This window comes from Streptococcus suis (genome assembly GCF_002964575.1).
GTDB lineage: Bacteria > Bacillota > Bacilli > Lactobacillales > Streptococcaceae > Streptococcus > Streptococcus suis_R.
The window spans coordinates 1-57,671 of record NZ_POQQ01000040.1; the positions used below are offsets into that span (position 1 = coordinate 1).

Sequence of the window (57,671 nt, forward strand, 5' to 3'; positions counted from 1 at the left end):
TAATCAGACGAGCCTCGTGAGTAGCAGGTAAATCCCAAGCAAGATTTAATTCCAAACTTAACTGATTTGTGTTATACTGTTTATACATTTTCATGCCTTTCTAGTTGTTTTGTCGTTATTATAATTATAAAGCATGAAATGGAAAACGAGCAACTCCTAATTGGAATTGCTCGTTTTTTTATATGCGAGAAGCTAGTTTTTGCCCAGCCTCCTCTTTTTTTATAAAATCATTTCATCGTCAGTCAGCTTTTCACCGCTGTTTTTGTAGAAAAGGTCCATTAGATTTTGAACGGTTAGGTTCTTCTTCTCTTCTCCTTCTACATCGACAACAATCTGACCACGGTGCAACATGACCAAACGATTTCCGTATTCGATAGCATTTTCCATGTTGTGCGTAATCATAAGGGCAGTTAATTGGTGGCCTTCAACGATTTTCTTGGTGAGCTCCATGACCATGTCACTGGTTTTTGGATCAAGGGCTGCAGTGTGTTCATCCAAGAGCAGAACTTTTGGTTTCACCAGCGAAGCCATCATCAAGGTCAAAGCCTGACGCTGACCGCCTGAAAGAAACTGTGTATCTACTTTCATACGATTTTCCAAGCCCAAACCGAGTTCTTTCAAGGCTTCCTTGAAAATCGCGCGTTCACTGTCTTTCACACCCCAGCCAAGACCACGTGACAAGCCACGACGATAGGCGATAGCCATGTTTTCTTCAATGGTCAAGCGAGAAGCCGTTCCCATCTTAGGATCTTGGAAAACACGGCTGATGTCCTTAGAACGTTTTGCGGCTGGCACATGCTTGATGGATTTACCTTCCAGCAAAATATCGCCCGAATCAACTGTCAAGGCACCCGCAAGTGAGTTCATGAACGTTGATTTACCCGCACCATTACCACCGATAATGGAAATGAAATCACCTTCTTTTACATCTAGGTTCAAGCCACGAAGGACATGGTTCTCATTGACCGTTCCAGCTTCGAAGGTTTTATGAATATTTTGGATTGATAAAATAGTTTTCATGACTTCCTCCTAAGCATTTCCATTCAATTTTGGTCGACGAATGTTGAGTTTCTTCTGCAATTCTGGCACATAGAGAACCGTTGCCAAGAGGATTGCTGAGAAGAGTTTCACTAGGTCTGCATCCATACCTGGAATTTCCAAAATTGCAAGGATAATCAAACGGTAAACAACGGCACCCAGTACAACAGACAGTAATCTCCAGCCCAAACGCAAGTTACGCAAGATAACTTCTGCAATAATAACAGATGCCAAACCAATAACAATGGTACCTGTACCAGAGTTGAGATCCGCATAGCCATTGTTTTGTGTCAACAAGGCTCCACAGAGAGCGATCAAGCCATTTGACATCATATAGCCATAGATTTTCATATTGTCTACATTGATACCGTTGGCTTCACTCATCGGAATATTATCCCCTGTTGAACGAATAGCCAGACCAATTTGTGTGTTGAACAAGAGCGTCAACAAGCCCACAACAGCTAATACAAAGACCAGACCAATGACCAAAACGGCGTTGGTTTTGGTTAAACCCAAATCCTGTAATTGCGTTACCAAGGTTTCTTGTTTAAGCAGGGCTACGTTGGCCTTACCCAAAATTTTCAAGTTAATCGAATAAAGACCAGTCAAGGTCACAATACCCGTCAAGAGGGCTGGAATTTTTAATTTAGTATGAAGCAAGCCAGAAACCAGACCTGCCACCATACCCGCTAGCACTGCCATGAAGGTTGCCATCAGAGGATTCACTCCATTGACAATCCCTGTCGCACAGACAGCAGCACCGAGGGGATAAGAACCCTCCGCTGTCATATCTGCAATATCTAAAATACGAAATGTCAAGTAAACACCTATCGCCATGACCGACCAAAGCAAGCCCTGCGAAATACTTGATAAAATAATATCCACGTTTTTCTCCTTATCTAGCACCTAGCAATTCCCAAGTGCCATACCATCCTTCTTATTCTGATACAGTTAGTTTGGCTGTATCGATACCTAGTTTTTTAGCCATTTCTTCATTAACATGAAGGCTAACTGTTTCTGGATATTCTACAGCTGTTTCAGATACCTTGGCACCCTCGATAATCTTAATGGCCATTTTAGCTGTTTGACGACCAAGTGCTTCGTAGTTGGTACCGTAGGTCAAGAGCCCGCCTTCATCCACCATGTCTGTTGAACCACCGATGACAGGAACCTTATGCTCCACAGACAATTCACCAATCATGGTCATAGTTGAAGCGACTGTATTATCAGTTGGAACAAAGACTGCATCTACATCTTGCATCAAGCTGGTTGTCGCATCTTGCACTTCATTGGTTGAAGTAATACCTTTGACAACCACCTTGTAACCAGCTTTTTCAAGCAATTCCTTGGCTTGTTCAACCTGAACTTCTGAATTGCGTTCGCTGGTTGTGTATAAAATACCTACAGTCTTGGCATCTGGAACGGCTTGCCCCAGCAATTCAACTTGTTTATCGATTGGAGCCTGGTCAGATGTACCGGTCAAGAGACCTCCTGGTTTTTCAATCGATTCAACCAAGTCAGCAGAAAGTGGGTCTGTAACGGCAGTGAAGAGAACTGGTGTTTCCGTTGACACCGTCGCCAAACTTTGAGCTGATGGTGTTGCGATGGCTAGGACAAGGTCATTTCCATCGATGAGTTGCTCGGAAATAGTTTGAAGGTTGGCCTGGTCACCTTGGGCATTTTGATAGTCCAATACCAATTTATCTCCCTCTTTGTAGCCGTTTGCTTCCAATTCTGCCACAAAACCTTCGCGCGCTGCTGTCAATGACTCATGCTCCATATACTGAAGTACACCGACTTTTACCGCCTCAGATGAGGCTTGGTCAGATGATGAGGAACAAGCAGCCAGCGTCAAGGCAGTAACACTTGCCAATGAAATAGTAGCCAATTTTTTTACAAGCTTATGATACATAACATCCAATCTCCCAAATCTTTATTCTTCGAGTGCTTTAATCGTTGCTGGGTCAATTCCCACTGCTTTTGCCATTTCTTCGTTGACAGCAATAGCTGCTGTATTTGGTTTTTCTACAGCCAAGTCTGCTGGCTTTTCACCTTCCAAAATCTTGACTGCTAATTCACCTGCCTGAACACCGATAGCATGGTAGTCAACACCGTAAGTGAACAAAGCTGCATCAATTACCGCTGCATCCGAACCCATAGCCGGCACTTTTGCTTCTTTCAAAATATCGCCAATAGTTGAAGCAGTTGAGGCTACTGTATTATCAGTTGGAAGGTAGATGGCATCCACTTTGCCAGCCAGTGAGGTGATGGCTTGCTGAACATCGTTAGTAGATGTCACTGTAGCCACTTCTACCTTAATGCCTTTAGCTTCAAGGGCTTTCTTTGCCTGATTAGCTTGAACTTCCGAGTTTACCTCGCTTGAATTGTAGAAAATACCGACTGTTTTCGCAGTTGGAACAACCTTGAGCAACATCTCAATTTGATCTGTCACATCTGTCGCATCGATTGAGCCTGTCATGGTTCCACCAGGTACTTCCAAAGACTCCACCAAACCTGCTTCAACAGGATCCGTTACAGCCGTAAAGACACTTGGTGTTTCAGCATCTGCGTTTAACATGGCTTGGGCAGCTGGTGTTGCAATTGCAAAGTTAATATCATTGTTGCCCGCTAACTTTTGAACCATGGTTTGCAGGTTGGCTTGGTCACCTTGTGAGTTTTGCAAATCGATAGTCAGGTTTTCACCTTCATTATAACCAGCTTCTGCCAAGGCCTCAACAAAACCTTCACGCGCTGCCGTCAAGGCTTCATGCTCGGCATATTGAATAATACCAATATTGACTGAGTCTGAATCGGATGAATTTGAGCTACATGCAGCCAGTGTAACTGCAGACAAAAGAACAACTGAACTAAGAATAACTTTTTTAAATCCCATGATTTATCTCCTTTATTTAATAAAAAATGAATACGAAAGGACCGCTTAGACTACACTCTAAACGGTCCCATATTTCAACTGTATGTGAAAACAGAATGAAGTACTGTGCCATTTAGATGTATCATCTATGAGGCACACGTCAAAACAGCTACAGCCACATAGATACAAACTTTACGTTCCCGTGTTTGCATCCATGTTTACCATGTCTACAAACACTATCTAAAATAGCCGTAGAAATAAGTATGATTAGCTGAATGGTTTTGACACATTTGTAACATCTCTGTTTTCCTTTCTATTGATTTTTAATTCCTACTTATCTTAATTCATTTTCAAGCATTTGTCAACAAAAATTGCTTAAATTTTCAGATTTTTTAACTTTTTAACTATTTTTACGGAAAAAAACAGGAATTGGATAGTGCCAATCCCTGCATTTTTTTATTTAACTTCCACTTTTTCTGTCCAAGGACGGGCAGTTGTTGCCAGAACCTCGTTGAGTTCTTCTACGTTGCGACGACCTTGGTCTGCCAACCAAGCTTTAGCTGCTTCTTCCCCTTCACTTGCAAAGATAGCTACTGCATCCTTCCAAGTCGCGCGTCCACAAAGAACACCGTTAAAGCTTGAACCGGCTTCTTTAGCAAAGACAAGGGTTTCTTGGAAGAGTTTAGCAGATACACCCGCACTCAAATAGATGAATGGCAAGTGGGTACTGTCTGTTTGCTCCTTGAAGAAGGCCTTGGCTTCCTCAACTGTATAGACTGGCTCTTCATCTGTGTAGCCTTCTACAAAGTTCATGTTAACTGGTACTTCTACCTTAAGCACATCTGCATTGTAGCGTGGCTTGCTAAATTCACGCATGGCACCATTGACCTTGTGTGGTTTGAGGGCTGCGTATTCACGAGAAGTCACATCCATGTCGCTGGCATCGTAAGTCAAGATTTCCACGAAGTAAGGAATATCTTCTGCGATACACTCGCTACCAATACGTTCTACCCAGGCATGCTTGATGTCATTGATTTCTGGCTTGTCATCTACATCATAGTAAAGCAAGATTTTTACGGCATCTGCACCCAATTCTTTGATGCGTTTTGCTGACCAGTTTGGCAAAAGGTCTGGCAAACGACCTGGTGTGGAAGCATCGTAACCTGTTTTTTCATAAGCTGCAATGAAACCGCAATCTGCATGGCGCAATTCTGAAGCTGGAACACCATACTCAGCATCCAAAAGAATGGAACTTGCATAAGGTGTCAAGTCACTTGAGATAACTTTTTTGAAATCAATCAAAATATCATCTCCAAATTCGCCACCACCTGCTGCCGCAGCCAAAAGGCGTTTCAAAGCACCACGTTGGTCAATCGCCAAGGCCGCAATCACCTGATCGCTGTTTGACAAGCGGGTCATGTGGTCAAATTTAGCCTGAGAAAGTTGTAATTTTGTCATTAGATTCCTCCTAAGGATTTTATTAACCGAATCGTTTCACTCCATCGAGGTAGGTAGCTTTCAAACGTCCCGCATCATCTACAACGATAAAGTCTGCTGCCCGTCCTTCTGCAATCTGACCACAAACATGGTCAATGTTGACAGAACGAGCTGGTGCCAGAGAAGCCATACGAAGGGCATCAGGCAAGGACACCAAGCCCCATTCAACCACATGCTGAACAGCTTGGATTAACTCCAGAATGGAGCCTGCCAGGCTACCGCTATCTTTCAGACGGGCTGTGCCGTCCTTTACAATAACTTCAAATTCACCCAGTCGAGAATTTCCTTCACCCATTCCTCCAGCTCGCATACAGTCTGTAATCAATACTGTTTCTTCTGCGCCACGCGCTTTAATGACAACTTCTGCTGCCGCTGGATGAACATGGTGACCATCACAAATCATTTCTGCATAAACATTTTTTAAGTTCAGGGCTGCGCCAACCATTCCTGGCTCACGATGATGTAGCCCACTCATACCATTGTAGACATGGACGAAGATATTGGCTCCTGCATTTACAGCCGCTTCTGCTTGCGCATAGGTCGCATCACTATGAGCGAGAGCTGTATGAATGGCCTTGCCGTTGGCAAATTCGATAAATTCTGTCACACCTTCTCTTTCTGGCGCAATGGCAATTTTATTAACCAGGCCCTTGGAGAGCTGGTGCCATTTGTCCAATTTCTCAATGGATGGATCGCTCATATACTTGGGATTTTGGGCTCCCTTGTATTTTTCTGTAAAGAAGGGACCTTCTAAGAAAATTCCCTGAATCTTGGCACCTCTTTCCTGACCTGCATAGGTTCCGATGGTTTCACAGACTGCATCCAAATTTTCTGTGGAATCTGTCAGGGTTGTAGGAAGCCAAGAGGTAACCCCACAAGACAAGAGGCCTTCTGAAATCACCTTGATCCCTTCGAAATCATTGTCCATGACATCGTGAGATGCATAGCCATGAATGTGGGTGTCCACCAAACCTGCTGCCAGATGATAGTCGGAATAATCAATAATCTCACCTTCTGGCTTCTCCGTCAGAATCTGACCAAAAGTACCTGCGTCAGTTAATTCAAGATAGGCATTCTCTACCTCAGTATCCTTTAAAATAATAGACTTAGCATATACATATTTAGACATAGCCTATCTCCTTAAATCAATATACATTTTATGTACACTGGTTATAACCATATACTAATTGTAGTATATACCAATGAAGAAGGATTGTCAAGTAATCTCCAATTTTTCGAACAAAAATACAGCCTTTCGGCTGTACTCTATAGCAATTCATTCAAAGGTTTGAAAATAATACGCTCCAAATCAGCTACATAAGCTGCTAACTGCTGCTGTTTTGTGAAATATTCGACCAAAATTGGATTGGCTTGAACCTTCTTATTGAAATCCAACATGGTTTTTTGATCTTCTTCTGTAGGAATATCACCCGCTTGCAATTTTTCCTGAATACCGCGTTGGAAGCTAATATAGCCCTCCAAAATTTCATTTGCTTCAGGATTGCCTTCAACGGAAACTTTAACCGCTTCTACTGCCTTGTACTCAGGCAGGTTACGGATAGCACGTTCCAATTCATTTGCAATATCATAGATATTTGTTGACATAAGCTTTCTCCTTTAATCGTGGTGTAGTTGGTAAGTCGTTTGCTCCCTCAAACGGTGAGCAGCTTCTTCCAAGTGCACCTTATTTTTAAACGTAATTTGTAATATACCGTGTATATCTTCACGGTTTTCTTCGTTAATACGAATATTGACAATGGAAATGCCACGCAGGACTTCCAAGACCTTCAAAATCGTATCTTCCTCATCGGGAACGCTAAGGAATAAATCATAGAAGGAATCCACACCGGCTCTCTTATGAATTTCCATAGCCTTGCGGGTCTGACGACCTGTTTCAAAAAATTCCCAAATAGCCTCTCTATCTCCAGATTTCAGGATGGTTGAAACTTGGTTCAGTCGGTCTTGAAATTCCGCGATCCTATCCAAAATCGCTTCTGGATTGGTCATGAGAATGCTGGTCCACATACCTGGTTCACTTTCGGCAATCCGGGTCATATCCCGAAAACCACCTGCCGCAAAATTATTGGTAAAGGGATGATTTTGGGCGTAATCTCCAGCCTGATTCATCAAACTAGAAGCCAAGACATGTGGAAAATGGGAAATCTGACTGGTGACCCTATCATGCTCTGCTGCATCAAGCTGGACAAAGCGGGCACCTGTCCCAGACAGTAAATCAGTCAATCGAGGAACTGCATCTGCCTTGGTAGCCTGACAAGGCGTCATTATATAGTAGGCATTTTCAAATAAGTGGATATCTGCCGCTACCGCACCAGACTTATGACTACCAGCCATCGGATGCCCACCGATAAAGTTGATGTTCTTAGGTAAAAGAAACTTATCAGCTGCAGTCACAATAGCTGACTTGGTTGAACCCGCATCTGTAATCAGAACGCCTTCTTTCAGGTTCATGTGACTTAACTCTTCTATCAATTCAAGCGACACTTGGATAGGCACGCTCAGAAGAATCACATCAGCTTGTCCAGCCAATTCTACCAAATCATCTAATAGGTAGTCCACCATTTTTTGCTCAAGCGCAACCTGTGCAGAAGCTGGATTGGGTTCAAAACCTAGAATATGATAATCTGGATGCTGTTTACGGATACAAAGGGCGAGTGAACTTCCAATCAGGCCCAGACCGACAATCAAAATCGTTTTTTTCATTGCTGACCTAGAAATTTCTAACGTAATCACGGTGACTAGCTACTGCAGCCTTTAATTCTTCCATATTGTCTGAAGAGAATTTTTCCAGGATTTCTGTCGCAATAGTCGTAGCTACGACGGATTCCATGACCACACCAGCTGCTGGAAGAGCCGTTGGGTCAGAACGTTCCACAGTTGCCTTATAGGGCTCATGCGTATCAATATCGACAGACATCAGAGGCTTGTAAAGGGTTGGAATGGGCTTCATCACACCACGGATAACCAGTGGTTGTCCATTTGTCATACCACCTTCAAAACCACCAAGATTGTTGGTTCTGCGGGTGTAGCCATCTTGCTCAGACCAAAGAATTTCATCCATGACCTGACTGCCTTTTAAGTAACCAGCTTGGAAACCGACACCAAATTCTGCACCTTTAAAGGCATTGATCGATACAACTGCCTGAGCCAGTTTGGCATCCAATTTCTTATCCCATTGAACATAAGAACCCAGACCAACTGGAACACCACCAACGATGGTTTCTACAACACCACCAATGGTATCCCCGTCACGCTTGATTTGGTCGATATAGGCTTTGATTTCTTCCTCACGCTCTTTGTTGACAATAGAAACTTCTGACTGGGCTGCACGTTCTCTGATTTCTGCAACGGTTAAACCATCTGGAACATCGATTTCTTTACCACCAAACACAACTACGTGGTTGGCAATTTCAATATCTAACTCAGCTAAAATTCGTTTGGCAACGGCACCAACTGCCACTCGCATGGTTGTTTCACGCGCACTCGAACGCTCCAAGGAATTCCGCAAATCATCAAAACGGTACTTCATACCACCGACCAAATCAGCATGACCTGGACGTGGATGTCGAATCCGACGCTTGCTTTTAAGCTTATCTTCAATATCCTCAACAGCCATAATATCCAACCACTTTTGGTGGTCTTTGTTGGTTACATTAAGGGTAATTGGTGCACCAGTTGTCTTGCCATGACGGACGCCGGCTGTAATCTCAACACGGTCTGTTTCTATCTGCATCCGACTGCCACGACCATAACCACCTTGACGACGTTTCAAATCTGCATTGATATCCTCTGCTGTCAAAGGAAGACCAGCTGGAACTCCCTCAATAATGGCTGTCAAACGTGGTCCATGGGACTCACCAGCTGTTAAATAACGCATACTTAATTCTCCAAAATTTCCAAAAACTTACGTGTATTAGCCAAGGACATCTGTCCAGGAGCCGATACTTCATCCAAACTTGCAAAGGTCCAACAAGAACCAGTAATCACACCGGCAATCCGAGTGATCTTACCTAGTTCCCCCATAGCAATCGTCGCAAAAGTCTGTTCAGCATTCAAGGTCTTAAAGCCGCGAGTATAGTTCATGACATCTAAGACATCCTGCTCACTATTGGCCAAGACTGCCATTTTAACTACTGCTGGCGAAAGACTGGTTAATTCAGACATGATTTCCAGATAATTAGCAGGTGTCTCTTCAAAATTATGATAACTTAAGACAAGATTTGGAAACTCCAACATCTGCTCAAAAACGGACTGGTAGGAATAATATTCAAAATCAATATAGTCTGGCTGATAAAGGGCTGCCACTTCCTTAATTAAATCAACATACTCTTGGTCTGCCAAGTCCAAATAACCACCTTCTCGTGTTGTTCGGACGGTAAAAATTACTTCCTTACCATTGCATTTCTCAAAGATGGCAGGAGCTACTCTTAAAATATCCTCTTTTGGAAGATAATCTGCTCTCCACTCAATGAGGTCGGCTTCCGCCAAACGTCCTACATCAATAGCCTCTACTTCTTCCAAATTTCTAGGCATAATAGGAACTACTATTTTCATTTTTCTACCCTTATCGTAAAGACCTTGAGGTAATTACTACTTTCATCATTTTTATTGATTGTAAAATCAGCTGGTAAGCGATAGGTCGTAGTATAGCGATGCTTTTGCGAACCAAAACCTTTCTCAATCTGTTGACGGAATTTCTCAACCGACACATTGGCCGCATTGGTTGAGGCAAGGATTATTCCGTTTGGATTTAGGATTTCTAGTGACTGGGAAATCAATTTATGATAGTCCTTGGCTACCGAAAATGTCTGTTTTTTATTTCGGGCAAAGCTTGGTGGATCCAGGACAATGACATCATAGCTTAATCCCTTGCGCTTGGCATATTTGAAATATTCAAAGACGTCCATGACTACAAAGTGATGATTGTCTAATTCTACACCATTAACCTTAAAATGAGCTGTAGAAAGTTCACGCGACCGTTTCGCTAAATCAACAGAAGTGGTTTCTATTGCTCCTCCCATAGCTGCAGCAATGGAGAAGGCGGCTGTATAAGAAAACATATTGAGCAGGGTCTTACCTGTCGCCAGACCATCCACCAGTGAACCGCGGACTTCATGTTGATCGAGGAAAATACCTGTCATCAAGCCGTCATTCATGAAAACTTGATAAGCAACACCATTCTCTAAGACAGTGAAATTTTCTGGCGCCTCTTGTCCGTAAAGAAAGGCGGACTCAAAGTCCAAACCCTTAAATCGAATTTTTTCATAAGCACCCTTTACTTCTGGAAAGACCATCTGAAAGGCAGAAACGATCTTTTCCTTGATAGAATAAACAAAGGTATTATACCAAGAAAAAACTGCATATTCATCATATAAATCAATCGTCATCCCACCGAAATCATCCCCATCTTGATTGAATAAGCGAAAGGCATTGGTCAAGTCTGACTGATAAAAATGATGTCGCTTTTGCCGTGCTTTATTAAACAGGTTCACAAAGTAGCTTTCTGTCAATTCTTCTTTAGAGTAACTATATAGCCAGCCAATCCCCTTGTTCTGCGGAGAAAGATAAGCCTTCCCTAAATGTTTGCCTGTTTCAGAAACTAGGTCAACAAGCTTATCTTCTGTCACAGAAAATCCTGAAAAATCAGCACTATCTAGGAGTTGAATGCCCTTGTTGATCTTCTGCTCTGCAATTCGATTTACCCTTATTTTCATAAATTTATTATAACACGATTCTGCATATATGCCAAAAAAACTCCAAACTTTGAGGCTTATTTTAAAATTATGGTATAATGAACTGAGATTTAAAACCTGTATTCACAAGTGAAGTGATTATATAGAAGAGATCATTTTTCGCTAATCAAGGCTGTTTTTTGAAAGAATACTGACTGTATGTTGACTGACTGAAAAACTAGCTTAGATGGAAGTGCTGAACTATGAATACAGGTTCTTAGAAAGGAACTTGAGGTTTATTTGTGAAAAAAATAATTGACCATGTCAAAGAGTATTCCAAAACTCGTTTTGGCTTCGTCCTCATCCTTCTAGTGATGTATTGGCTCAAAACTCTCTGGGCCTACTATGTTGATTTTAGCTTAGATTTACAAGGGATATTCCAGCATGTCATTGCCATTATCAACCCCTTGCCAATCGGCTTACTCTTAATAGGGCTAGCTCTCTATGCCAAACAGACAAAGCTGTTTTATGGACTAGCCAGTGGAATGTATTTCCTTCTCTTTGCCTGGCTATTTTCAAACGCTGTTTACTACCGAGAATTTTCAGACTATATTTCCATCTCAACCATGATGGCAACTTCTAGTGTTTCTGCTGGTCTTGGTGAAGCAGCAATCAAGCTATTTCGGCCCTGGGATCTAGTCTATTTTCTAGACTTTATCGCTTTTGGTGTCCTCCTCTATCGAAAAAATGTCAATTGGGATAAACAGCCTTTCTATCCAAAGGCTAGCTTTGCTATTACAGCATTCTCAACCCTGCTCTTCTCCATCAATCTATTTTTGGCTGAAGTTGATCGACCTGAATTATTGACACGAGGTTTTTCAAATACCTATATCGTCAGAGCCTTGGGTTTGCCAGCCTTTTTAGGTTATAATGCTCATCAGACCTATACAGCCCATAAGGATCGCTCAGGAGCCAATCCAAGTGACCTTGAACCCATTAAACAGTATGTTGAGGAACACTATGCCCAGCCCAATGATAACTATTTCGGCATCGCCAAGGGACGCAACGTCATCTATCTCCATCTTGAAAGCCTGCAACAATTTGTCATTGATTACAAGCTAAAGGTTAATGGAGCAGAATACGAGGTAACTCCCTTTCTCAATTCTCTCTATCATTCCAACTCTACTCTAGCTTTCTCCAATTTCTTCAATCAAGTCAAGGCGGGTAAAACCTCCGATGCTGAAACCATGATTGAAACCTCCTTATTTGGATTAAACCAAGGCTCATTCATGGTTCAGTATGGGGGAAGCAATACCCAGCAAGCAGCACCTTATATCCTATCTCAGAACGGTAGCTACACATCTGCTGTCTTCCACGGTAATTCGGCTAGTTTTTGGAATAGGAATAACACCTACAAACAATGGGGATACAACTATTTCTTTGACCAATCCTATTTTTCTGAAGCGACAGAAGAAAACTCTTTCCAGTATGGTTTAAATGATAAAATCATGTTTGCAGATTCCATCAAATATTTGGAACGGATGCAACAACCATTTTATGCCAAGTTCATCACCGTATCCAACCACTATCCTTATACCACTAGCTTGATTGGCGATGAGAAAGGATTTCCACTGGCCAATACAGATGATGAAACCATCAACGGCTATTTTGCTACTGCCAATTATTTGGATACATCCATCAAGTCCTTCTTCAACTATTTGAAGGCGACTGGTCTATATGAAAATTCAGTTATCGTCCTCTACGGCGACCATTATGGAATATCTAATTCACGCAATCCAGACTTAGCCCCCCTTTTAAATAAGGACCCTCAAACCTGGACAGAATTTGACAATGCCATGTTGCAACGCGTCCCTTATATGATTGTGGTGCCAGGTATGACCACGGGAGGCATTTTCAATACCTTTGGCGGAGAAATTGATACCCTCCCAACACTCGAACACCTGCTAGGCATAAAAGCAAATAATTTCTTACAGGTCGGACAGGATTTACTGTCACCTCAGAACAAGCAAATCGTGGCTCTCCGAACAGAAGGAAGTTTTATCACACCAAAATACACCAGTTATGCAGGTAAGATTTACTATACCGAAACAGGGATTGAGATTACCAATCCTGACGAAACCACCCAAAAAGAAATTGATGTGATTAAGGAAGCCGCAACTGCCCAATTAGCAGCGAGTGATGCCATTCAAACAGGCGACCTCATCCGCTTCTTTGACAATGGTCTGCCAGCCCTAGATGCTAGCAAATACAACTACATTGATTCCTTGGCCGCTGAGATTGCACTAGAAAATGAGCTAGGGGCTAAATCAACCAGCCTCTACAGCCAGAATGGAAACCAATCCACTGTTGACCTCTTCAAAGCACCAAGCTACCTAGAATTAAACGGCAGTTCCACAAGCAGTACAGCCAGTTCGAGTACAGAAAGTAGTACGTCAACCAGTACTTCTTCCCAATAATCAAAAATATGCTGGACGAGATATCCTTGATGGAGGTCTCGTCCAGCATATTTTTCTATAGCAATCCTTCCAAGAGCCCACGCATGAACTCTTCAGACTTGAATTCTCCGATGTCATCGATTTTTTCACCGAAACCTATCAGTTTAACAGGAATATCCAACTCCTGACGGATGGCAAGAACGACACCGCCTTTTGCAGTACCGTCTAGCTTGGTCAAAACAAGACCTGTCAATGGAGTAATTTTGGCAAATTCCTTGGCTTGACTGAGGGCGTTTTGTCCTGTGGAAGCATCCAATGCTAAGAGGGTTTCATGCGGTGCATCAGGAAGTGTTCGTTTAATGATACGGCCGATTTTTTCCAGCTCTGCCATAAGGTTATCTTTATTCTGCAAACGACCTGCTGTGTCAATCATGAGAATATCCACGCCTTCTGCCACGGCACGTTTTACCCCATCAAAAACCACACTAGCTGGGTCTGACTTTTCAGGTCCTGTGACCACTGGCACATCGACACGGCGACCCCACTCGACCAGCTGGGCTACCGCACCCGCACGGAAAGTATCCGCCGCAACCAGCATAACCTTCTTGCCAGCCTGCTTGTACTTGTAGGCCAACTTACCGATAGACGTCGTCTTCCCAACACCATTGACACCGACAAAGAGCATGACCGTTAGGTCGTCTTGGAAGTTGATCTGCTCGCTAAATTGACCGTCTTTTTCATAAATATCCACCAATTTTTCGATAATCACACGGCGGAGTTCATCTGTCTTTTTAGCCTTCTGTAGTTTGGCTTCATAGCGGAGCTCCTCTGTCAGAGTAGAAGCAACTTGCACACCCACGTCTGACAAAATCAGCATTTCTTCCAACTCTTCGAAAAATTCTTCATCAACCGAACGGAAATTAGCAAAGAATTCGTTAAGTCTTGCTCCAAAGCCTGTGCGCGTCTTTTTCAAGGTCCGCTGGTACTTGTCCTGCTCACTTTCCTCCTCGACTTTAGCAACTTCCTCAACAGGCTCTTCCTTGACTTTGGTTTGAATGGCAGGATCAAAGCCTTGTTCCTGCGCTTCCTTCACTCGAGCCGCAGCAGCTTCCTTGGCTGCATAATACTGGGCCATCATGTCTAAGGTCCGTTGTTTCTGAGCTTCTTGCTCGGCATTCAAGTCAGTTGGTCCTGAACTGTCCTGTTCAGGAATAGTTGACTCCGTTTCAGATACTTCAGTGTCCTTTTCAGAAACCAACTGCTCTACTTCAAGCTCTTCAACAACTTCTTCTCTAGGCTCTTCTTGAGCCTTTTGTCCAAATAATCGATCGAATAATCCCATACTAGTCCTCGTTCAATACATAGTGTTCAACAGCCCAGGCAATGCCGTCTTCATCATTGGTCTTAGGCAAGACTACCTTGGCGGCAGCTTTTATCTCATCTGTGGCATTAGCCATAGCAACACCCATACCAGCCCATTCAATCATAGAAAGGTCATTGCCTTCATCGCCACAAGCCATGACTTCTGACTGGTCAATTCCAAGATGACCAATCAACTTAGCCAAACCATTTGCCTTGTGGACACCTTTAGGGCTCCACTCAAGCAAAATATCACGCGATTTAAAAATCTCAAAACGTTCGTGCAATTCCGCAGGAATTTTCGGAATTTGTGCATCCAAGAAATCTGCATCTACTGCCGACACAGCCTTATTGTAAACGAAGTCCTCTGGCAATTCGTCATCAGTCACCTTGATTTTATTCAAAAGGGGGTTAGCAGTCAAATAGAGAGATTCGTGGGCAGCTGGTAGAGAGTATACATCCCCACCATAGACTGCATCAAGGGGTAAATCTAGTTCATTGGTCACCTGACGAATGGCACGGACTTCCTCAATGGTAAAGCCCACCTTATCCAAAACCCGACCTGTATTTTCTTGAACCAGACCACCATTAAAGGTAATGGAATACTGCCCCTCACCCAGCAAATCCAAGTCTTCCAAAAAAGCGCCAATGGCTTGCAAGGGGCGTCCTGTAGTCAAAACCACATAGACCCCCTGATCACGTGCAGCTTGTAGAGCTTTTTTATTTGCCTCTGAAATCCGTTTATCAGATGTCAGAAGCGTTCCATCTAAATCTAATGCAATCAACTTAATTGCCATTTACTAATTCCTCCATGTAGGCCATCACGGCTTCTTCATTACAATGCCCAATAACCAAGTCTGCTTGTGTCTTGACTTCATCAACTGCATTTGCGGTCGCAACAGAAAAAGCTGCCAGCTTCATCATTTCTAGGTCATTTTGGTTATCTCCGAAGGCAATCAAATCCTTTCCAGATAAGCCAAAGTACTTGCATAGATGCGATAAACCAATTCCCTTATGAACACCTGACAAGATAATGTCGATTGAGGTAAAGCCCGTCGTGACAGCAGTCAATTGTTGAAAATGATTATTGATCCAGTCTTGCGCTTCTGTACGTATATCCTCATCAATATAGAGATTTAATTTAATAATATCCTCAGAAACATCCTCAAAACGTGGAAGCAAAACAATATCTTGATAATAGTCTGATAGGACCTGATATAGATCATCTTCAACCGTATCCAACATATAAGAAGCCTTCAGACCAGATAGGGTGATATGCTGAGTTTTAACATATCCGCTCTTAATCAGTTCATCTACCAAGGATAGATAGGTTGCTGGTTTAATAGGCTCATCTATGTAAATCGTCTGATTACCATACAGAACTACTGCTCCATTTTCTGCAACCAGGGCAATATCATCTAAGAAATCCTCGAATAAGAGCTTTAAACCTGGAAGAGAGCGACCACTTGCCGCTACAAACAGATAGCCTCGTGTTTTAAAGTTATCAAGAAGAACACGAAAACGCTCCTTATCAAAGCTATGGTCCCCTCTCAAAAAGGTTCCATCCATATCAGTTGCAATTATTTTATTATATATCATACCACTTCCCCTTATCTCATCCATTATACCATAGTTCCATCGAATTTCGAATCTTGTCTTACAATCTCGCATATGAAAATATTTCTTTGTTCAAGTTAAAAACCAGCAGTTCCCTACTGGTGTAATGTTAGACCATGACTAAATCTCTTATTCAGAAATCCGGCTCTATAATTTCTGTAGTGGGTAAAACCACCATGGAGATTATGGAGCCTTTTGGAGTGTAGAAAAAAAGTCCCATATGACCTATAATGAAAAGCGACTAAACAACTCATTAGAAAGGGTTCATATGGAACAACTAAATCTTATCACAAATTTTCTCAGAATTAAAGACAAAAATATTACTATCTCTAATGAATATGACCTGGGAACTCACTTAGAACTCCACGGTCACTTGGATTACACAGCCCCTAAATGCCCAAAATGCAAGGGACAAATGGCAAAATACGACTTCCAGAAGGCCTCCAAAATTCCCTACCTAGAAACTGCTGGCTATCCCTTACTTATCCGCCTTAGAAAGCGTCGTTTCAAGTGCAAGGAATGTGGGAAAATAGCGGTCGCTGAAACTCCTCTTGTCAAGAAGAACCACCAAATCGCTGTCGCAGTTAACCAGAAGATCGCTCAATTACTCATCGAAAATCAAGCAATGACACATATCGCACACAGGCTATCCATCTCAACATCATCAGTTATTCGAAAACTAAATGAGTTCAAGTTTGAAACGGATTGGAACAAGCTTCCAGAAGTCATGTCCTGGGACGAGTATGCCTTCAAGAAGGGGAAGATGAGCTTTATCGCACAAGATTTCAACTCCCTGAATGTCATAACCATTCTGGACGGAAGAACTCAAGCAACCATTCGAAACCACTTTCTGCGCTATCCTAGAAAGGTTAGAAATCGGGTCAAAGTCATTACCATGGATATGTTTAGTCCCTACTACAAATTGGCTAGACAACTATTTCCAAACGCCAAGATTGTACTCGACCGCTTTCATATCGTGCAACACCTTAGTCGTGCTATGAACCGTGTCCGTATTCAAATTATGAACCAACTTGATAGAAAATCGCAGGAATACCGAGCCTTGAAACGCTACTGGAAATTGATACAACAGGATAGTCGTAAACTCAGCGATAAACGATTTTATCGCCCTATGTTTCGGATGCATTTAACCAACAAGGAAATTCTAGAAAAACTCCTATCCTACTCAGATGAGCTCCGACAGCACTATGAACTCTATCAATTTCTCTTGTTCCATTTCCAAGAGAAAAATTCAGATCATTTCTTCAGTCTCATCGAACAGGAAATAGCCTCTGTTAATCCTATTTTCCAGACGGTATTTAAGACATTTCTAAAGGATAAAGACAAGGTTTTAAACGCCATGGAATTGCCTTATTCCAATGCCAAACTGGAAGCTACCAACAATCTCATCAAAGTCATTAAGAGAAATGCCTTTGGTTTTAGGAACTTTGAAAACTTTAGAAAACGCATTTTGATTGCTTTGAACATAAAGAAAGAGAGAACGAATTTCGTCCTCTCTAGGTGTTAGCTTTTCATCTACCCACTACAGTTGACAAAGAGCCAGAAATCCTTGACCTACAGAGTTATTGTTCGAAACGACTCAGCAAGTAAAAATAATACTTTGTCCGTACCTAATTTTGTGCACCGATTCGATGCTTTTTTCTTCATTCCATGTTAAACTTATAAGTGAGATTTAAGAACCTGTATTCGCAGTCCTGCACTTCCATCTAAGACTAATTTTTCAGCTACTCAGCCTTAGTTTTTTGCAAAATACAGTCAGTATTCTCTCAAAAAACTGCCACGATTAGTGACAAACGATTTCTTATATAAAAGCACTTTACTTGTTCTAGTTAGAAAGCACATTATTATGATTACCAAAGAATTCGACACTATTACTGCTATTTCCACCCCTCTCGGTGAGGGAGCTATTGGGATTGTCCGCCTATCTGGGACGGACGCTTTTGCCATTGCCAGCAAGGTTTTCAAGGGCAAGGACCTAGCAACTGTACCCAGTCACAGCCTCAACTACGGTCATATCATTGATCCTGCGACGGGTCAAGTGCTGGACGAGGTTATGATTGGAGCCATGCGTTCTCCAAAGACCTTCACACGCGAAGATGTCATCGAGATTAACACCCACGGAGGCATCGCCGTTACCAACGAAATCCTCCAACTCCTGATTCGTCAAGGGGCTCGAATGGCTGAGCCGGGCGAATTTACCAAGCGCGCCTTTCTCAACGGTCGTGTAGATTTGACCCAGGCCGAGGCTGTCATGGATGTTATCCGTGCCAAGACTGATAAAGCCATGCATAATGCCGTCCGCCAGCTTGACGGCTCCCTCTCCCAGCTCATCAACGACACGCGCCAGGAAATTCTCAACACGCTGGCTCAGGTCGAGGTCAACATCGACTACCCTGAGTACGACGACGTTGAGGAGGCGACGACAGAGCTGGTCCGCGAGAAAACCCTACAGTTCCAAGCGCTTTTGGAAAATCTCCTCCGCACTGCCCGCCGTGGAAAAATCCTGCGTGAAGGCATCGCAACCGCTATTATCGGTCGTCCCAATGTCGGAAAATCCAGCCTGCTCAATAACCTCCTCCGCGAGGAAAAAGCCATCGTTACAGACATCGCAGGAACAACCCGTGACGTTATCGAAGAATACGTCAACATCAAAGGCGTCCCTCTCAAGCTGATTGATACAGCAGGTATCCGCGAAACAGACGACATCGTTGAAAAAATTGGTGTGGAACGGTCTAAAAAAGCCCTTGAGGAGGCCGACCTGATCCTGCTGGTCCTCAACGCATCTGAGCCCCTGACCGAGCAAGACCGCAATCTCCTAGCCATTTCTGACATGGCAAACCGCATTGTCCTGCTCAACAAGACCGACCTAGAAGAGAAGATTGAAGCAGACCAGCTGCCTGAGGAGGTCATCCGCATTTCCGTCTTGAAAAACCAAAACATTGACCAAATTGAAGAAAAAATCAACCAACTCTTCTTTGAAAATGCTGGTCTGGTAGAGCAAGATGCCACCTACCTCTCCAACTCCCGCCACATTTCCCTCATTGAACAGGCTGTCCAAAGCTTGCAAGCTGTTAATGACGGACTGGAAATGGGCATGCCTGTTGACTTGTTACAGGTTGACCTGACCCGCTGTTGGCAGATTTTGGGAGAAATCACAGGTGATGCTGCTCCAGACGAACTCATCACCCAACTCTTTAGCCAATTCTGCCTTGGAAAATAAGAACAAGGAGGATGGGCAAAAACTAGCCAGTAAATAAAAACACAGATAGATTCGAGCTGATTTTGATAAAATCCAGCCGAACTATCTGTGTTTTTATTTTTGTTTCTACTATCTTGGACTAATTTCTTAGCCAATTTCGTTAGATTCCTGCTCATTAGGAGAATGCCTATCTCTGTTGGATTCGTTTGCTCTTCGCATTAGTTGCTCAACTATAAATAAATCTAATTCAGTATCAACGTCATATCTAGACCATTCAGGTGACAGATATCCAAATGTAGTAGAAGTGTAAAATGATTGGTTCTTCATAAATTTGTCTACTGTGGACATCCACATTGAACCATCTGGGTAATAAATCATGCCTTGTGATTGTCTATTTGTTTTCGTATTATCCAATTTAGGTAAATGAAATAAACCATTTTGTAATAGCGGTGCTACCAAAGACAGATTTCTATCAAACGGTTTAACTGTAATACAGGCGTCATATTTATCAGACCAAGAATTTGAAAAATCACGAATAAAAGAGACTGAACGCAACGGACTAGTGACCTGAAATGTAATAAAATTGGTATCTAGACTATATCTTCTTTCTGAAAATACATGCAATATGGTTTCAACCATAGTTGAAGTATCTGTCGCAAGGTCAATTGGACGTTTGACATATAGCAACTTATCCCTGTAATAGGATGTTAATAAAGAAATATAGTTCTCAGAATCAGTAGATATGACAATTTCATCAAACAGTTGACACTCTAAGGCTAAATCTATCGTATAACAAGCCAACGGTTTTCCACCAATCATTCTAATATTTTTATGAGGGACTCCTTTGGACCCAGACCGCATAGGAATAATTGCTACCCTCACATTCCACCTCCAATCTCTACTATAAAACTTGTTCTAATGGTCTTAGTGGTTCAATCTTCATTATGATTCTTGTGCTCTTTTACTTGCGAAGCATAATAGGCAAGCTTGTTAAATTTTAGCCCAAAAGTTGCCAGTTCATCCTGCAATTTCTTTACGCTCGATACCATGATCCCTCGCACTTTCACATTTGGTAGATCTTTTAACAATAAGGCTGTGGTGGAATAGTAATGGTAGACTTCCACACATTCATACTTAGCTAATAAGCGAAATACAAAATCTTCTGCTAGTAGGTCTGTTTCTACTTGATTTACATAGCTAATATCTATTGGTTTTCTAGGATGCTTTAAATAGTAATCAATACCCAACTGTATACACACTGCTTGCGTATAATTGGCAGTATCCATCCTAGAATCTTGTATTTCTTGACCAATAAAAACACGAGCCAAGGGCTTTTTCACATCACTTCCAGCCTCCATTTCAAAGGGGAGTGATAATCTGGTAACCACTGGTGCAGGGATAATGCTTGGAACATCAAATACAGTATAATGTTCTAGGGACGAAGCCTTTATGCGCTCTTGATCCCAAGATGGGTGCAAGTGCTGGAAAGTCTTGTATTGACCAGGAGTTCCAAAAACTCCATTTTTTAAAATAGAAGCCGTCCCATCATCAAAGGTTTTTATCTTGGTATCCGGGTGAAATTCTAGATAGATAGAAGCCGGTACGGAATCAAGCGAGGCTACGTAGAGATAGTCGATTTCCGATGGCAGAGAAGAAATTCCTTGATATAAGGTCTCATCAATACTGTGGTCAAGTAAGTGTAGCTGAACACTCAGTGGGAGCTGCTCCAACAAAGGGGGCCACTTGGTTTCGACCAGCTGACTCTTTAAAATTACCAATTCCCAGGTATCCTCTAAATTTAACTGCATGATTGCCAATGCAACCTTTAGCTGAAAAGGAGTTTGGCAAAAGATTAAATTTCTCAATGGTATTCCTCATTTATCATCTATTTTTCCTCAAAATTCCTTTCTTTGTGCTAGTCTACCTAAAAGCTCACATCAAGAAGAGAAGACATCGGACCATAACAGCATTGAGCTTCTCTCAAAGAAAGAGGTTTTACTCTACATCTCTAGAACCGACCGATTTTAGCCAGTTGAGGAGGGCACTTTCAGCCTCATCATGAGAAAACTCTTGAGCGATCTCTAGCACCTTTTCTGAAACTTGCTTGCGATAATCCGTCGGCCATGCGACAAGCTTTCTCAAAACCTCCACCAACTCCTCAACGGTTTCAAAACCTGTACCGTAGTCAAGTTTGTCCAAAACTTGGTTGTGACCAAAGTCAACCTTAGAAAGAATGGGAATCAAGCCGACCCCCAAGCTTTCGACCATGGCATTGGCATACATCTCACTGATAGAGCAAGAGAGGTAAGCTGTAAAACTATGGCGGGGGATAAGGGCTGTATCCACAAAACCTTTCAAGATCACATTGTCAGGGATCGGATGAGTTTTCCTAAACTTTTCAACTTCATTCGCCATCCCTCCGTAGATGTGCAACTCTAACTCCGGTACCTGACGAAAAGCCTCAATAGCCATATCAACCCGCTTAATTCTGTTAAAGTGGCTTGAAAGGAATACCTTATTAGAGGATAATCCCATTGGAGGATGAGAAGCAACTGCTACACCTACCGGATGGATAAATGTGGCATCATATCCCTCTTCTACCAGTCTCTGATTGAGATAAGGACTAGCCGTCAATAGCTTGTTCGGAAGAACGGTTTGATAGTTTTTGTTGTGTTCTAGTCCATGATAATGATTATAGTGTAGGACATCTCGGAAAATCATCCCTCTCTCCTCAGCGTAAGCTATCAGACCAGGAAAGTGAGATTGCAACTGATCTTTGATGATAACATCCTTCTCGGCCCCATGCTCATCCAGATAACGTATCACCAAGTCCTCTTCTTTGAACTCCTCTTCATCCAAATAATAGGAGACCACTGGATACTCCTTAGGACCTTGATAGTAGCCAGAGATCGCGATAGAACCATCTCGATTATAATACTCAAAGGATTGCTCGTCATTTCCATACGCAGTATAGTACGGACCTTGAGAACAAAAGGTTGTCGAAACAATTTCTAAGTTGGCGTTGCGATGCAAGATACCAACTACAAAACCATCTAGATTGGTATCAACGTCAATGAATCCATTCGCTACCTTGTAGATTCTGTATTGTGGGCCTTCTTTTAATAGCTGGGCACCTACTTCCAATGTTTTCTCAAAGGCTTCAAGTGTATAAGTAAAGGTAGTAGTATCCATATCTGAATAGGTACCTGGAAGGTTAATAACATCCTCTGGTTCAAAGCCCATGACACGTAAACGTTGGTAGTCATGCTCTAATACAAAAGGGGTGGTTATTAAAAATTTATTGGCGATTCCATGCTTCCTCAATACTGCATGTCGGTAGGTTTGGGTAGATTCGTAACCGAATATTTTAGGCGACATGAATCGCCTAAGGGTATAGACTGTCATAGCTTCACCGTCTTTCTATTTTTCATTTACTGTAGAAAAAGCGAACAAGTTTCCACCTCTATTAACAGAAGGCAGTCCTGTTCGCTTAGATACTCATGTCTGGATCACTTAGTCTAATACTAATCTGGTAGCGAGGTCGTCATTTCGGCTGGTTGAATAGTCATCGCTACTGCGGTTGTTGCTTCTGCCTCATAGGCTTGACGACGGTATTTGTAGGTGATAGTCTTAGTTCCTTCTTCCACAGCACCTTCTTCTGCCTCATCCACTCCGACAAAAGTATAACCAACTGTTTTGTTCCCTATATAATATGTGTACTCAACAACAGTACTGTAAGCAAACTCTGAACCAACAGGAATTATATCAAGACTCTTTATTGAAAGATATGTTGGGTTCAAATTTCGGTTATAATGGTTTTCCACATAATTATAGGCCGATTGATAATCTGAAGAGGTTAAACCAGCGCCAGAAAAAGTCTTAGTTTCCGTTACAGTTACATAGCCTTTGGCATCCGGAGTAACGAGATTACCATTATAGTCAATCATTTCTAAAACAGGAATACGTAACAAAGCGATCTCTGCATTTTTCGCAGTTTTATCATCAGTGGTATCGTAAGTCAGACCAGTTGGGACTCTTTTAGTCGTCTCTGATACCACCTCTCCTGCTGCATTGCGTACTATTGTGGTGATATTATTAGCTACGACACCCTCATCCACAATGGTAGAACCGGGAACAATCTCTACCCCCGTATCCGCATCAATATAACGGGTCTTAACGGTACCAAATACTTTTGTAGAGATAGTTTCAGTCGTGTTTGGAGCAACTTTATAAATATAGGTGATGGTTGTAGTACCCTCCTTAACGAGACCCTGTTCTTCATCGCCGTCTTTGATTTGAACGAATTCATAAACCTTACCATCAAAAGTAATAGTTGTTGGTTTCTGAGTTGTTGTATCATATTCCAATTTTGATTCAACTGTTTCTTCTGTAGAGCTTGATACTCCATCTACAGTCGTTATCGTTGTCTTAGTCGTTGAAACCAAACCATTCTCTACTAGTTTGTACAGGTCTTTGATTTCCTTACCTTCGGTATCCACATATTTAACATTGACATTACCTGTCGTAGGTGTTTCTGTGACAGATTCTGTAATTTGTGGTACATGGCGGTAGATATATGTAACTGTTGTAGTACCCTCTTTAACGAGATCTTTTTCTACATCGCCATCTTTGACTTGAACGAATTCATAAACCTTACCATCAAAAGTAATAGTTGTTGGTTTCTGAGTTGTTGCATCATATTCCAATTTTGATACAACTGTTTCTTCTGTAGAGCTTGATACTCCATCTACAGTCGTTGTCGTTGTCTTAGTCGTTGAAACCAAACCATTCTCTACTAGTTTGTACAGGTCTTTGATTTCCTTACCTTCGGTATCAACATATTTAACATTGACATTACCTTCTGTAGTTGTTTCTGTGACAGATTCTGTAATTTGTGGTACATGGCGGTAGATATATGTGACTGTTGTAGTACCCTCTTTAACGAGACCCTGTTCTTCATCGCCATCTTTGACTTGAACGAATTCATAAACCTTACCATCAAAAGTAATAGTTGTTGGTTTCTGAGTTGTTGCATCATATTCCAATTTTGATACAACTGTTTCTTCTGTAGAGCTTGATACTCCATCTACAGTCGTTGTCGTTGTCTTAGTCGTTGAAACCAAACCATTCTCTACTAGTTTGTACAGGTCTTTGATTTCCTTACCTTCGGTATCAACATATTTAACATTGACATTACCTTCTGTAGTTGTTTCTGTGACAGTTTCTGTAATTTGTGGTACATGGCGGTAGATATACGTGACTGTTGTAGTACCCTCTTTAACGAGACCTTGTTCTACATCACCGTCTTTGATTTGAACGAATTCATAAACCTTACCATCAAAAGTAATAGTTGTTGGTTTCTGAGTTGTTGCATCATATTTCAATCCTGAAGCAACTGTCTCTTCTGTAGAACTTGATACTCCATCTACAGTCGTTGTCGTTGTCTTAGTCGTTGAAACCAAACCTTCCTCTACTAGTTTGTACAGGTCTTTGATTTCCTTACCTTCGGTATCCACATATTTAACATTGACATTACCTGTCGTAGGTGTTTCTGTGACAGTTTCTGTAATTTGTGGTACATGGCGGTAGATATACGTGACTGTTGTAGTACCCTCTGTAACGAGACCTTGTTCTACATCCCCGTCTTTGACTTGAACAAATTCATAAACCTTACCATCAAAAGTAATAGTTGTTGGTTTCTGAGTTGTTGCATCATAGGTCAATCCTGAAGCAACTGTTTCTTCTGTAGAGCTTGATACTCCATCTACAGTCGTTGTCGTTGTCTTAGTCGTTGAAACCAAACCATTCTCTACTAGTTTGTACAGGTCTTTGATTTCCTTACCTTCGGTATCAACATATTTAACATTGACATTACCTGTTTTATTGGACTCTTTTACGGATTCCTCAGCTATAACTGGTATGTAACCTACATACTTCCAACATTCGCTTTCTTCAGCAGTGTGTTGGAATCTTTCATCCAATTTGATTTCAATTTGTTGAACAATATCTAAAAAGCCAACTGATTCTGCTAAAGCAGCTGAGCTAAACCCAGCCCCAGTAGCAACCAATAAAGCTACAGCAACAGTTTTACCTGTACGTTTATTCCTAAACATCAAGTAACCAGCAAAGGTAGCCAAACCAACACCTACTACAATTAGAGTTGTAGCCTGTTTTACACCAGTATTTGGCAAGACTTTTTGTATTACCTTTTGGATAGGACTAGACGGAGCTAGAGAACTTGGAGTTTTCGGTGTGTCTGAACCTGGAGTTCCCGGTGTACCACTACTTGGTGGCACCGGTGTGTCTGAACTTGGAGTTTCCGGTGTATCACTACTTGGTGGCACCGGTGTGTCTGAACTTGGAGTTTCCGGTGTATCACTACTTGGTGGCACCGGTGTGTCTGAACTTGGAGTTTCTGGTATCTGAATTTCATCAGATGGTATGGCACTACATTTTCCTGTTTTTTCATACACTAAAACAAAATCTGTAATCCATTCCACATTTCCTGTCTCGCTATTGATCCATGACATCGGTACATCAGTAATTTGTCCTGGGATGACATGAGATTTCTGCTCATCTGAAAGTGAATCTGACGCAGCACGTCGGATTGGGGTAGTCTGAAGACCTGTTTTGATTTCCGCAGCTTCAACACTCGGAATAGTCATAAGTCCCAAAGCACCAGCAAGTGTAATTGTCGAAACCAAACCATAGGCTTTAGTTTTTATCATTCGTTGCCTACCTTCAGCTTCTGCGATTTTAGAAAAAATATATTTCCTATTCATTGTAAATTACCTCGAAAATTTAATCCTAGCAAATTAGAATCACTAACAGCTAAATGAATAACAATCATTTCTAAAAAATATTTAAGAATAGATATCTATTTTTATATGCTAGCATAATTCTTCTCATTTTTCAAGATTATTGTCCTATATTATAAAAGAAAATCCATATTTTATAATGCTCCATCTTCATTTCAAGTTTTTGATTATATTAACACATAAACAATTGATTTTATTTACTATTTAGGATATACTAAAAATAGAGAGGAGGTCTTCCTATGAAAAAAATCATCATCTGTATTGCACTTCTATCCTGTCTAGTTTTTCCCTTTATCGGCTGGAAACTCTACGCCTACCAGCACAACAAAATAAGCTTAACTAAGAATTCTGATTTCTACTTGGTTTATCCCGGTAAAGTCGAAGCCTTTCAACTAACTGGCCAAGAACCTCAACTCCTTCATACACAAAAAATGAATTCAGAGGGGTATTTTGGCTCTGGTGAAAATTATGTCCTAGACAATCGGTATCTAGTCTTTGCCAACGATCAGCAAAAATTCATTAACGACAATCTGATATCCATCGATTTCAATACTGGCACTGTCTTGCGAAAGCCAAGTCAGTATAGTAGCTATATCAGTGGTACAGATGGACAAAACTTTTATACAGCGGGGCCCTATCACAAACTAGCGCAATTTGACAGGAATTTTGATACCATTCAAACCCACATTTTAAACGATGACTTCATTCCAAATGCTCCAGTCATGGTAGACCAAACGTCAGTCTATTTAACTGGCTTTGTGAAAGATTTTACCCAAGAAGGACCCGAAGAAAATGTCTTGATTGTATTTGATAAGAACGATTTTTCGAAACAAGAAGTTTTCAAATACGACAATACCATAGCAACTGGAGAAGGACTTTTGGTCAATGAAACCATTTATCTCCCAAATTTAGGGAAAAAAACAAGTGAGTATGAGGACATTGAACAGTCATCCGAACTCCTAACCTTTGATACAAAAACAAAAACATTTTCGTCAGTAACTTTAGAACACCCCTCACCAAGCACACTCCATGCTCTCAAAGACGAAAACCTTCTTCTCATCGAGCACCAAAATGGCATGTTTAGCCCACTTTCCTTTACTATTTACAATACCCAAACTGGCGAGCAATCCTACCATACTTTGAAGGACTTAAATCCTCGCCCTCACTACATTGACCACATTCGCCAAATTGATGATCAATATTTGATAATCATTTTGGCAAATCAACTCCTCATTTATGATATGAAGGATCAGAAAATTGTCAGCCAGACCACCTTGTCTGAAGACTATGTCTCAGCTGTCTGGATAAATCCATAAAAAGGCTAAAAAAAATAGCATAGTGAACTTTATAAGGAAAGTTGAAACTATGCTATTTTTAACTGTTCAAATTTTAGTCTCATACTCAATGAAAATCAAAAACAGACTTGGCGACGCAGATGCATATGAACTGAAGTTCATCAAATCAAGTTAACAACGTCTGATTTTGATTTTCGAAGAGTATTAAACCTCATTCATTATCTACAAAATATGTCTCAGCATCTGCTACTGCTTCCTTGACAAAGCTGTCATAAAAGGCAAGGTTAGGAATGCCATATTTGTTTAACAAGCTATCGACATAACTACTTCCTTCTACATCTTTAACACTTCCTTTTTTCTCCTTGCCATCATACTGATGGGTGAAATTTCCTTGTAAATCAATGAGGAGGGTGCCATCATTTGCGAAAGAAATAGAGTAGCCACTTTCTACAAAATACTGTCCAACCTGCCCCTTAGCTTCACTTGCTTTATCTTCACCTTCGTATTCATCAGTTGCTACAGTAAAATCACCACTTTCGACAAAATAGGTCACCATGCAGCCGCTTGGATAGGAGAGGCTATAGTGTTCTCCAAGGGTCGAAGCTGGGGTATGGAGAAACTCCGTCCCATCGTCAAAGGTAATGCTTGTACCTCCGCCTTCTGCTACTTCCTTAGAGACTACTTTCTGACTATGTTGGGTGGTAAATTTCTGTGCCTCTTCCTCATTGATTGTTTGCACTTGCTGACTCGAGGCAGTGCTGGTTTGTCCTTCCTTATACTTTACAGCACAGGCTGATAGGCATGCCAATAAGAGTAAAGAAGCACCTATTATAGTCACTCGACTTCGTTTCATCACAAGACCTCCTTGTAAACCTTTTCTTTTATTATATCATTATTTACACATATTGTCTATAAATTATAGGTGGATACAAGACTTGTTTTCTCTGATTTTCCACTTTGTCGTAAAACTGGTCAAATGCCTGGTAAATCGGTGTCAGGTCTTGCTTGATCTGGGCAAAGCCAATGGCAGAGCGGGGCAGGCGGATTTGGGGATACCAGTCATCCAAGGACTGAGTGAGCAAGTTTTTCCCTTGCTGGTAGGCTAGCTCCTGCAACTTCATCCACTTAGGTACACGATAATAGAGCTGCTTGGTGATATAGTCTACCAAGTTTTTATCCATCGGACAGGTAAAGTAGGACAAACTTTGCTTGGCATAGGGCAGCCGAAATATATCCAGTAAATCACCCTGACCAAAGGAAAAGACTTTCGTTAGACAGTGAACCTTGCCACGCAGGTCTTCATGAATGAGGTAGCGAAGCCGCAGCTCCTTCTTCTCATCATCCAATTCCCAGAGGTGAAAGCCCATATTCATACTAAAGGAGAGAAACTGCTTGTGCAATTTGGTCAACCTATCCTTGAGCCACAAATCCTTGCCTAGCAACCAGAGAACTTGGTAACCAGCATTACAATAGGCTTGCGTCCGTTCCTGCAAACGAGAAATCGGCAGACTGGAACATTGGACCTCTAAGGCGAGTCGCTTATTCACCAATAAATCTGCTAGTTGGTTGATCTCTGGTAGGTATTTTTCCAACTCAACCGGCTCCTTTTCTGCCAGCCAACTGTAAAGCTCTGATTTGAGGGAAAGGTGCTGGGCAGATTCATTCTCCGTAAAAAACGGGCAGTCTTTCCGACTAACATGGGCAAAGTGCGGTCGCATGATTTTACCAGAACGGTAGCGGACTGGACTAGAACACTGGGGACAGTAAAAGTCTTCACCTCTCAAATCCTGAACTTCTAGGAGATTGAACAAGTGATTGGTTTTATTTTTTACGATAAACATATTTCCTCCTCATCCTATGTATTCGTAAAAGCAGTCAAGATGTTGGCAGGAAGTTGCTCATTCTATTTCAGTAGAAATCATTTCTAAACATCATAATATATCATTTGTTTTCCTTATATTTTTTTGTTATAGTAGATACAAGAACAACTGGAGGCGCTTACTTATGACAAGGTTATCTTGTTTACTATTTGGAACTCCGACTATCTTAGTCAATCAAGCGGAAATCACACCATCCTATGCCAAAATCAGTGCCCTGATTTATTATCTTATGTTAAAAGGTGAAGCCAGTCGTGAAGAGGTAGCTACACTCTTGTGGGGGGATAAAAATTCCGAGAAGGCTAGAAAAAACTTACGGAATACTATTTATCAGACCAACAGAGAGCTAGGATGTGAAGCTATTGTCAGTCCCAGCAGGTCCATGCTTGCTATCAATCCCCATATTGCTATTGCCTGTGATGTGCAGCTATTCTTGTCAGACCCTGTTCACCAGCTCCATCTCTTCAAGGGAGAGTTTCTGGAAAATTTTTATATCAAGAATTGCCAAGAGTTTGACTTTTGGATAGAAAAAATCAAGTCCCAACTGGAAAAGACCTATCTGACAGCTTGTCAGCAGTTGCTGGAAAAACAAGAGCGCTTGTCTGACTTAGAAGAAGCTGAGCACCTCATCCTTCGGATGATTAGCATGGATGAATTCAATGAAGAGCATTATCTTACCTTGATGAAACTCTATTTGGAGGAAGGACAGACACGAAAGGTTATTGAAACCTATCATCGCTTGGCACAACTATTGGATAAGGAGCTCGGAATCGGACCTGGTGAAGCGATAAAAAAACTCTATTATCAAGTCGTCAGGGATTATGCAGAGAAAAAAGACTCCCAGCTAGCTCCCAAAACCGACTACTTTTTTGGAAGAATTGAAGAAATTCATGCTATCGAACATTTCCTAGCCGCTGTCTTAGAAACTGGTAGTCGTGCCTTTTTCCTCCATGGTGAAGTTGGCTCAGGAAAACGAAGCCTGGTCCGTCAAGTTTTGGCTAACCAGGACCAACGGTTTTCTATCATTCATATCAACTGTTTACCAGAGGACCTCTACAAGCCATACTCCATTTGGCGAAAGATAAGTCATAACTATCAATGGATTTTCCAAGAGACATTGGATACAAGACTGCCTTTGGAAGAAACAAGGAACCGTGAAGACTTGATTGATGGTTTGGAAAAGACCTGTCAGAAACAAGCTCTACTGTTCTTGATTGAGGATGCTCATTGGATGGATAAAGAGAGTTTACAAGTAGTGCTGGACTGTATTCATGCTCTTAGCCGTGCTCCTCTAGCATTTCTATTCACCAGAAACTTACGGCAAAATAAGGAAATGGATTATCTTGAGCATTACCTGTATAACCATCAGCTTGCAGAAAACCTTTATTTGAAAAATTTATCCCTCGCTGACAGTCAGGACTTTTTAAAAGAACTGAGTCAGCAGGATGCTCTTTCTAATTTAGAGCAGATTTACCATTTTAGTCAAGGCAATCTCTTTCTCCTTGACCAATACGCCCAGCAAATCAGGGAGGGATGTGAATTCCATCCTCTAACGGCAGCTATTCGGTCAAAAATGGCTTTGCAGGTCCATGCCCTTGATACAAAAGAAGAGGAGTTACTCAACTACCTTTCGACCTGTAGTGCTGGAAGTGATGTTAGTCTATTGGCTAATTTAATGGGGCTAAGCCATCATGAAATGGCTGTATTGGTTGATCAGCTAACCAGCAAATCCCTTATCCTGCAAAAAGAGGTTGATGATCGACTGGAAGTACAATTTCGTCAAGCTGTCTTAGGAGAATTTCTCTACGATCAGCTACCTCTATCAAAAAGAAGAATTTTGCATGAACAAATTGCCTTTCATCTCATCCAAAAATTACAACTTCAACCCAACAACAGCGAATTATTGCTAAAGATTGCAAGGCATTTTACTGCTGCCAAGCAACCTCTGATGGCTCTGGAGTATCGTTTACAACACTTAAATCTGGCAATCAAGTCACACTACGATCTTTTTCCTTTGGGCTCTAGTAATGACCAACTAAGTGGGGGCAAGGAAGAAGAGAATGTGCTCTGGATCCAGGAACAGTTGGCTGAGGTGCGGGAAACCATGGCTCATCTCGAAAAGCTTTATGGCGACCAGCGTCAGTTCCAGCTTCTTCAAGTTCGATTTGAATTTTATGAAGGTCGCTACTATATCCGAATCGGTAATTATCAGAAGGGAGTTAGCAGTATCCGTAAGGTGATTGCCAGAGCCCATGCCCTCCATGAACAAGAATACCTACTAAAAGGCTATCGACAGTTTATCCATTACTGCATCCAGATTGAAAACATTAGTGACCTGGGCTACTATGCTGAATTAGGTCTGGAAACTGCTATAGAGGCTAATGATCACCAAGCCATCGGAATGTTTCTACGCTTTAAGGGACTTTTTAATCTCATGTTAGGGGATGAGGAGAAGGCTAGTCGTCTTCTCTACGAAGCCATTGATTGCTTTAGTCTGACAGCTTCTATGCAGAAGAAATACGCCATTCAGATTGCTGCTGCCCTAGATTACTTGGCGGAGATGGCTCAGATCCGCAGAGATTTTCTGACTGCCATCCATCTGCAAAAAGACGCTATCGAATTGATGCAAGACCAGGCTCCACAATCATCTACTCTTGGTTTTTATATCGGCTTGGGGACTTCCTACTATCATCTGCAAGATTTTGACCAGGCTTATTCCATCTTTCAGGCGTCTATTCAAGAAGTCAATCAACAGATTTATCCTTGGAAGGAAGTGCAACTCAAGCTCTATTTGGCACTACTAGGTTGCCAGAAACAAGACTACACAGGAGTTCATGACCTGCTCGATAGGAAAGAAGCCTTGATTTCTCGCTATTCTAATCCAAGAGATAAGGGCATGATTTATTACCTAATGGCAAAATTGAAGAATGAAATGAGGGACAATCCCCTACTAGAAGCTACATTTGCTCAAAAATTAGACGAGGACTTGAGCCACTACTACCACATCGCCAAACAATTCCTGAACCCTTATCGCGACCGTTTGCTTCTGGAAGATTTGGAGAATTTCATGAAAGCAAACTAAATAAGCTCAACTACAAATACAACCAAAAAGGAAGGACCTATTCAGTGATGGTCCTTCCTTTTTTCTAGTTATCCTAGGAAAAGTCTTTATTTTCTGTCGTGTGTTTGAACCAAAATCCGTGTCAGATAGAAGATAAGCGTTGCTGCTAAGTTGGCCGTATGGTTGTCTATATCATGAGGTGGAGATGTTTCAACAATATCGATACCAACAATTTTATCGCTAGCAGCCAAATACTGTAAAAGTAGAACGGCTAGGTTTGGGTCAATCCCAAGAGACTGAATGGCGCTGACACCTGGTGCAGATCCCACTGAAAAACAATCCATATCAATGGTCAGATGGATAGCCTGCTGACGCTGAATAAACTCATCTAGGTAAGAGCAAATTTTTTCATAGCCCATTACATAGAGATTTTGCCCGGTTAAAAAGGAAATATCTGCTGATTTAGCAACAAAGTCAAAGAGAAAGAGATTGGTATTGTGTTCTTGAATTCCTAAGGCTAAGTAAGGAAATTCGTAACCCCTTGTCCTACAATCATCATAAATCTGCCGAAAACCAGTACCAGAATTTGGACCTGTTTGGTCATAAGGACGAAGGTCAAAATGAGCGTCGAAATTGATAACAGCAATCGGCTCTTCCTGCTCTAAGCCAGCCTGCAGGCCCTTGTAATGTCCATAGGCCGTTTCATGTCCTCCACCCAGGACAATCGGAAAGAGGTTCAAGTCCAGCATCCGCCGAACAGCTGCAGCCAGACTGTCCTGCAATTCTGCCAAGCTGCAATTAGGCCCATCTATGTCCCCCACATCGTAAATCTTGACTTCGTTGCCCAAATGCCAAGGTAGTTTAGCTAGTTGGGTTCGGATACTACTGGCCCCCTCTACTGCTCCAACACGTCCATGATTGATATAGACACCTTTATCACTCTTAAATCCAATGATTCCAAAATGCTTGCCCTCTAAGCGTTCAAGTGTTTGGTCATTGAGATCGATAAATTCCATCACCATGCCCCATTTGGCAGTATAGAGATCATCGTCAACCCCTCTTTGATAGTAGGAATAGGTTGTTGGATAATAGTTTCTTAGCATGTTTTCTCCTAGTTATCATCTTCATCATCAAACTCTGACAGAATAGGAGGTCTTGTTCCTTGATAAGACCTCCTATTTAGTATAGCTATCTTATTACTTCCTGTCAAATTCTGATCAGGCTGGCTTAGTCATATTGGATAGTCAGAGAAACTGCCTCTTCCACTGCAGCCAAGAATTCCGGACTTTCAATCACAAGTGAAGCTTTATTGAGCTCATCGTAGATTTCAATGTCTTTGTCATTTTCGATGAAGTCAACCTGCTGTCTAAAGACTGTATAGGCTGGCTTGGTTCCCTTACCAAGTTTAGCACTATTCTCTTTCAAATCCAGAGCTTGACAAGCAGCCATGATTTCTGTTGCAAGGACACGGCGAGCATTTTTCAGTATTTCCCCTGCCTTACGAGCCGCAATTGTTCCCATGCTGACAAAGTCTTCTTGGTTTTCACAAGATGGAATAGAATCCACACTGGCTGGATGAGAAAGAACCTTGTTCTCGGAAACTAGGGCCGCACAGGCATATTGGGTAATCATAAAGCCTGAATTACAGCCAGGGTGTTTAACCAAGAAGGACGGCAATTTGCTGAGCTGGCTATTGACCAAACGCTCGACACGGCGTTCAGATACATTTCCGATTTCTGCAATCGCGATACCCAATAAATCAAATGGTTGAGCCATCGGTTCCCCGTGGAAGTTACCACCTGAAATAACGTGGCCATTCTTACAAATGATTGGATTATCCGTTACAGAATTGATTTCAATCTCTACTTTTTCCTTGACATAGGCAATCGAATCCTTGCTCGCACCATGAATTTGTGGGATACAGCGTAAGGTATATGGATCCTGCACGCGCTGAATGGTCGCCACTGTCGTGTTGCCACTGTCTTCTAAGAGATGACGAATATTTCTTGCCGTTGCAAGTTGGCCACTTTGAGGACGAATAAGATGCAATTCTTCTTCAAATGGACTAGTAATACCATTATGAACTTCCAGTGACAATGCTCCAGCAATATCTGACAATTTCAAAAGCTGGATGGCATCGTAGGTCACTAGGGCACCGATAGCTGTCAAGACAGTTGTGCCGTTAATCAGGGCCAAACCCTCTTTTGCTGCTAGGTGAATAATGTCAATACCTGCTTGCTCCATCGCTTCCTTACCTGAAAGCAACTGTCCCTTGTAATAGGCTTTCCCCAAACCTAACATTGGTAAAACCATATGAGAAAGCGGAGCAAGGTCACCTGATGCACCCAAGGAGCCTTTTTCAGGAATAAATGGATGAACCCCCTTGTTCAACATCTCCAGCAATTTTTCAACGGTTTCAAGGCGAATACCTGAATATCCTTTGACCAGAGAGTTAATCCGAATTAGCATAATAGCCCGAACCACATCCTCTGGTAAGGGATTGCCAAAACCGCTAGAATGAGTGCGAATCAAATTTTCTTGCAACTGAATAGTGTCTTCCGTAGGAATACTAACATTACAGAGGGAACCAAAACCAGTGGTCACCCCATAGACAACCCGCTTTTCCCTGACAATATCATCCACAATTTTACGCGAAGCCAAGACATCTTCCTTAGCCTCTTCTGAAATCAAGCACTGCCGACCATCTCTGGCAACAGCTACAACATCTTCTAAAGTCAAACTTTTTCCATCTAATACAAGTGGTTTTGTCATAACTTTCATCCTTTCGTTTTCAGGAGTGTTCCATTACACTTTCTTTCGTCCATGCATGAAGAAGTAAATCGCACTAGAAATTAGTAAACCGATGGCTCCATATACAAAGTTCATTGGATTGTCACCCCAAATCATAATCAAACTGATGACTACAGCAATAGTTGGAATAACTGGACCAAATGGCAGACGGAAGACCACCTGTGCATTCGGCTCATCTTTGCGTAATTTATTGACAGCCAGTGCTGTTGGAATGTATTGGAAGAAACGGAAGACAACACTGAGGGTAGCAAGAATTTCAAATGAACCTGATAACAATAGTATACAAGCAATGACACAAGAAATAATAATGGCTACAACTGGTGCATCATTGCCATTTTTACGAGCAATGGCAGCTGGCAAAAGTCCTTCTTCTGCAATGGCAGCACCGAAACGTGGCACCATAATGGATTCACCCATGTTCAGACCGGTGATGGAAATGAGAGCCCCAATAGATACCAACCAGTAGCCAGCAGGACCGATCATCTTAACAAGAGCATCTTGCACAGGAGCCTTTGTATCCATTATACCAGAACCTAGCATAGCAATGGTACCACCAATAATGAGCATATACAAAATTGAAACAATACTAATGGAACCTAATATAGCTCGAGGAACATTTTTTTCTGGATTTCGCATCTCACCAGCTACGATAGAGAGGGTTTCAAAACCGATAAAGCCATAGAAAATATAGATGGCGGTACCTGAAATCGCTCCGAGCAAGGTTTGTCCTTCAGATAATTGAACAAAAGGACTAAAGTTAGACAAACCTTGAGGGATAAAGATAAGAGCACAAAGGGAGAAGAGTATAATCGGAATTAACTTGGCAATGGTTGCTGTAATGGTAAAGACTTTGGAGGTTCTCAAACCAGCAATGTTCATCAAGGACAAGAGAATGACCAAGCCGATACTAAGTGGAATATTCATTCCCTCAAAGGCTGGGAAAGTGATGATGAACATCTTAGCAAAACCTGCTGCCATAGCCGCCCAGGCAAACATGGTCACCATCCAGCCTAAGATGCCGACATTAAAACCAATAAAGTCACCAAAAGCACGTTTAGAATATTGAAAGGCACCGCCGTTTTTTCCAAAGTACCCTGCTACCTCAGCAAAACAGACCGCCAACATGATGGTCAAGATAGCCGTTCCTAGCATAACAGCGATGGAAGCTGGACCTAGGTCCCGATAAATATTTTGCGGCAAGAGAAAGATACCAGACCCAATAACAGCGTTAATACCGTATAAGGTCGCTCCTGTCAGAGAGAATTTTGCACTCTCCTGCGTCGATAACTGTGTCTGTTTGTTTTCCATGATATGATCTCCTAAATCTTCTTCTAGATCATGTTCCTACCTAGGTCAGTAGACCTAAGTTTAGCAATCAGTGCCTTAGGCTTTTGGCAAGCTTGACAAGCAGTTAGATGAAGGGATCGGGGAGGCAACTCTTTGGTCTCTACAACCAGCAATTCCTTTGCGGCTAGATGACCACTTCCCCAACCTTCTATATGGAAATCCAAATCGACTAAGGCATAAATAAATTGAAAATCATCCCCACACTCTACTATCCAGTTGTTTTCATCCATCACCTGTAAATCAGCTTGAACACTATCGTCAAATATTATATTAAAATCCTGTGCTTTTCCTAGGCATTTAATGGATTGTTCCCCCTCAAACCGATGGATGTGATAAGGGGCCAGAGTCACTTGTTCACCACTATTCATATCCTGCAAGACAATGGTTTTATCTAAGCTTAATAAAATACGGTGATAAGAAGGTAGCGAGGTGAAGGTCGATTGTTCCGTGTCCATACTTGCTGTGGACAATCGAAATTGAAAATTTCTTTCACCATAGGAAGACTGAGCAGGAAAGAGATAGAGTTGAGTGGTTCGTCCACCTGACCAAGATGTTTCTTGGTAATCACTTGTTTTTAGAACCTGTATTCACAAGTAAAGTGCTTTTAGATAAGAGATAGTTTTTCGCTCATCAAGGCAGTTTTTTGAGAGAATACTGACTGTATTTTGAAAAAAACTAACGATGAAGAGCTGAAAAACTAGCCTTAGATGGAAGTGCTGAACTGTGAATACAGGTTCTTATTTGTTCAACTCTAATCATCCTTCCACCTCTCTTAGAAAAGACCTGTGATATTGCCCTGGTTGTCAATATCAATTTTTTCACTCGCAGGGACCTTTGGCAAACCTGGCATGGTCATAATATTGCCCGTCAAGGCGACGATAAAGCCAGCACCTGCTGAAACTTTGACATTGCTAATAGTCACTGTAAAGTCTGTCGGAGCTCCTAGTAGATTAGGGTTATCTGAGAAGGAATACTGGGTCTTGGCCATACAGATTGGATAGGAACCAAAACCTAGTCTTTCCAGTTCAGCTATTTCTTTTTTAGCAACTGCTGAGAGTTTTACCCCTTGACCACCATAGACTTTTGTCACAATTTTATGTAGTTTGGTTTCAATACTGTCTTCTACATCATAGACAAATTGGAAATGATTTTCTTCTTGAGCAAGTTGGACAACTTTCTCTGCAAGTTGACGCCCTCCTTGACCTCCATGTGCCCAAACGTCAGACAGTACTACATCAACACCACGTTTGGCACAAGCAGTAGAAACTGCCTCTAATTCTGCCTCTGTATCTAGTGGGAATTTATTGATGGCAACAACCGCAGGTAAACCATAGACTTCCTGTATATTCTCCAGATGTTTTTCAAGGTTTGGTAATCCTGCAAGCACTGCTTCTACATTTTCTTGAGCCAGATCAGACTTGGAAACTCCACCATGCATTTTAAGGGCTCGGATGGTCGCTACGAGTACGACTGCAGAAGGTCGTAAACCGCTTAGACGACACTTGATGTCAATGAATTTTTCAGCCCCTAAATCCGCCCCAAAGCCTGCTTCTGTCACCACATAATCTGCATATTTCAAGGCCAATTTGGTCGCTAGGACACTGTTACAGCCATGAGCAATATTGGCAAATGGACCTCCGTGAATAAGGGCTGGAGAGTGTTCAAGGGTTTGAACAAGGTTCGGATGAATAGCATCTTTCAAGAGTGCTGCCATTGCCCCAGCTGCCTTAAGGTCCCCAGCTGTAACTGGTTGCCCTTGGAAATTATAGCCGATAATGATTTTTTCCAGTCGTGCCTTCAAATCAGCTATATTTTCAGATAGGCATAAAATGGCCATAATCTCTGATGCAACGGTAATATCGTAACCATCTTCCCTAGGTACTCCATTTACCTTTCCATGAAGACCGTCAACAATATGGCGGAGCTGGCGGTCATTCATGTCAACTACTCGCTTCCAGGTAATTCGACGGCTATCAATTCCTAAGGTATTCCCGTGGTGAATATGATTATCAATCAAGGCTGCGAGTAGGTTATTGGCTACACCGATGGCATGAAAATCTCCAGTAAAATGCAAGTTAATATCTTCCATTGGAACAACTTGGGCATAGCCACCTCCCGCTGCGCCACCTTTAACCCCAAAGACAGGTCCTAAAGACGGCTCACGCAGGGCGATAATAGCCTTTTTACCAATAGCAGATAAGGCATCAACCAAACCGACAGAAGTTGTTGTTTTGCCTTCCCCTGCTGGAGTGGGAGAAATAGCCGTTACCAAAATCAATTTCCCATCTGGTTGATCTTTCAAGGCTTCTAACTGACGACTGTCAATTTTAGCCTTGTATCTACCATACAACGATAAACTTTCTTCTGGAATACCTAAACGTTCTGCTACCTGTCCAATGGGTTCCATTTGGACGGAATTCGCAATGTCAATATCTGATAAAACCATAGCTCCCTCCTTTACACAATACGAAGAATGTCTTCATATACTTGATCTGCTAGGTTAGAACCATCTTCTAACATCGTCTGGCCTTGTTGGCGGTAGGTTGCAACAAATTCCTCATCCTTGATACCAGATAGATTGATGAGAACATTGAGCCATGCCCCTTGCAAACTTGCCTTGAGCGAGAGGGCTGCTACCCCCAAATCACTGGCTGCATTGGTATTGGACTTGCCAACAGCTGCAGCCGTAACCTGAAGCGCCTGCAAAATCGTTTCCATCATGCCATACGGAGAGAGCGTTGCTGCCTTCAAGGCTGCCTGCATAGCCTGCCTGCGGGCTTCCTTGTCTTCCTCTGTTTCCTTAGGCATATCAAAGACAGCTGATACCTGATTAAAGGCTTCTGTGTCTTCGTCTATTGCCCGCAATAAACGCTCTTGCAAGTCACCAGCCACGGTATGAATTTCTTCAATAGTTGCTTGATAGTCCGCATACTGTTTCTTTCCAAGGGTCAACTCACACACCATTTTTGTCAATGAAATACCATTGACAGCCGAGAGGGCTGCTGCTGAGCCTCCACCTGGTGCTGGGGCATCTGATCCCAGTAATTGAGCAAATTCTGTAAGGGTTAAATCCACTAATGCCATCGATTGCACTCCTATCCTAACAAGTGATTTTCTAGTACCTGCTTGCTGTAATCAAACTCTTCCAACTGCAAGTAGTACTCTGCCACATCAACCAAGGCTTTTGCAGGTGCCAATCCAACGATTTCAGAACCAATAATCGACACACCGTATCTCTTAGCCTCAAAACGAATGGTTTCAAAGGTACGATAAAGTGAGCATTTTTCCAAGTTCACCATATTCATTGAAACCTGGGCAATATTTCTTCCTTCCAACATGACACCGATAGCTTTACAATACTTGTAGCCACCACCTGAACCACGGATGATTTTGGCAATCTTGTTGGCAATCTCTAAATTGTCTGTATCCAAATTGACATTAAAAGCAACCAGAGGCATCCGAGCGCCGACTGCTGTAACACCTGCTGTTGGATGAATCTTCCTTTCACCGAAATCAGGCGCCCAGTCTTCTTCCAATAATTTTTCAGGCATTCCTTCAAACTGACCCTTGCGGACCTTAGCCAGATTTTGTCGTTCTGGTCTGCTTGCTGCTTCTTCATAGAGGAAGACTGGAATAGCCAATTCTTTATTGATACGCTCAGCGACTTTCTTAGCCAGTTGAACACATTCTTCCATGCTGATGTCCTTTACAGGAACAAATGGAAGTACATCTGTCGCTCCCATCCTTGGGTGTTCACCTGTGTGCTTGGTCATATCAATCTTTTCACTAGCATATTTGACCAGTTGAAAAGCTCCTTCCTGAATACTTTCTTCATCTCCCACCAAAGTAAACACACTGCGGTTATGACTTTGGTCTGAAGAATAATCCAGCAAGGTCACACCTGGAACACTCTTAGCAGTCGCTACCAAGCCATCGATGATTTCCTGGTTACGTCCCTCTGAAAAATTTGGAATACATTCTACAAGTTTTGCCATTTGAAAACCTCTTTCTTATTATGATTGTTTAGCCGATTTACTTATTTTTCAAACAATTTAGCAACAGAAGACTGAATTAAGTCCTCATCAGCCAAATAAGGAATGGTGATATGGTCTGTACCTTGACGCATTTGGTTGTACTCAATAGCCGTTTCAATCGCATGGTCATTACGAGCCCAGTTCCGACGCGCTACACCACCCATGGTATCCCAAGCAATAGCTGATTTGATAATTTCATCCACCCGCTCGCTTCCATCCAATACCAGACCAAAACCACCATTGATAGACTTACCAATACCAGTACCGCCACCATTATGGAGGGCCACAAGACTCATACCACGCGCCGCATTCCCAGCGTAGCACTGAACAGCCATATCGCAAGTTACATTTGAACCATCCTTGATGTTGGAGGTTTCACGGAATGGGGAATCAGTACCTGATACATCGTGATGGTCGCGACCTAGCATAACAGGCCCGATTTTACCTTGACGAATGAGCTCATTGAACTTCAGCGCAATATTGACACGACCCATGCAATCTTGGTACAAAATCCGTGCCTGAGTTCCTACGACCAACTGATTTTTCTCAGCGTCGCGGATCCAGTTGTAATTATCACGATCTTGGTAACGACGAGTTGGATCAATCACATCCATAGCAGCCTTGTCTGTAGTAATCAAGTCCTCATGCTTGCCACTCAAGCAAACCCAGCGGAATGGACCGTAACCATAGTCAAAGAGCATCGGTCCCATGATATCTTCTACATAAGAAGGCCAGATAAAGCCATCTTTATCATCCAGACCATTCTTAGAAATTTCTTTGATACCTGAGTCATAAACTGACTTCATAAAGGCATTGCCATAATCGAAGAAATAGGTTCCTCGGTCAGTCAGGGTCTTAATAGCTTGATAATGACGTTCCAGGGTTTTATCCACTAGGACAACAAAGTTTGCCTTATCCTCTGCAAGTAAACGAGTACGCTCCTTAAAGCTGATACCGACTGGACAGTAGCCTCCATCATAGACATTGTGACAAGAGGTTTGGTCAGAGAGAAGGTCAACTGGAATATTCTTTTCAACCACATATTCCAGCAAATCTACAATATTTCCATGATAGGCGATTGAGGTAGATTGGCCTTTCTCTTTCGCAGCCAAGGCCAAGGTCAGAGCTTCTTCTGGACTTTCTGCCAACTGACTAATCCAACCTTGTGAATGGCGGGTTTCAATCCGTGACTGGTCTACCTCGGCTACAATAGCAACTGCCTTAGCAATTTCAGCAGCCTTGCCCTGAGCTCCACTCATTCCACCTAAACCAGATGAAATAAAGAGTTTTCCTGTCAAATCCCCATCATCAGCTACACCCAATTTCAAGCGACCAGCATTGAGAAGTGTATTGAAGGTACCATGAACAATTCCCTGAGGACCAATGTACATCCAGCCACCAGCTGTCATCTGACCATAATTGGTCACTCCCATTTCCTCAGCGATTTCCCAGTCCTTCATGTTGTCGTATTCACCAACCAACAAACCATTGGTAATAATGACACGCGGTGCCTCTGGTTTGGATTTAAATAGACCTAAGGGATGACCTGATTCGACCACCAAGGTCTGTTCTTCTGTCATGACCTCCAGGTATTTTTTAATCAAACAATATTGCATCCAGTTGGCACAGACCGAACCTGTTTCCCCATATGTGACTAACTCATACGGATAAAGAGCGATTTCAAAGCTGAGGTTATTATCAATCATGACCTGCATGGCCTTAGCTGCTGTACAATTTCCCTTGTACTCATCAATCGGCTTGCCATAAATTCTTTCTTTTGGACGCCAACGATAGCCATAAATCCGCCCTCGAGTTTTCAATTCTTCCAAGAACTCTGGTATGACTTCCTCATGGTATTTTTTAGGAATATACCGCAGGGCATTCTTCAAAGCAATCTCCGTCTGAGCCTGTGTCAACCTAAAGCCCCTATCTGGTGCTCGTCTGATGCCTTCCTCAAAAACGGTCTTTTCAGGCAAGACATCATCTAACTTAACGGTCATTGCTGCCGCAATATCTTTTTCTTCAAAATGTGACATACGTCTTCCTCCTTTTGAATCTAGTGCTTGATTCCTTCCCCAGAAATACACCCATCTCCGAGCAAGAATTCTCTATACATCCCTAGTTTACTTTTTATCCGTCTATATAAAGTCTGTTAATATATTGTCGACACAAACTTTTTATTTTTTGAGAAAAAAGATACATTTTTGACAAAAATTTGACGGTTTTGTATTATCCTAGAGCTAAGAACAGCATACACAGGAGGTAGCTATATGTTCGCAGATAAAATATTGACGCATTTCAATCAAGTATTTTGTCCAGCTGACCCAGGACACCCTTTATTCGGAAAGGAAATGGCAACAGCCACTATCTTAGAAGACGGCTACATAGCCATCAAGGATGGAAAAATTCTTGCAACCGGGACTGGAGAGCCTCAAGCAGACCTAGTTGGCCCTGAAACGATTCTTCTTTCATGTCAGGGAAAGGTGGCCACCCCTGGACTGATCGATTGCCATACCCACCTGGTCTATGGAGGAAGCCGAGAGCATGAATTTGCTCAGAAACTAGCTGGCGTTTCTTATCTGGATATTCTGGCAAATGGTGGAGGTATTCTGTCCACGGTTCGTGCAACCAGAAAGGCTGATTTTGATACTCTCTATCAGAAATCCTATAAACTACTGGACTACATGCTAGACCATGGTGTGACTACCGTAGAGGCTAAAAGTGGCTATGGACTGGACTGGGAAACAGAGAAAAGACAGTTGGCAGTGGTCCAGCAACTTCACAAGGATCATCCTATTGACTTGATTTCAACCTTCATGGCAGCCCATGCCATTCCAGCAGAATATAAGGGAAATAATCAAGCCTACTTGGACCTCATTATAGAAAGCATGTTGCCACAAGTTAAAGAAGAAAATTTGGCAGAATTCTGTGACATCTTCTGTGAGCAAGGAGTCTTCACAGCAGAAGAAGCCCGTAGTCTACTCACAAAAGCCAAGGACATGGGCTTTAAACTCCGTATTCATGCTGATGAGATAAAAAGTATTGGTGGGGTTGACCTGGCTGCTGAACTGGGAACAGTCAGTGCCGAGCACCTGATGGTGATTACCGACCAAGGCATTGACAAACTAAGTCAAGCTAAGGTTATCGGCAACCTTCTTCCAGCAACAACCTTTAGCCTCATGGAAGACACCTATGCACCCGCTAGAAAAATGCTGGATAAGGGCATGGCCATCACCCTTTCAACCGATAGCAATCCAGGCAGTTGCCCAACTGCTAACCTGCAATTTGTCATGCAGCTTGGCTGTTTCATGATGCGTTTAACACCAGTTGAAGTCTTGAATGCTGTGACCATCAACGCCGCCTATTCCGTAGATAGACAAGCCCATATCGGTAGCTTCCACCCAGGAAAAGATGCTGATATTAGCATCTTTGATGCACCCAATATCGACTTCCTCTTCTACTTCTTTGCTACCAACTTAAGAGACCAAGTCTATAAAAAAGGCCTCTGTGTCAGAGGGTAAAACAATAAAGGAAGCCTCCTCATTCGGAAGCTTCCTTTATTGTTATCTTATTACTCAATGAATATCAAAATCAAACTAGCTCCAAAGGTTCGGGGAACCTTTGGAGGCTGGAAATAAAGCGAACTACGTTCGCTACAAAAGGTTTGGGGAACCTTTAGGCGAACGTAGTTCGTTTCTACTGATACAGATAGAACCCTGTTACTATTTTATTTCAAGGTAACAGGCTGAAAGGCTGGGCAGAAAGTCCAGCCTCGCTTCTCAGAGTTCGTGTCAACATCTCAGCGCAGTGGTTGATTGGCAGATTTGTTCGTATTTCACACTCCCAATCTGACCTCTACGACTGATGCGAACAGGGTTCGCTTCATTTCCAACCTCCAACAGTCACTACTCTGACTGTTGGAGCTGTGCGGGGGTGGGAGTAAAATAGTCCAGTGGACTATTTTAGCCCGAACCTATTGTTTGGAAGTGAGGGGGACTCTTTTTAGACTGGTCGAGTTCTTTCCCACTCCCACTCATCAAATCAAGTCAAAAAGGTCTGAGTTTGATTTTCGAAGAGTATTACCCAATCTGACTGCCATTTGGCACTGATGGGTCTACTGTTAAGAGTGTTAAGTTGCCGTCGTGTTCGGCTGAGAGGATCATGCCCTGGCTGAGCAAGCCCATCATCTTACGTGGCTTGAGGTTAGCAACGATTTGGACTTTCTTGCCGACCAACTCTTGCTCATTTGGATAGTACTTGGCGATACCAGATAGGATTTGACGGTCCTGGCCATCACCTGCGTCCAGACGGAATTTGAGCAGCTTGTCAGAACCCTCCACCTTGGCTACTTCCTTGACTTCGGCCACGCGGATTTCCACCTTGTCGAAGTCCTCGAACTTGATCGCGGCTTTCTCGTTTTTGAGCTCCACATCAGCTGGGTCCCATTCTTTTTCTTCCTCTTGGGAAATAGCAGAGCTGCCACCCATTTGGGCTTGGATATAGGCGATTTCCTCTTCCATATCCAGACGTGGGAAGATAGGCGTGCCTTTTGCGACTACGGTCAAACCTGCTGGAAGACCTGCAAAATCAAGATTTTCAAGGTCAAATGCTGTTCCCAAACCAAGTTGTTCCATAATGGCATTTGAAGTGGTCATCATGAATGGCTGAATGAGGTGAGCCACCACACGAAGACCTGCTGTTAAGTGAGCCATGACTGCTGCCAACTTGTCACGGTCCGCTTCGTCCTTAGCCAAGACCCAAGGTGCAGTTTCATCGATGTACTTGTTGGTACGGGAGATGATATTCCAAACAGCTTCCAAGGCGCGTGGGTAGTCAACAGCTTCCATATACTTGTGGTAGCTTGCCAAGTTGTCAGCTACTACTGCCGCCAAGTCCGCATCAAAATCCGTCACATTTGCAACAAAAGTTGGTACCTGACCACCGAAATACTTGTTAATCATAGCAACCGTACGGTTGAGCAAGTTTCCAAGGTCGTTGGCCAGTTCGTAGTTAATACGACCAACATAATCTTCTGGTGTAAAGGTGCCGTCAGAGCCAACTGGCAGACTACGCATGAGGTAGTAACGCAGTGGATCCAAGCCGAAACGCTCAACCAACATTTCTGGATAGACCACATTGCCCTTAGACTTGGACATCTTACCATCTTTCATGACAAACCAACCATGAGCAACCAAGCGGTCTGGCAACTTCATATCCAACATCATGAGCATAATTGGCCAGTAAATGGAGTGGAAGCGAAGAATGTCCTTACCAACCATGTGGTAAACTGTTCCATTCCAAAACTTGTCGTAGTTGGCTGTTTCTTCCTGACCATAACCCAAGGCAGTTGCGTAGTTGAGCAGCGCATCTATCCAAACATAAACAACGTGTTTAGGATTTGACGGGACAGGTACACCCCATGTAAATGAAGTACGTGACACTGCCAAATCTTCCAAGCCTGGCTCGATGAAGTTTTTCATGATTTCATTGAGGCGGCCGTCTGGCTGGATAAAGTCTGGGTGAGCATTGAAGAACTCAACCAATTTATCCTGATACTTGCTGAGGCGAAGGAAGTAAGACTCTTCTGAAACCCAGGCTACCTCGTGACCGCTCGGAGCGATCCCGCCAGTTACCTTGCCGTTTTCATCTCGGAAGACCTCTTCTAATTGGCTCTCGGTGAAGAATTCCTCGTCTGATACGGAGTACCATCCAGAATACTCTCCCAAGTAAATGTCATCCTGCGCCAGCAATTTTTCAAAAACAGCCGCCACCACTTCCTCGTGGTAATCATCGGTCGTGCGGATGAACTTGTCGTAAGAGATGTCCAGCAAGTTCCAGAGTTCCTTGACGCCAACCGCCATGCCGTCAACGTAAGCTTGCGGTGTTAAACCAGCCTCTTTGGCCTTCTCCTCAATCTTCTGCCCGTGCTCATCAAGCCCTGTCAGATAGAAAACCTCGTGGCCCATGAGTCGCTTGTAGCGAGCCAAGACATCGCAGGCAATAGTTGTGTAGGCCGAGCCGATATGGAGCTTGCCAGACGGATAATAAATTGGTGTGGTAATATAAAACGGTGTTTTTGTCATACTTTTTCCTTTCAACTCAGGGCAAATGAAACCCTGTTCTTGATAACACCCCATTTTATCATATTTTTGTGCAAAAACAAAGTGACTTCCAATCTACAATCCAGCTCCGTAACTGATTGATTAGCCAAAAATCATATTCGGTAGAAGTTAGTCAGTTAACCGACACATCAGATTTAATCCCTAGGCTGTTTGTTCAATATAAACTCCACTTTTTCTAATTCAATGTTGTTTAGAAGCAGTCGGATATGATGTTTTCCAGAATAATGCCGACGCGTTGTTAAATCTTTCCATTGGTAATTTTTGTGGCCAGAGATAGTAATGTCCTTTACAAAATCAGTATCCTTCAGATAAAAAATCTTTTCACCAATCCGACCATTAGCTTTTTGAAATCCAAAAGCCAAACCTAACCGAAATTTACTTGGTCCAGGAGACGTAACCCTTACAGCATAGGAAATTTGACTGGTATCGCCATCATATACCTCAAGAGAAGCTATAGCTAGCTGAACTTGCTTTATCTCAAAATCCTGAGAATACCCCATAAAATCCAGCGCAGCAGGATAGCCTGTTTTAATCAATGTTCTCAAGGCTGTCTTGATGATCCAATCTGTATTGGGATCTTGATTTTTCCAAGTTTTTAAATGAGCAATCACTTCATCTGGATAAAACTTAGTCATGTCATTAAGATTATTGGCCACACTTTTTCTAACATAAAGAGATGAATCGGCTTTTAAGGTATCTAATATCTCAAAAATCTCTGTCCTATGTGTCACCAAGTCGGGGACTGCCTTTCCCCAAGGCAGGCGAAGACGTGTTCCCTCACTGGCCAATCGACGATGATGTTCATTATCTGAGAAGCTCAGCTCTTTTAAAAAAGCAAAGCTAGCATCAAAGTTGTGGTTCAAAAAATAACGAATAGCAAATTCAGATGTAGAGCCAGTGGTTAACACCGCCATTCCTTTAAAGGAATGAACCAAGTCCTCCAAGCCAAATTTCCAAATGATGTCATTAAAGAATAAATAGTCAAATCCTCGGCAAGTCGCATTCAGTTTTATCAACAAATCGACCACATCTGCGTATGGAAGCGCAAGCGTCTGATAAGTGCCATCTGCCATACGTTTAAACCGGTCCATCAATGCCAAATCCTCCCAGTCATCCTGTAAAACAGCCTGATAAAAAGACTCTGAATCAAAATTAGAATGATGCATTTGAATAGTTTTTGCGAACTCTTCTAAAAATGTCTTGTTGTACTTTAATCGTAATTCCTCTGCCATCCTAAACCTCCTTTAAAAGTTTTCTTGATTGAACATTTCCCTAAAAATATTCCCATTTAACTTTACTAGTAAAAAGTCAATTTGTGATTCCTATCAAAACATTTGACGATGTCTCATTATAGCACAAAGAGCGCATAAAAATATTTTTAATGTCCTAAAAGCTTTATAAATAATCATTCCCTCCACAATCCTACTAAGATATGTTATACTAGAAGAAGTTATGAAAAAGAATGGGGTTATCTATGTTTACACCTAAAAATCTCTTGATACATTTGTTTTTTGTTATTATTTGTGTCGGAATGCTCTTAAATGACGTTCAAAATACGGAACTCATTTGGAATATGCTCTGGGCCTTGTTGGCCTTGGACTTTGCTATTTTGGTCCGCCAAAATAATCATACTGCCAGCAAGCTCTTAATCACACCATTTTGGCTCTTCTTCTATCCAAATACCTTCTATGTGTTAACTGAGTTAGTCAATATTCAATTTTCCAGCACTGCCCTTTGGGAACGTAGTAGTTTACTCTTATTCATGCTTTATATCCCAAGTATCTTATTTGGTATCATGGCTGGTGTTGAGAGCTTAGAAGCTATTTTCAAGGGATATAATATTAAATTTTACGGACTACGTCTCTTAATTATCGGCAGTCTGTCTCTATTTGCGAGTTATGCTATTTATATCGGTCGCTATGCCAACATTCGGTCCTGGGATATTTTTATCCGCCCTGTGACAGTTTTTTCTAGCATGATTTCAGCAATTACCTGGGATACCTTCCCCTTTATCTTTGGCTTTACCCTCCTGCAAATCATGGTCTTGGTCTTTGCCGTTGATGAATAATTGAGTTGAAAGAAACAGGTTGCTGTTTCTTTTTTTAATCCAAGCTTAAACAAGTCCTAACAATGTGATGACAAGTCCCCTTTTTCTTCCTGAATATGATATACTAGCATTTATATTCTACAGAAAGAGGTTTCCTATGTTTACTAAGAAAAATGTTTTTATCCATATTTTTTTCCTCATCATCGCTGCTGGTCTAAAGCGTTATGGTGTCACAGCACCTGACTTGACTTGGAATATGTTCTTGGCTTTGGTGGCACTAGATTTTGCAATTCTCACCAACCACACAAAATCTAATATCCTCAAAATCATTACTGGCCTTCTCTGGCTCTTTTTCTACCCCAACACCTTTTACATGGTGACGGACATCGTCCACATGCACTTTGCCAACACAGTCCTTTGGCAACGGGAAAGCATGATTCTTTTCATGCTCTATGTCCCAAGTATTTTCTATGGGGTCATGACTGGCGTGGAAAGCCTGCGGCTGATTTTCTCTGCCTTCTCTATCAAGTCCTACTGGTTCAGGCTGTTTCTGATTGGCGGTCTTTCCCTTCTATCCAGCTTTGCCATTCACATCGGACGCTATGCACGGCTCAATTCATGGGACATCTTTACCAGACCAAGCTTGGTCGTCAGCGAAATGATTGAAGTCGTTTCCTGGGCCGCCCTGCCCTTCATCCTTGGCTTTACCTTTATACAAATCATGGTCCTGGTCTTTTCCGTAGACGAATAACAAAACCGGCAACAGCCTTGTACTGTTACCGGTTTTCTTTATTCTATGTGAAGTTGTTCAAAAACATCTTCCAAATCAGCTATCATTTCTTGATGAAATTCCAAATAATAGCTTTTCTGGTCAGAATCTGGCAATTTTTCAATGTCAGCTAAAATAGCTCGATAACGTTGAAGAATACTCTTACCAGCTTCGATATCCTGCTCATCCATTTGCCAATGACCTGCCGCAATAGCATCCAAATCGTCATAGGCTGACAAGACGGTTTCTGTCCACTCACGCTTGTCCTTGTTGAGGATGACAATCTTTTCTGTCAGCCATTCTTCAAACCTTTCCTCTTCTGTCAAAGACTGGTTAGTGGCGGTCTTAGTCACTCGGTCGGATTTACTGGAACGAAGGTAATTCCGATAAAACCAGAAGGCAAAAAGAATAGCTAGAATGATATTGACTGGAAAAACAAAGCTAAGGGTGAACAGTACGGTCAGCCACAAGATTAACTTAATATTCCTAGCTTCCTTTTCTGCTCTGCTATTTCGCACTTCCCAATCATCCAGTATCGTTTGGGCTTGGGCAGTATAGGTTTCAACCAATTTTGCCAATCGTAGCTTTTTCTCTGGGTCGTCTTCCAGCTCCATAGCCAAATAGGCTTGGTTGGCACGGGCCTTGGCCGCCTCATAGGTCTGGACAGTCGCCACATATTCCGCATTGCTCTTCATCTGATTCAGCAAGCGATCCGTCTGTCCTTTGATAAAAGTCCGATCTCTTGATGTTAATTTACGGTAAGGCATAGCAACCCCTTCCTGAATATCTGAAATATACTAGCATTTTGCGCTAGCCTGTGTTCTTTTGCAATGCTCGTAACTATTATTTTTTTCTGCCAAACAATAGGCATAAAATGACCCAAGCACCTGCCAATGCGATAATGATTACAGGTGAGGACCAGAGTAAGATAAAAATCCAAATAAAGAGTTTCATAAAGAGTTCTTCCATTTGTCTTTCCTCCTACTTCCTACGTCTGAGACCAATCGCTATGGCGATACAGCCCACCAGATAACAAATCGAAAATGTAAAAAATAGAAATGCTCCCATCATAAATATTCTCCTTTAATTTAGCTGATAAGATATCATAAATTTAGTTGTTTAAAAAGCTCATTTATTTTTTGTTCAATCTGTTCTAATTCTACCACAAACCATTCAGTAACAGAAACTATTTTACCCGTTGGAGAAATGGTTTCTAGTTGAACACGTTTATCGTAGAAGGCATCCTGCTTTACAACATTAAGTGTGCCCATCTTCTAATTCAAGCAATCCCTTTTTAAACCACAAAACTCTATATTTTAGGTATGATAGAATGATTATCTACTCCATCCTTCGAAATATCCCATCTGGCTACATTAATTTTTTTTATTCGTTTTCCACTCCCATAATCAAGCAAATCTTCTCTTTTTAAATTGATTAAAACTTTTTGTAGGCTCCCTAACCCATCAGATGATAATAAATATGCTTCTTCGGGATTACAAAGTTTACAATATATCAATAATTGTCCTAAATTTGGAAGAGTTAACGCTGTCTTTTTCGCTTCAACAAAATAGATTTCAGCTCTATCTTTCCATCTTACAATCCCCAAAACATCAATTTCAATTTTCAATCCAACAACTTGTGGAAAATATTGTATTACATCATATTTATTTAAAATTGAATCTAAATATACGGAGTGACAATCTAATACAAATATTTCACACCTCTTGTTTTTAAACTTTTCCCTAAGGTATGTATCTAACCATTTGACCATACCTGGGTATAACTCAAATTCACTTCTTACCTTATTCGCCATATCCTAACTCTTTTGCTAATTGAGTCCATGAATCAAAATGCTTTCCTCTTATTTTTTCGGGTAAACTATCATCATTTTCCATTGGGTGAATCGGCTTGCTTCTTAACCTAACAGCTTTCTCCCAATAGAATTGATGGGTTTTATTTTCATCTAAATAATCAAGTAATTCTTCTGCATATCGTTCTAATGCCCTTTGCTTGTGAACAACATTAAATCCTATAGGTAGAAACTCATTTGCCCATATTTTAACCTGGTGTTCCTTTTTCCAATATTTCGTTTTTCCTTGCTTATATTTTTTTAAATTAGAATCTCTGAAGTTAGGATGACCAAAATCTATTGTTTGAACGGGTATATCTAATGTTTTCAACATATTAGCTATATCTATAACAAATTGCCAGTTACCTGGAATCTCAATGTACACTCTATGACATCCATCTTGACCAAAAGCCAGATTACTTTTCCTAATGTAGCCAGTCACGTCCGCTACCCCTCTGAGCAATTCCTTCTTCTCATCAATAGTCATATTAAATAATTCATCATTCATTACCATAGTTGAATGGTGAACACCATTTCCAATAAATCTGAGAATCTCTCTCATAGTATAATCTTCATTAGACTTTGTAAAAGACACCCTTGTTACATTCTTTGTTTGTGAAATAGGCAGTGAATGTCCTAACAGCGGCTCAATAATACTTCTAATATCAGCTAAACTACTTTTTACATATACTGAAACTTCTAACCCTTCATCATCTCGTAAATTTTTATGGGGTATCTCTATCGTAACTGTGGTGTAATTGGTATCCCTTTGTACTTCTCCATTTCCTAATATCATACCTACTAAATAAGCCATTTGATTATTCATTTTCAATTACCTCACCCTCATTATTGACAAAATTTTCATAAATCTGATCAGCAATAGCCTTCGCCATAAGCGGTGGCACTGCATTACCAATTTGTGTTCTAATATCAACCTTACTACCATAGAAAATAAATCTATCATCAAACGACTGAATTCGTGCGGCCTCTCTCGGTGTAATAGAACGATGTAAAAATGGATGATTGTTTGTACCATTTGATGCTGCATCAAATCTTGTATCTATAGTAGGGGATGGCTCATCCCACTTCAATCTACCCCACGTTGATTTATATTTTTGTTTTCCTAAAAGTTTTTTTGGAAGATATTCCTTACCTTTTTCTGGTGGAATCATGCTAAGTTTATGAATTGCAATTTCAGAATGATTGGAGGCTTTATGGTTATATAGTTTCACACTATCTTTCCTCATAAGCTTTTGATATTCTGTTCTTGCTTCTGTGATATAACTCTGTTCAAAATCACCCTCATTTGAATTCAAATACGCTAAATCTTCAATAGCATCTCGAACTGTTGTTAAGCTTTTGACTGTTGGCTCTGGTAACGAAATTGCATTTTTTTTACTACATAAGAAAATGACCCTCTCTCTATTTTGTGGAACACCGTAATCACTTGCTCTAAGTATGCCTACACTAACTTCATAACCTAGTTTCTTTATCTCATTTATAATTTGTTCTTTAAACCAACCGTTTGATGTCGACATCAAATTTTTTACATTTTCTATTACAAAAACTAATGGTTGCAACACCTTAACTAAATGAAGAAATTCTATAAATAAAAAATTCCTAGGGTCCTCTAACCCTAACTTCTTACCTTTTAACGAGAACCCTTGACATGGTGGTCCACCAATAATCATATTTACTTTATTTTTTTTCGAAAGATCTATTATTTTTTTCTTTATCTCTTTGTCCTTTATATCTCCTATAATCAATTCTGAGCCTGGGATATTTTTTCTGAACGTCTGTGCGACCTTTTCGTTAACATCTAATGCAACTTTTGTTACAAAATGAGGATTTTTATGCATTCCATACGACATACCTCCTGCACCACAAAATAAATCAAGTATTCTAAATTCCATTTCTTTATCACTCTCTCGTCTTTTTATCAATATTCGCTTAAACATTTCTTTACCATTTATTTTTGGTTTAAAAAGATCATACTCATTATCAGAACCATGATTTGCCTCTCCAACAATTTCAAATATTTCATCATTATGATATTTCAAATATGTAAGTGGCACACCCATTATTCCATAATAATCCATTGGTATTTCTGAAACTCTGTAAACGTGAATTGCATCAAAATTATCATACTTCGGATAATTACCTTCTATGAATTTGTGAGTCAAAACAAGCTTCTTTTTGCTATTAGTGGGAACCTCTAAATTTGTAAGCCACATTGCATTTCCTAAACTTCTCCATTTTTGACCAAATTCGTCCACCCAAAACCTTGTTTTTCTTGGTTCAGTACTATCTGGAACCCTAAATGACATATCTCCAAAATGGTAGCCTACACGAGCTTCATTCTTCTTTATATAAGGAAAAATTTCTTTGTATGTTATTGCATTTTGGTTGCTAATCAAGAGATATTTCTTATGATACTTAGTTAGCAATGAGAATAATTCTGAAAATTTAGAAAAAGGTGGATTTGTCACTACAATATCAGAATCGATTAAATACTTTATAGATTCTGGGCTTCTAAAATCTCCGTCACCAGTTAGTTTTCGAAGCTTTCTATCATTTACGAACATGTCAAAGAGCTTGTTTTCATCTAAACAATCAATGATAGCAGGTGACATTTCGTCAATCTCCAGAATAAGCCCCCTGCCATCTTCACTTGAATGAATCTCCGAGTTTGCATATGAAATACATACCAGTTTTTTTAAGTTAAATCGATTGAAATTTTTCAGAAAATATTTTGCAAAAGCGGAATCATATGGGTTGTCACAATTACAAAGTACTTTTTTCCCAATGAATTGAGATTCATAATGTTGTACTTCACTTTCTACGGTTTTATAATCTGTATACCATTCATCTGTATTATTCCCACTGTATTTTGCTTTATTTAATATTGAGTTTCCCACTATTAAAACCTCTTACTATCCTTTTCTGCCTATTCATATTACGTATTTTCAACCTCACACACTTTATAATTTATGAAATATCTCATTCTAAGTTGTGATTTTTTATCCTTAATTCCTTCTTCAATCTCAGCAACACCTGCCACAACCGACTTATCAGTAGGAACCGTCTTGTAATACAATTTGTTCTTGATTTCACCACTTTGTTCTTTACGGATACGGGTGATAGTCGCTTTTGGAATATCATAAAAAGACAAGAATTCATAGATAAAAGAAGCTTGGTCAAAGCCGTCTTCCAATAACTGCTGAATCTTGTCTTCGATTGTAATAATATCAAACTTTGCCATAAGATCTCCTAGCTTTTCCTAACACATTTGTATTAGTACAAAAGGAGCGTTTGATGAAAAAATAACCCACGTTATTATACTAAACACACCATTCAGATTCCTAATCTTATTTTGTGATAGGACTGTTGTTGTTAGGGTTTGACTGAAAGTCAAACCCATGGTATACGTAGTATATCATGGGCATTTTTATATTAGTTTTTAAAAATCCATCCTCCTCACCATCTCCTCCATATCATAGTCAAAAAGCAGGTCATGGCAGTCTGTAAAAAGCTGGCGACGCTTGTCATCATCCACCACCGCGATATCCACTCCCCTATCGTCATAGCAATGATACAGAACCTTTTCCTGACTAGATAGAAAGATAAGAGAAGCAGAAAGGTAGTTAAAGCCACCATGGTCGGCCTTGATAATCTCCTTCAACAGAGCTTCCAAATCTTGGTCAGCGACCGGAAAAAGATAGCGTTCATAGACCAGCACTTCTCCCGTCCAATCTTCCGTTTCTATTAAATTAGGTTCTGTCCAGCCTTTTTTGATGATTTATATAAAAAATTGTCAAACGATTTTACTTTGTGGTATAATAAGGGTGAAAAAGGGATTGAGCGCCAACTCAATCCCAGTAGAACCGTTTTAAAGACGGGACGAATGAAGATTACAGTCAACCTGCTAGTTCACTCGGTCAAAGTTTCGTAGCGGTTGGCTGTCTTTTATTTTTTACGATTGTTAAAAATAAATGTCAGTAGCACGATTAGTAACGTGCCAAACTGAAACATCAGCCCGAGGGCCTCTGCTACAGACATTGCGGCAAACCTTTCTAGTTCGGTACTGCATAGGCACCACCTCCCAAAACAAATTTCCGCCCCGCTTTTGGAACTTTTCTACTGTTCTATTATACCATATTTTCCTCAGATTTTGCCTACATTTTAATGTTTTCTAAAACTTCATATAGCATTTGTCAAACGATTTTAGTTTGTGGTATAATGGTTTTGAAAAAGGGATTGAGCGCCAACTCAATCCCAGTATCGTTTCCTTCCGTTTTTCGAGAAACGACCTCAAACAGTCTCCCAGACCGTTTGAGCATTTTAAAACGGTGGTTCGTGTTATGCTAATTTAGAAATAGCCGTCACTCCCCAAAGTTTTGACGGCTATTTCTTTTTGTCATCATCTTTGAAGATTGTATAGCGCAAACTTATCAAGGCGATTGTGAAACCACTAAAACTCAATAAAGTTTGTACCACTTCAAACGCTGTAAAAGATTGTTACCCCCTTTCCGTCAGATTTTGATGAGTTGCACATAGGCATCACCATCCTCTCACTTAGAAAGTAACCACCGTCTTTCTCCTACATCCATTCCTGGATACAGGAGCACTTTTATACCATACTAGCATACCATATTTTCCACAGATCTTACTGTGGATTTTTTTGAACCTGTATTCACTTGTGAAGTGCTTTTATATAAGAGATTATACATCACCACCAAATATGGTCTTCTAGCCCCTCCATCCCATTTATAAATGGCACTCCACAAGAATATCTTTATGGTCCCTACTAAGCTTCAAACGCTTGTCATCATCAGGGATAGCAATATCCACTCCCCTATCATCATAGCAATGATAAATGACCTTTTCCTTGCTAGATAGGAAGAAAACAGAAGCAGAAAGATAGTGAAAACCACCATGGTCGGCTCGGATAATCTCCCACAAGAGAGCTTTCAAATCCTGGTCAGTGACAGGGAAAAGATAGCGCTCAAAGACTAGCACATCCCCCGTCCAGTCCTCCATCTCTATCAGCTCAGGCTCCGGACATTTGTCAAAGTTGTATTTCGATGTAAAATGCCAGAGGTAAGTGTTGATATCCCTTTCTTCTTCTTGAAGAAGGGAGAGAACCACATAGTCGTATTCTGAAGCTACCTGCTCCATCAGTTCAACTGCACGCGCATAAGCTCGGTCCAGATAAACTTTTCTAGGGAGGGTTTCAGCCTCCTCTGCAGGACCAATTTCAAATCTCAAAGCAAGTGGTGTAGCATAGAAAAACGGACATACCAATTGGTGTTGTCCAAATTGAAAATCTGATAACCAATTCTTTAAATTCATGGATGTTCTCCTACTATACTTTTGTATCATTTTACCATACTGATTAAGAGAATGTCTAGCTTTCCATAGGAAAATATGATAAACTAAAAGCAAGCATACCCAAGGAGGTTCTTATGAAAACAGAATTTATCAGTGAAAAAGCAACATCACGCTTTAACCTCAATTTTATCCTATCGCCTATCGTGGGCATTATCTTGATGATTCTAGCGGAAATTATCGGCTATATAGTCATAATGACCTTATTTTTCAACTACATCTATGACCCATTTGTATCACTAAGTTTGGAATTATTTTCCTTTGCCTTTATCAGCCTCGCTGTTATCCTCTGGGCAAGATTTGTTGAAAAAAGTCCTTGGCTTGGGCTTGGGATGACAAAAAAAGGAGCCCTAAAAGACTTCCTACACGGTTGGGGATTGGGTGCAGCCATGTTAACAGCCTGTGTTTTGCTCATGTGGGCCTTTGGTGTCGTGCAGTTTACTAGCTTCCATGTTTCGCCCGCCTTTCTGGGAGAATTTCTCATTCTGGTCTTGGCCTGGTCCGTTC

Annotated in this window: 49 protein-coding genes and 1 pseudogene (1 of these 50 running past the window's edge); 9 read left to right on the plus strand and 41 right to left on the minus strand. The window is 41.4% G+C overall.

Annotated elements, in window-relative coordinates; all coding sequences use genetic code 11:
- Positions 1-219: 219 nt before the first annotated feature.
- The 11 genes from C1E58_RS03475 to C1E58_RS03525 all read right to left on the minus strand — a co-directional run bounded on the left by C1E58_RS03475 (position 220) and on the right by C1E58_RS03525 (position 11,139).
- Positions 220-1,020 (minus strand): ABC transporter ATP-binding protein, encoded by an 801-nt coding sequence (locus tag C1E58_RS03475; RefSeq protein ID WP_105209348.1) that lies wholly within the window; start codon positions 1,018-1,020, stop codon positions 220-222.
- A gap of 9 nt (positions 1,021-1,029) precedes the next feature.
- Complete coding sequence (locus tag C1E58_RS03480; RefSeq protein ID WP_105209349.1) at positions 1,030-1,923, minus strand: ABC transporter permease; 894 nt, start codon at positions 1,921-1,923, stop codon at positions 1,030-1,032.
- Between the two features lie 52 nt (positions 1,924-1,975).
- A complete protein-coding gene (locus tag C1E58_RS03485; RefSeq protein ID WP_105209350.1) occupies positions 1,976-2,950 on the minus strand; it encodes an ABC transporter substrate-binding protein in 975 nt (324 codons plus the stop codon).
- A gap of 21 nt (positions 2,951-2,971) precedes the next feature.
- Positions 2,972-3,931 carry an ABC transporter substrate-binding protein gene (locus tag C1E58_RS03490; protein ID WP_105209351.1) on the minus strand — a complete coding sequence of 320 codons (960 nt, stop codon included), beginning with the start codon at positions 3,929-3,931 and terminating at the stop codon, positions 2,972-2,974.
- A gap of 435 nt (positions 3,932-4,366) precedes the next feature.
- Entirely contained in the window at positions 4,367-5,368 is a 1,002-nt protein-coding gene (lacD, locus tag C1E58_RS03495; RefSeq protein WP_105209352.1) for a tagatose-bisphosphate aldolase, read from the minus strand.
- A 22-nt stretch (positions 5,369-5,390) separates the two neighbouring features.
- A complete protein-coding gene (nagA, locus tag C1E58_RS03500) occupies positions 5,391-6,536 on the minus strand; it encodes an N-acetylglucosamine-6-phosphate deacetylase (protein WP_105209353.1) in 1,146 nt (381 codons plus the stop codon).
- A 137-nt stretch (positions 6,537-6,673) separates the two neighbouring features.
- Complete coding sequence (locus C1E58_RS03505; protein WP_105209354.1) at positions 6,674-7,012, minus strand: YlbF/YmcA family competence regulator; 339 nt, start codon at positions 7,010-7,012, stop codon at positions 6,674-6,676.
- A 12-nt stretch (positions 7,013-7,024) separates the two neighbouring features.
- Positions 7,025-8,128, minus strand: a complete 1,104-nt coding sequence (locus C1E58_RS03510; RefSeq protein ID WP_105209355.1) for a prephenate dehydrogenase — start codon at positions 8,126-8,128, stop codon at positions 7,025-7,027.
- 7 nt (positions 8,129-8,135) lie between these two features.
- A complete protein-coding gene (gene aroC / locus C1E58_RS03515; RefSeq protein ID WP_105209356.1) occupies positions 8,136-9,302 on the minus strand; it encodes a chorismate synthase in 1,167 nt (388 codons plus the stop codon).
- Between the two features lie 2 nt (positions 9,303-9,304).
- Positions 9,305-9,979, minus strand: a complete 675-nt coding sequence (gene aroD, locus C1E58_RS03520) for a type I 3-dehydroquinate dehydratase (protein ID WP_105209357.1) — start codon at positions 9,977-9,979, stop codon at positions 9,305-9,307.
- Entirely contained in the window at positions 9,976-11,139 is a 1,164-nt protein-coding gene (locus C1E58_RS03525; protein WP_105209358.1) for a class I SAM-dependent rRNA methyltransferase, read from the minus strand. The genes aroD and C1E58_RS03525 overlap by 4 nt, the downstream gene beginning before the upstream one ends.
- Before the next feature lie 260 nt (positions 11,140-11,399).
- Here C1E58_RS03525 and C1E58_RS03530 point away from each other — a divergent pair, with 260 nt between their 5' ends.
- Complete coding sequence (locus C1E58_RS03530; RefSeq protein ID WP_105209359.1) at positions 11,400-13,574, plus strand: LTA synthase family protein; 2,175 nt, start codon at positions 11,400-11,402, stop codon at positions 13,572-13,574.
- A 55-nt stretch (positions 13,575-13,629) separates the two neighbouring features.
- Here C1E58_RS03530 and ftsY read toward each other — a convergent pair whose 3' ends face one another.
- The 3 genes from ftsY to C1E58_RS03545 are packed head-to-tail and all read right to left on the minus strand — an operon-like array spanning position 13,630 to position 16,511.
- The gene (gene ftsY, locus C1E58_RS03535) at positions 13,630-14,895 is read right to left on the minus strand and encodes a signal recognition particle-docking protein FtsY (RefSeq protein WP_105209360.1); all 1,266 of its coding nucleotides are present in this window, start codon (positions 14,893-14,895) and stop codon (positions 13,630-13,632) included.
- Position 14,896: 1 nt separating this feature from the next.
- A complete protein-coding gene (locus C1E58_RS03540; RefSeq protein WP_105209361.1) occupies positions 14,897-15,709 on the minus strand; it encodes a Cof-type HAD-IIB family hydrolase in 813 nt (270 codons plus the stop codon).
- The gene (locus C1E58_RS03545) at positions 15,699-16,511 is read right to left on the minus strand and encodes a Cof-type HAD-IIB family hydrolase (protein WP_238142233.1); all 813 of its coding nucleotides are present in this window, start codon (positions 16,509-16,511) and stop codon (positions 15,699-15,701) included. The genes C1E58_RS03540 and C1E58_RS03545 overlap by 11 nt, the downstream gene beginning before the upstream one ends.
- Before the next feature lie 286 nt (positions 16,512-16,797).
- Between C1E58_RS03545 and C1E58_RS03550 the strand changes: the two genes are divergently transcribed.
- Both C1E58_RS03550 and mnmE read left to right on the plus strand, forming a co-directional pair.
- The gene (locus C1E58_RS03550; protein ID WP_192873108.1) at positions 16,798-18,054 is read left to right on the plus strand and encodes an ISL3 family transposase; all 1,257 of its coding nucleotides are present in this window, start codon (positions 16,798-16,800) and stop codon (positions 18,052-18,054) included.
- A 339-nt stretch (positions 18,055-18,393) separates the two neighbouring features.
- Entirely contained in the window at positions 18,394-19,767 is a 1,374-nt protein-coding gene (gene mnmE / locus C1E58_RS03555) for a tRNA uridine-5-carboxymethylaminomethyl(34) synthesis GTPase MnmE (protein WP_105209362.1), read from the plus strand.
- A 126-nt stretch (positions 19,768-19,893) separates the two neighbouring features.
- On the opposite strand, the gene C1E58_RS03560 is transcribed toward mnmE, so the two are convergent.
- The 4 genes from C1E58_RS03560 to C1E58_RS03575 all read right to left on the minus strand — a co-directional run bounded on the left by C1E58_RS03560 (position 19,894) and on the right by C1E58_RS03575 (position 26,474).
- Positions 19,894-20,628 carry an acylneuraminate cytidylyltransferase family protein gene (locus C1E58_RS03560; RefSeq protein ID WP_105209363.1) on the minus strand — a complete coding sequence of 245 codons (735 nt, stop codon included), beginning with the start codon at positions 20,626-20,628 and terminating at the stop codon, positions 19,894-19,896.
- 50 nt (positions 20,629-20,678) lie between these two features.
- Positions 20,679-21,554, minus strand: a complete 876-nt coding sequence (locus C1E58_RS03565) for a glycosyltransferase family 52 (RefSeq protein ID WP_153055817.1) — start codon at positions 21,552-21,554, stop codon at positions 20,679-20,681.
- Between the two features lie 187 nt (positions 21,555-21,741).
- Positions 21,742-23,151 (minus strand): glycosyltransferase, encoded by a 1,410-nt coding sequence (locus C1E58_RS03570; RefSeq protein WP_105209365.1) that lies wholly within the window; start codon positions 23,149-23,151, stop codon positions 21,742-21,744.
- A gap of 119 nt (positions 23,152-23,270) precedes the next feature.
- The gene (locus C1E58_RS03575; RefSeq protein WP_153055818.1) at positions 23,271-26,474 is read right to left on the minus strand and encodes a MucBP domain-containing protein; all 3,204 of its coding nucleotides are present in this window, start codon (positions 26,472-26,474) and stop codon (positions 23,271-23,273) included.
- A 329-nt stretch (positions 26,475-26,803) separates the two neighbouring features.
- Here C1E58_RS03575 and C1E58_RS03580 point away from each other — a divergent pair, with 329 nt between their 5' ends.
- Positions 26,804-27,880, plus strand: coding sequence for a hypothetical protein (locus C1E58_RS03580; RefSeq protein ID WP_105209367.1), 1,077 nt, complete (start codon positions 26,804-26,806; stop codon positions 27,878-27,880).
- A 190-nt stretch (positions 27,881-28,070) separates the two neighbouring features.
- On the opposite strand, the gene C1E58_RS03585 is transcribed toward C1E58_RS03580, so the two are convergent.
- Both C1E58_RS03585 and C1E58_RS03590 read right to left on the minus strand, forming a co-directional pair.
- Positions 28,071-28,712, minus strand: coding sequence for a hypothetical protein (locus tag C1E58_RS03585; RefSeq protein WP_105209368.1), 642 nt, complete (start codon positions 28,710-28,712; stop codon positions 28,071-28,073).
- A 43-nt stretch (positions 28,713-28,755) separates the two neighbouring features.
- Complete coding sequence (locus C1E58_RS03590) at positions 28,756-29,700, minus strand: competence protein CoiA (RefSeq protein WP_105209369.1); 945 nt, start codon at positions 29,698-29,700, stop codon at positions 28,756-28,758.
- Positions 29,701-29,863: 163 nt separating this feature from the next.
- Between C1E58_RS03590 and C1E58_RS03595 the strand changes: the two genes are divergently transcribed.
- On the plus strand, positions 29,864-32,818 hold the full coding sequence (locus C1E58_RS03595; RefSeq protein ID WP_105209370.1) for an AAA family ATPase: 2,955 nt from the start codon (positions 29,864-29,866) through the stop codon (positions 32,816-32,818).
- 86 nt (positions 32,819-32,904) lie between these two features.
- Here the strand turns inward: C1E58_RS03595 and hutG are convergent, their stop codons facing one another.
- From hutG to C1E58_RS03635, 8 genes are all read right to left on the minus strand, one after another.
- Complete coding sequence (gene hutG, locus C1E58_RS03600; RefSeq protein ID WP_105209371.1) at positions 32,905-33,900, minus strand: formimidoylglutamase; 996 nt, start codon at positions 33,898-33,900, stop codon at positions 32,905-32,907.
- A gap of 124 nt (positions 33,901-34,024) precedes the next feature.
- The gene (hutH, locus tag C1E58_RS03605; RefSeq protein WP_161951261.1) at positions 34,025-35,569 is read right to left on the minus strand and encodes a histidine ammonia-lyase; all 1,545 of its coding nucleotides are present in this window, start codon (positions 35,567-35,569) and stop codon (positions 34,025-34,027) included.
- 33 nt (positions 35,570-35,602) lie between these two features.
- The gene (locus C1E58_RS03610; RefSeq protein WP_105209373.1) at positions 35,603-36,916 is read right to left on the minus strand and encodes an APC family permease; all 1,314 of its coding nucleotides are present in this window, start codon (positions 36,914-36,916) and stop codon (positions 35,603-35,605) included.
- A gap of 23 nt (positions 36,917-36,939) precedes the next feature.
- Positions 36,940-37,542 carry a HutD family protein gene (locus tag C1E58_RS03615; RefSeq protein ID WP_105209374.1) on the minus strand — a complete coding sequence of 201 codons (603 nt, stop codon included), beginning with the start codon at positions 37,540-37,542 and terminating at the stop codon, positions 36,940-36,942.
- Between the two features lie 185 nt (positions 37,543-37,727).
- Complete coding sequence (locus tag C1E58_RS03620; RefSeq protein ID WP_105209375.1) at positions 37,728-39,401, minus strand: formate--tetrahydrofolate ligase; 1,674 nt, start codon at positions 39,399-39,401, stop codon at positions 37,728-37,730.
- A gap of 11 nt (positions 39,402-39,412) precedes the next feature.
- Positions 39,413-40,039, minus strand: a complete 627-nt coding sequence (locus C1E58_RS03625) for a cyclodeaminase/cyclohydrolase family protein (RefSeq protein ID WP_105209376.1) — start codon at positions 40,037-40,039, stop codon at positions 39,413-39,415.
- Between the two features lie 11 nt (positions 40,040-40,050).
- Entirely contained in the window at positions 40,051-40,950 is a 900-nt protein-coding gene (gene ftcD / locus C1E58_RS03630; RefSeq protein WP_105114266.1) for a glutamate formimidoyltransferase, read from the minus strand.
- 41 nt (positions 40,951-40,991) lie between these two features.
- The gene (locus C1E58_RS03635) at positions 40,992-43,025 is read right to left on the minus strand and encodes a urocanate hydratase (RefSeq protein WP_105209377.1); all 2,034 of its coding nucleotides are present in this window, start codon (positions 43,023-43,025) and stop codon (positions 40,992-40,994) included.
- 234 nt (positions 43,026-43,259) lie between these two features.
- On the opposite strand from C1E58_RS03635, the gene hutI reads away from it, so the two are divergent.
- Positions 43,260-44,510: an imidazolonepropionase gene (gene hutI, locus C1E58_RS03640; protein WP_105209378.1), complete on the plus strand. Its 1,251-nt coding sequence runs from the start codon at positions 43,260-43,262 to the stop codon at positions 44,508-44,510.
- 558 nt (positions 44,511-45,068) lie between these two features.
- Here the strand turns inward: hutI and metG are convergent.
- Positions 45,069-47,126 (minus strand): methionine--tRNA ligase, encoded by a 2,058-nt coding sequence (gene metG / locus C1E58_RS03655; RefSeq protein ID WP_105209380.1) that lies wholly within the window; start codon positions 47,124-47,126, stop codon positions 45,069-45,071.
- A gap of 119 nt (positions 47,127-47,245) precedes the next feature.
- The gene (locus C1E58_RS03660) at positions 47,246-48,343 is read right to left on the minus strand and encodes a DNA alkylation repair protein (RefSeq protein ID WP_105209381.1); all 1,098 of its coding nucleotides are present in this window, start codon (positions 48,341-48,343) and stop codon (positions 47,246-47,248) included.
- 242 nt (positions 48,344-48,585) lie between these two features.
- On the opposite strand from C1E58_RS03660, the gene C1E58_RS03665 reads away from it, so the two are divergent.
- Together C1E58_RS03665 and C1E58_RS03670 are read left to right on the plus strand one after the other, a co-directional pair.
- Positions 48,586-49,179 (plus strand): DUF1361 domain-containing protein, encoded by a 594-nt coding sequence (locus C1E58_RS03665; protein ID WP_105209382.1) that lies wholly within the window; start codon positions 48,586-48,588, stop codon positions 49,177-49,179.
- A gap of 136 nt (positions 49,180-49,315) precedes the next feature.
- On the plus strand, positions 49,316-49,909 hold the full coding sequence (locus tag C1E58_RS03670; RefSeq protein ID WP_105209383.1) for a DUF1361 domain-containing protein: 594 nt from the start codon (positions 49,316-49,318) through the stop codon (positions 49,907-49,909).
- Positions 49,910-49,947: 38 nt separating this feature from the next.
- Here C1E58_RS03670 and C1E58_RS03675 read toward each other — a convergent pair whose 3' ends face one another.
- The 11 genes and pseudogenes from C1E58_RS03675 to C1E58_RS03715 form a co-directional block, all read right to left on the minus strand.
- Positions 49,948-50,694 (minus strand): hypothetical protein, encoded by a 747-nt coding sequence (locus C1E58_RS03675; protein WP_105209384.1) that lies wholly within the window; start codon positions 50,692-50,694, stop codon positions 49,948-49,950.
- A gap of 76 nt (positions 50,695-50,770) precedes the next feature.
- Positions 50,771-50,896: a hypothetical protein gene (locus C1E58_RS12505; protein WP_269088931.1), complete on the minus strand. Its 126-nt coding sequence runs from the start codon at positions 50,894-50,896 to the stop codon at positions 50,771-50,773.
- A 134-nt stretch (positions 50,897-51,030) separates the two neighbouring features.
- Positions 51,031-51,198, minus strand: coding sequence for a hypothetical protein (locus tag C1E58_RS11990; RefSeq protein ID WP_193441733.1), 168 nt, complete (start codon positions 51,196-51,198; stop codon positions 51,031-51,033).
- 38 nt (positions 51,199-51,236) lie between these two features.
- Positions 51,237-51,740 carry a hypothetical protein gene (locus C1E58_RS03680; protein ID WP_105209385.1) on the minus strand — a complete coding sequence of 168 codons (504 nt, stop codon included), beginning with the start codon at positions 51,738-51,740 and terminating at the stop codon, positions 51,237-51,239.
- Positions 51,730-52,602: a hypothetical protein gene (locus C1E58_RS03685; RefSeq protein WP_105209386.1), complete on the minus strand. Its 873-nt coding sequence runs from the start codon at positions 52,600-52,602 to the stop codon at positions 51,730-51,732. Before C1E58_RS03685 ends, C1E58_RS03680 begins: the two co-directional genes overlap by 11 nt.
- Entirely contained in the window at positions 52,595-54,694 is a 2,100-nt protein-coding gene (gene dcm / locus C1E58_RS03690) for a DNA (cytosine-5-)-methyltransferase (protein WP_105209387.1), read from the minus strand. The genes C1E58_RS03685 and dcm overlap by 8 nt, the downstream gene beginning before the upstream one ends.
- Positions 54,695-54,732: 38 nt before the next feature.
- The gene (locus C1E58_RS03695; protein ID WP_193441734.1) at positions 54,733-55,038 is read right to left on the minus strand and encodes a hypothetical protein; all 306 of its coding nucleotides are present in this window, start codon (positions 55,036-55,038) and stop codon (positions 54,733-54,735) included.
- A gap of 198 nt (positions 55,039-55,236) precedes the next feature.
- A pseudogene (locus tag C1E58_RS03700) lies at positions 55,237-55,554 on the minus strand (DUF3885 domain-containing protein); the annotation flags it as partial.
- A 188-nt stretch (positions 55,555-55,742) separates the two neighbouring features.
- The gene (locus C1E58_RS12590) at positions 55,743-55,835 is read right to left on the minus strand and encodes a putative holin-like toxin (RefSeq protein WP_221622108.1); all 93 of its coding nucleotides are present in this window, start codon (positions 55,833-55,835) and stop codon (positions 55,743-55,745) included.
- A gap of 345 nt (positions 55,836-56,180) precedes the next feature.
- Positions 56,181-56,273: a putative holin-like toxin gene (locus C1E58_RS12595; protein ID WP_105209388.1), complete on the minus strand. Its 93-nt coding sequence runs from the start codon at positions 56,271-56,273 to the stop codon at positions 56,181-56,183.
- Positions 56,274-56,543: 270 nt separating this feature from the next.
- Positions 56,544-57,128 carry a DUF3885 domain-containing protein gene (locus tag C1E58_RS03715; protein WP_105209389.1) on the minus strand — a complete coding sequence of 195 codons (585 nt, stop codon included), beginning with the start codon at positions 57,126-57,128 and terminating at the stop codon, positions 56,544-56,546.
- 113 nt (positions 57,129-57,241) lie between these two features.
- Here C1E58_RS03715 and C1E58_RS03720 point away from each other — a divergent pair, with 113 nt between their 5' ends.
- A protein-coding gene (locus tag C1E58_RS03720) for a CPBP family intramembrane glutamic endopeptidase (RefSeq protein WP_105209390.1) crosses the window boundary here: on the plus strand, positions 57,242-57,671 show its 5' end (the start). It continues 476 nt past the right edge of the window; 430 of the gene's 906 nt are visible here — the first part of the coding sequence; it begins with the start codon at positions 57,242-57,244; its stop codon lies beyond the right edge, outside the window.

What these genes read in the sequence shown, in the direction of transcription:
- C1E58_RS03475 (WP_105209348.1), bottom strand. Translation starts at nt 1,020, where the DNA reads ATGAAAACTATTTTATCAATCCAAAATATTCATAAAACCTTCGAAGCT.
- C1E58_RS03485 (WP_105209350.1), bottom strand. Translation starts at nt 2,950, where the DNA reads ATGTATCATAAGCTTGTAAAAAAATTGGCTACTATTTCATTGGCAAGT.
- C1E58_RS03490 (WP_105209351.1), bottom strand. Translation starts at nt 3,931, where the DNA reads ATGGGATTTAAAAAAGTTATTCTTAGTTCAGTTGTTCTTTTGTCTGCA.
- lacD (WP_105209352.1), bottom strand. Translation starts at nt 5,368, where the DNA reads ATGACAAAATTACAACTTTCTCAGGCTAAATTTGACCACATGACCCGC.
- nagA (WP_105209353.1), bottom strand. Translation starts at nt 6,536, where the DNA reads ATGTCTAAATATGTATATGCTAAGTCTATTATTTTAAAGGATACTGAG.
- C1E58_RS03505 (WP_105209354.1), bottom strand. Translation starts at nt 7,012, where the DNA reads ATGTCAACAAATATCTATGATATTGCAAATGAATTGGAACGTGCTATC.
- C1E58_RS03510 (WP_105209355.1), bottom strand. Translation starts at nt 8,128, where the DNA reads ATGAAAAAAACGATTTTGATTGTCGGTCTGGGCCTGATTGGAAGTTCA.
- aroC (WP_105209356.1), bottom strand. Translation starts at nt 9,302, where the DNA reads ATGCGTTATTTAACAGCTGGTGAGTCCCATGGACCACGTTTGACAGCC.
- aroD (WP_105209357.1), bottom strand. Translation starts at nt 9,979, where the DNA reads ATGAAAATAGTAGTTCCTATTATGCCTAGAAATTTGGAAGAAGTAGAG.
- C1E58_RS03525 (WP_105209358.1), bottom strand. Translation starts at nt 11,139, where the DNA reads ATGAAAATAAGGGTAAATCGAATTGCAGAGCAGAAGATCAACAAGGGC.
- ftsY (WP_105209360.1), bottom strand. Translation starts at nt 14,895, where the DNA reads ATGGGATTATTCGATCGATTATTTGGACAAAAGGCTCAAGAAGAGCCT.
- C1E58_RS03540 (WP_105209361.1), bottom strand. Translation starts at nt 15,709, where the DNA reads ATGGCAATTAAGTTGATTGCATTAGATTTAGATGGAACGCTTCTGACA.
- C1E58_RS03545 (WP_238142233.1), bottom strand. Translation starts at nt 16,511, where the DNA reads ATGATATATAATAAAATAATTGCAACTGATATGGATGGAACCTTTTTG.
- C1E58_RS03550 (WP_192873108.1), top strand. Translation starts at nt 16,798, where the DNA reads ATGGAACAACTAAATCTTATCACAAATTTTCTCAGAATTAAAGACAAA.
- mnmE (WP_105209362.1), top strand. Translation starts at nt 18,394, where the DNA reads ATGATTACCAAAGAATTCGACACTATTACTGCTATTTCCACCCCTCTC.
- C1E58_RS03565 (WP_153055817.1), bottom strand. Translation starts at nt 21,554, where the DNA reads ATGCAGTTAAATTTAGAGGATACCTGGGAATTGGTAATTTTAAAGAGT.
- C1E58_RS03570 (WP_105209365.1), bottom strand. Translation starts at nt 23,151, where the DNA reads ATGACAGTCTATACCCTTAGGCGATTCATGTCGCCTAAAATATTCGGT.
- C1E58_RS03575 (WP_153055818.1), bottom strand. Translation starts at nt 26,474, where the DNA reads ATGATAAAAACTAAAGCCTATGGTTTGGTTTCGACAATTACACTTGCT.
- C1E58_RS03580 (WP_105209367.1), top strand. Translation starts at nt 26,804, where the DNA reads ATGAAAAAAATCATCATCTGTATTGCACTTCTATCCTGTCTAGTTTTT.
- C1E58_RS03585 (WP_105209368.1), bottom strand. Translation starts at nt 28,712, where the DNA reads ATGAAACGAAGTCGAGTGACTATAATAGGTGCTTCTTTACTCTTATTG.
- C1E58_RS03590 (WP_105209369.1), bottom strand. Translation starts at nt 29,700, where the DNA reads ATGTTTATCGTAAAAAATAAAACCAATCACTTGTTCAATCTCCTAGAA.
- C1E58_RS03595 (WP_105209370.1), top strand. Translation starts at nt 29,864, where the DNA reads ATGACAAGGTTATCTTGTTTACTATTTGGAACTCCGACTATCTTAGTC.
- hutG (WP_105209371.1), bottom strand. Translation starts at nt 33,900, where the DNA reads ATGCTAAGAAACTATTATCCAACAACCTATTCCTACTATCAAAGAGGG.
- hutH (WP_161951261.1), bottom strand. Translation starts at nt 35,569, where the DNA reads ATGACAAAACCACTTGTATTAGATGGAAAAAGTTTGACTTTAGAAGAT.
- C1E58_RS03610 (WP_105209373.1), bottom strand. Translation starts at nt 36,916, where the DNA reads ATGGAAAACAAACAGACACAGTTATCGACGCAGGAGAGTGCAAAATTC.
- C1E58_RS03620 (WP_105209375.1), bottom strand. Translation starts at nt 39,401, where the DNA reads ATGGTTTTATCAGATATTGACATTGCGAATTCCGTCCAAATGGAACCC.
- C1E58_RS03625 (WP_105209376.1), bottom strand. Translation starts at nt 40,039, where the DNA reads ATGGCATTAGTGGATTTAACCCTTACAGAATTTGCTCAATTACTGGGA.
- ftcD (WP_105114266.1), bottom strand. Translation starts at nt 40,950, where the DNA reads ATGGCAAAACTTGTAGAATGTATTCCAAATTTTTCAGAGGGACGTAAC.
- C1E58_RS03635 (WP_105209377.1), bottom strand. Translation starts at nt 43,025, where the DNA reads ATGTCACATTTTGAAGAAAAAGATATTGCGGCAGCAATGACCGTTAAG.
- hutI (WP_105209378.1), top strand. Translation starts at nt 43,260, where the DNA reads ATGTTCGCAGATAAAATATTGACGCATTTCAATCAAGTATTTTGTCCA.
- metG (WP_105209380.1), bottom strand. Translation starts at nt 47,126, where the DNA reads ATGGGGTGTTATCAAGAACAGGGTTTCATTTGCCCTGAGTTGAAAGGA.
- C1E58_RS03660 (WP_105209381.1), bottom strand. Translation starts at nt 48,343, where the DNA reads ATGGCAGAGGAATTACGATTAAAGTACAACAAGACATTTTTAGAAGAG.
- C1E58_RS03665 (WP_105209382.1), top strand. Translation starts at nt 48,586, where the DNA reads ATGTTTACACCTAAAAATCTCTTGATACATTTGTTTTTTGTTATTATT.
- C1E58_RS03670 (WP_105209383.1), top strand. Translation starts at nt 49,316, where the DNA reads ATGTTTACTAAGAAAAATGTTTTTATCCATATTTTTTTCCTCATCATC.
- C1E58_RS03675 (WP_105209384.1), bottom strand. Translation starts at nt 50,694, where the DNA reads ATGCCTTACCGTAAATTAACATCAAGAGATCGGACTTTTATCAAAGGA.
- C1E58_RS12505 (WP_269088931.1), bottom strand. Translation starts at nt 50,896, where the DNA reads ATGGAAGAACTCTTTATGAAACTCTTTATTTGGATTTTTATCTTACTC.
- C1E58_RS11990 (WP_193441733.1), bottom strand. Translation starts at nt 51,198, where the DNA reads ATGGGCACACTTAATGTTGTAAAGCAGGATGCCTTCTACGATAAACGT.
- C1E58_RS03680 (WP_105209385.1), bottom strand. Translation starts at nt 51,740, where the DNA reads ATGGCGAATAAGGTAAGAAGTGAATTTGAGTTATACCCAGGTATGGTC.
- C1E58_RS03685 (WP_105209386.1), bottom strand. Translation starts at nt 52,602, where the DNA reads ATGAATAATCAAATGGCTTATTTAGTAGGTATGATATTAGGAAATGGA.
- C1E58_RS03695 (WP_193441734.1), bottom strand. Translation starts at nt 55,038, where the DNA reads ATGGCAAAGTTTGATATTATTACAATCGAAGACAAGATTCAGCAGTTA.
- C1E58_RS12590 (WP_221622108.1), bottom strand. Translation starts at nt 55,835, where the DNA reads ATGTCTGTAGCAGAGGCCCTCGGGCTGATGTTTCAGTTTGGCACGTTA.
- C1E58_RS03715 (WP_105209389.1), bottom strand. Translation starts at nt 57,128, where the DNA reads ATGAATTTAAAGAATTGGTTATCAGATTTTCAATTTGGACAACACCAA.